The 41,369-nt window shown below is 34.4% G+C and carries 48 protein-coding genes and 1 pseudogene; 39 read left to right on the forward strand and 10 right to left on the reverse strand.

The features are described 5' to 3' along the window. Positions 1-1,348: 1,348 nt before the first annotated feature. The 15 genes from QGM71_RS20340 (at position 1,349) to QGM71_RS20405 (ending at position 11,914) form a co-directional block, all read left to right on the forward strand. Entirely contained in the window at positions 1,349-1,969 is a 621-nt protein-coding gene (locus tag QGM71_RS20340) for an NAD(P)-dependent oxidoreductase (RefSeq protein WP_327609383.1), read from the forward strand. Between the two features lie 144 nt (positions 1,970-2,113). Further along, positions 2,114-2,479 (forward strand): hypothetical protein, encoded by a 366-nt coding sequence (locus tag QGM71_RS20345; RefSeq protein ID WP_327609384.1) that lies wholly within the window; start codon positions 2,114-2,116, stop codon positions 2,477-2,479. 101 nt (positions 2,480-2,580) lie between these two features. Further along, positions 2,581-2,868 carry a TIGR04104 family putative zinc finger protein gene (locus QGM71_RS21910; protein WP_407703065.1) on the forward strand — a complete coding sequence of 96 codons (288 nt, stop codon included), beginning with the start codon at positions 2,581-2,583 and terminating at the stop codon, positions 2,866-2,868. 86 nt (positions 2,869-2,954) lie between these two features. Continuing rightward, on the forward strand, positions 2,955-3,194 hold the full coding sequence (locus QGM71_RS20350; RefSeq protein WP_327609385.1) for a hypothetical protein: 240 nt from the start codon (positions 2,955-2,957) through the stop codon (positions 3,192-3,194). Between the two features lie 533 nt (positions 3,195-3,727). Continuing rightward, entirely contained in the window at positions 3,728-4,579 is an 852-nt protein-coding gene (locus QGM71_RS20355) for an MBL fold metallo-hydrolase (RefSeq protein ID WP_327609386.1), read from the forward strand. A 207-nt stretch (positions 4,580-4,786) separates the two neighbouring features. Next, complete coding sequence (locus QGM71_RS20360) at positions 4,787-5,230, forward strand: VOC family protein (RefSeq protein WP_327609387.1); 444 nt, start codon at positions 4,787-4,789, stop codon at positions 5,228-5,230. Between the two features lie 226 nt (positions 5,231-5,456). Then, complete coding sequence (locus QGM71_RS20365; RefSeq protein WP_327609388.1) at positions 5,457-5,810, forward strand: NUDIX hydrolase; 354 nt, start codon at positions 5,457-5,459, stop codon at positions 5,808-5,810. Positions 5,811-6,001: 191 nt separating this feature from the next. Then, positions 6,002-6,463 (forward strand): NUDIX domain-containing protein, encoded by a 462-nt coding sequence (locus QGM71_RS20370; RefSeq protein ID WP_327609426.1) that lies wholly within the window; start codon positions 6,002-6,004, stop codon positions 6,461-6,463. A 177-nt stretch (positions 6,464-6,640) separates the two neighbouring features. Then, positions 6,641-7,345, forward strand: a complete 705-nt coding sequence (locus QGM71_RS20375) for a DUF5694 domain-containing protein (protein WP_327609389.1) — start codon at positions 6,641-6,643, stop codon at positions 7,343-7,345. 392 nt (positions 7,346-7,737) lie between these two features. Then, positions 7,738-8,673 carry an NADP-dependent oxidoreductase gene (locus tag QGM71_RS20380; protein ID WP_327609390.1) on the forward strand — a complete coding sequence of 312 codons (936 nt, stop codon included), beginning with the start codon at positions 7,738-7,740 and terminating at the stop codon, positions 8,671-8,673. A gap of 59 nt (positions 8,674-8,732) precedes the next feature. Next, positions 8,733-9,095 carry an alpha/beta fold hydrolase gene (locus QGM71_RS20385; protein WP_327609391.1) on the forward strand — a complete coding sequence of 121 codons (363 nt, stop codon included), beginning with the start codon at positions 8,733-8,735 and terminating at the stop codon, positions 9,093-9,095. A 146-nt stretch (positions 9,096-9,241) separates the two neighbouring features. Next, positions 9,242-9,604 carry a hypothetical protein gene (locus QGM71_RS20390; protein WP_327609392.1) on the forward strand — a complete coding sequence of 121 codons (363 nt, stop codon included), beginning with the start codon at positions 9,242-9,244 and terminating at the stop codon, positions 9,602-9,604. A gap of 176 nt (positions 9,605-9,780) precedes the next feature. Then, positions 9,781-10,122, forward strand: coding sequence for a VOC family protein (locus QGM71_RS20395; protein ID WP_327609393.1), 342 nt, complete (start codon positions 9,781-9,783; stop codon positions 10,120-10,122). A gap of 97 nt (positions 10,123-10,219) precedes the next feature. Beyond that, positions 10,220-10,600, forward strand: a complete 381-nt coding sequence (locus tag QGM71_RS20400) for a VOC family protein (protein WP_327609394.1) — start codon at positions 10,220-10,222, stop codon at positions 10,598-10,600. A 267-nt stretch (positions 10,601-10,867) separates the two neighbouring features. After that, positions 10,868-11,914, forward strand: coding sequence for a serine hydrolase domain-containing protein (locus QGM71_RS20405; protein WP_327609395.1), 1,047 nt, complete (start codon positions 10,868-10,870; stop codon positions 11,912-11,914). Positions 11,915-12,370: 456 nt separating this feature from the next. On the opposite strand, the gene QGM71_RS20410 is transcribed toward QGM71_RS20405, so the two are convergent. Then, complete coding sequence (locus QGM71_RS20410; RefSeq protein WP_327609427.1) at positions 12,371-12,697, reverse strand: type II toxin-antitoxin system PemK/MazF family toxin; 327 nt, start codon at positions 12,695-12,697, stop codon at positions 12,371-12,373. Further along, positions 12,697-12,969, reverse strand: coding sequence for an AbrB/MazE/SpoVT family DNA-binding domain-containing protein (locus tag QGM71_RS20415; RefSeq protein WP_407703067.1), 273 nt, complete (start codon positions 12,967-12,969; stop codon positions 12,697-12,699). The genes QGM71_RS20410 and QGM71_RS20415 overlap by 1 nt, the downstream gene beginning before the upstream one ends. A 203-nt stretch (positions 12,970-13,172) precedes the next feature. On the opposite strand from QGM71_RS20415, the gene QGM71_RS20420 reads away from it, so the two are divergent. Beyond that, the gene (locus QGM71_RS20420; protein ID WP_327609397.1) at positions 13,173-14,585 is read left to right on the forward strand and encodes a PQQ-dependent sugar dehydrogenase; all 1,413 of its coding nucleotides are present in this window, start codon (positions 13,173-13,175) and stop codon (positions 14,583-14,585) included. Between the two features lie 47 nt (positions 14,586-14,632). Here the strand turns inward: QGM71_RS20420 and QGM71_RS20425 are convergent, their stop codons facing one another. Further along, positions 14,633-15,193: a hypothetical protein gene (locus QGM71_RS20425; RefSeq protein ID WP_327609398.1), complete on the reverse strand. Its 561-nt coding sequence runs from the start codon at positions 15,191-15,193 to the stop codon at positions 14,633-14,635. A 105-nt stretch (positions 15,194-15,298) separates the two neighbouring features. Between QGM71_RS20425 and QGM71_RS20430 the strand changes: the two genes are divergently transcribed. The 8 genes from QGM71_RS20430 (at position 15,299) to QGM71_RS20465 (ending at position 21,444) form a co-directional block, all read left to right on the forward strand. Continuing rightward, positions 15,299-15,598, forward strand: coding sequence for an Lrp/AsnC family transcriptional regulator (locus QGM71_RS20430; RefSeq protein WP_327609399.1), 300 nt, complete (start codon positions 15,299-15,301; stop codon positions 15,596-15,598). A 561-nt stretch (positions 15,599-16,159) separates the two neighbouring features. Beyond that, entirely contained in the window at positions 16,160-16,603 is a 444-nt protein-coding gene (locus QGM71_RS20435) for a DUF6884 domain-containing protein (RefSeq protein WP_327609400.1), read from the forward strand. Between the two features lie 14 nt (positions 16,604-16,617). Next, on the forward strand, positions 16,618-16,995 hold the full coding sequence (locus QGM71_RS20440; RefSeq protein ID WP_327609401.1) for a hypothetical protein: 378 nt from the start codon (positions 16,618-16,620) through the stop codon (positions 16,993-16,995). Positions 16,996-17,228: 233 nt separating this feature from the next. Next, a complete protein-coding gene (locus tag QGM71_RS20445; protein WP_407703066.1) occupies positions 17,229-17,717 on the forward strand; it encodes a GNAT family N-acetyltransferase in 489 nt (162 codons plus the stop codon). 94 nt (positions 17,718-17,811) lie between these two features. After that, positions 17,812-18,057: a YczI family protein gene (locus tag QGM71_RS20450; protein ID WP_327609402.1), complete on the forward strand. Its 246-nt coding sequence runs from the start codon at positions 17,812-17,814 to the stop codon at positions 18,055-18,057. 225 nt (positions 18,058-18,282) lie between these two features. Further along, positions 18,283-19,725, forward strand: coding sequence for an HD-GYP domain-containing protein (locus QGM71_RS20455; protein ID WP_327609403.1), 1,443 nt, complete (start codon positions 18,283-18,285; stop codon positions 19,723-19,725). A gap of 144 nt (positions 19,726-19,869) precedes the next feature. Next, complete coding sequence (locus QGM71_RS20460) at positions 19,870-20,307, forward strand: GNAT family N-acetyltransferase (protein WP_327609429.1); 438 nt, start codon at positions 19,870-19,872, stop codon at positions 20,305-20,307. Positions 20,308-20,760: 453 nt separating this feature from the next. Beyond that, the gene (locus QGM71_RS20465; RefSeq protein WP_327609404.1) at positions 20,761-21,444 is read left to right on the forward strand and encodes a DUF2726 domain-containing protein; all 684 of its coding nucleotides are present in this window, start codon (positions 20,761-20,763) and stop codon (positions 21,442-21,444) included. 176 nt (positions 21,445-21,620) lie between these two features. Here the strand turns inward: QGM71_RS20465 and QGM71_RS20470 are convergent, their stop codons facing one another. Next, complete coding sequence (locus QGM71_RS20470; protein ID WP_327609405.1) at positions 21,621-22,115, reverse strand: NUDIX hydrolase; 495 nt, start codon at positions 22,113-22,115, stop codon at positions 21,621-21,623. 21 nt (positions 22,116-22,136) lie between these two features. Beyond that, entirely contained in the window at positions 22,137-22,703 is a 567-nt protein-coding gene (locus QGM71_RS20475; RefSeq protein WP_327609406.1) for a histidine phosphatase family protein, read from the reverse strand. Positions 22,704-23,246: 543 nt separating this feature from the next. Here QGM71_RS20475 and QGM71_RS20480 point away from each other — a divergent pair. Further along, a complete protein-coding gene (locus tag QGM71_RS20480) occupies positions 23,247-23,399 on the forward strand; it encodes a hypothetical protein (protein ID WP_327609407.1) in 153 nt (50 codons plus the stop codon). Positions 23,400-23,546: 147 nt separating this feature from the next. Beyond that, entirely contained in the window at positions 23,547-23,771 is a 225-nt protein-coding gene (locus tag QGM71_RS20485) for a hexameric tyrosine-coordinated heme protein (RefSeq protein WP_327609408.1), read from the forward strand. A gap of 433 nt (positions 23,772-24,204) precedes the next feature. Here QGM71_RS20485 and QGM71_RS20490 read toward each other — a convergent pair. Beyond that, positions 24,205-24,362 (reverse strand): annotated as a pseudogene (locus QGM71_RS20490) (IS1595 family transposase); the annotation flags it as partial. A 449-nt stretch (positions 24,363-24,811) separates the two neighbouring features. Between QGM71_RS20490 and eutH the strand changes: the two are divergent. Beyond that, positions 24,812-25,933: an ethanolamine utilization protein EutH gene (eutH, locus tag QGM71_RS20495; protein ID WP_327609409.1), complete on the forward strand. Its 1,122-nt coding sequence runs from the start codon at positions 24,812-24,814 to the stop codon at positions 25,931-25,933. A gap of 288 nt (positions 25,934-26,221) precedes the next feature. Then, positions 26,222-26,344: a hypothetical protein gene (locus tag QGM71_RS20500; RefSeq protein WP_327609410.1), complete on the forward strand. Its 123-nt coding sequence runs from the start codon at positions 26,222-26,224 to the stop codon at positions 26,342-26,344. A 651-nt stretch (positions 26,345-26,995) separates the two neighbouring features. On the opposite strand, the gene QGM71_RS20505 is transcribed toward QGM71_RS20500, so the two are convergent. The 3 genes from QGM71_RS20505 to QGM71_RS20515 form a co-directional block, all read right to left on the reverse strand. Next, on the reverse strand, positions 26,996-28,579 hold the full coding sequence (locus tag QGM71_RS20505; RefSeq protein WP_327609411.1) for a sodium:solute symporter family protein: 1,584 nt from the start codon (positions 28,577-28,579) through the stop codon (positions 26,996-26,998). A gap of 1 nt (position 28,580) precedes the next feature. Next, positions 28,581-28,715: a hypothetical protein gene (locus tag QGM71_RS20510; protein ID WP_327609412.1), complete on the reverse strand. Its 135-nt coding sequence runs from the start codon at positions 28,713-28,715 to the stop codon at positions 28,581-28,583. 153 nt (positions 28,716-28,868) lie between these two features. Beyond that, positions 28,869-30,866, reverse strand: a complete 1,998-nt coding sequence (locus QGM71_RS20515; protein WP_327609413.1) for an oxidoreductase — start codon at positions 30,864-30,866, stop codon at positions 28,869-28,871. Positions 30,867-31,098: 232 nt separating this feature from the next. On the opposite strand from QGM71_RS20515, the gene QGM71_RS20520 reads away from it, so the two are divergent. Together QGM71_RS20520 and QGM71_RS20525 are read left to right on the forward strand one after the other, a co-directional pair. Next, positions 31,099-31,869: a PucR family transcriptional regulator ligand-binding domain-containing protein gene (locus tag QGM71_RS20520; protein WP_327609414.1), complete on the forward strand. Its 771-nt coding sequence runs from the start codon at positions 31,099-31,101 to the stop codon at positions 31,867-31,869. 38 nt (positions 31,870-31,907) lie between these two features. Next, a complete protein-coding gene (locus QGM71_RS20525; protein ID WP_327609415.1) occupies positions 31,908-32,627 on the forward strand; it encodes a PucR family transcriptional regulator in 720 nt (239 codons plus the stop codon). A 248-nt stretch (positions 32,628-32,875) separates the two neighbouring features. On the opposite strand, the gene QGM71_RS20530 is transcribed toward QGM71_RS20525, so the two are convergent. Next, positions 32,876-33,475: a restriction endonuclease gene (locus tag QGM71_RS20530; RefSeq protein ID WP_327609416.1), complete on the reverse strand. Its 600-nt coding sequence runs from the start codon at positions 33,473-33,475 to the stop codon at positions 32,876-32,878. Between the two features lie 228 nt (positions 33,476-33,703). Between QGM71_RS20530 and QGM71_RS20535 the strand changes: the two genes are divergently transcribed. The 9 genes from QGM71_RS20535 to QGM71_RS20575 all read left to right on the forward strand — a co-directional run bounded on the left by QGM71_RS20535 (position 33,704) and on the right by QGM71_RS20575 (position 41,244). After that, positions 33,704-34,156: a hypothetical protein gene (locus QGM71_RS20535; protein WP_327609417.1), complete on the forward strand. Its 453-nt coding sequence runs from the start codon at positions 33,704-33,706 to the stop codon at positions 34,154-34,156. Between the two features lie 27 nt (positions 34,157-34,183). After that, positions 34,184-35,182 carry a helix-turn-helix transcriptional regulator gene (locus QGM71_RS20540; protein WP_327609418.1) on the forward strand — a complete coding sequence of 333 codons (999 nt, stop codon included), beginning with the start codon at positions 34,184-34,186 and terminating at the stop codon, positions 35,180-35,182. Positions 35,183-35,272: 90 nt separating this feature from the next. Further along, positions 35,273-36,574: a DUF4139 domain-containing protein gene (locus QGM71_RS20545; RefSeq protein WP_327609419.1), complete on the forward strand. Its 1,302-nt coding sequence runs from the start codon at positions 35,273-35,275 to the stop codon at positions 36,572-36,574. Positions 36,575-36,595: 21 nt separating this feature from the next. Continuing rightward, on the forward strand, positions 36,596-37,138 hold the full coding sequence (locus QGM71_RS20550; protein ID WP_327609420.1) for a hypothetical protein: 543 nt from the start codon (positions 36,596-36,598) through the stop codon (positions 37,136-37,138). Further along, complete coding sequence (locus QGM71_RS20555) at positions 37,125-37,634, forward strand: DUF1643 domain-containing protein (RefSeq protein WP_327609421.1); 510 nt, start codon at positions 37,125-37,127, stop codon at positions 37,632-37,634. The genes QGM71_RS20550 and QGM71_RS20555 overlap by 14 nt, the downstream gene beginning before the upstream one ends. Positions 37,635-37,672: 38 nt before the next feature. Beyond that, positions 37,673-38,665 (forward strand): tetratricopeptide repeat protein, encoded by a 993-nt coding sequence (locus QGM71_RS20560; protein WP_327609422.1) that lies wholly within the window; start codon positions 37,673-37,675, stop codon positions 38,663-38,665. A gap of 77 nt (positions 38,666-38,742) precedes the next feature. Continuing rightward, on the forward strand, positions 38,743-39,537 hold the full coding sequence (locus QGM71_RS20565; protein ID WP_327609423.1) for a hypothetical protein: 795 nt from the start codon (positions 38,743-38,745) through the stop codon (positions 39,535-39,537). 24 nt (positions 39,538-39,561) lie between these two features. Next, positions 39,562-39,729 carry a hypothetical protein gene (locus QGM71_RS20570; protein ID WP_327609424.1) on the forward strand — a complete coding sequence of 56 codons (168 nt, stop codon included), beginning with the start codon at positions 39,562-39,564 and terminating at the stop codon, positions 39,727-39,729. Positions 39,730-40,947: 1,218 nt separating this feature from the next. Next, a complete protein-coding gene (locus tag QGM71_RS20575) occupies positions 40,948-41,244 on the forward strand; it encodes a CD3324 family protein (protein WP_327609425.1) in 297 nt (98 codons plus the stop codon). Positions 41,245-41,369 lie beyond the last annotated feature (125 nt).

Below are 41,369 nucleotides of genomic sequence, written 5' to 3' on the forward strand. Positions count from 1 at the left end.
TTGCGAACGGTTTAGTATTTTAGAATCCCATTGCTTCAGCTGTGGGAGTGTCAACACTTAAACCTTCTTGTGACAAAAGATAGAAAAACATAGTTTCGCGAATCAAAAATGTTATTAGTTGTTATATACTTTTGATTGATTTTCGATAAGATCAGTCTTCTGTATTAGGACCAGATTGTGGAGGATCTAGTTTAGCATTAATAGTGGTGAACCCAAACCAAGAATACCAAGTTGTCTATAAAAACTTGGTATTTTTGGCTGCTAAATTTATTGGGAATGGAACTATATCTCTTCGTTTGTTTCAATAAGATGTATCATAGGTCAAAACTCCGCATTTTTGTGGGTAAAGAAAAACTTAAGGATACTTATCTACATGGTAGAGTGATTTAAATAGTTTTTACCAGTAATCCTTCTTCTTTGTAATTCTCCAAATTTTCAACATCACTCCATGATTGTTCATTTTCTCGTAAACTTCTTTTCTTCTGGCTTGTACTTTCATGTGTAGAATACTCGCAAAAAGCAAGGGGGTTTTTGTCCTCTCTTTTTCAAATAAATACATAGTAATTCCCTTTCTATTATCGTCGCGTCTCCTCTCCGAAAAAATCGAAATGACAAAAACTCGATGAAGGAACCAAAACTCTCAGCGCGATAGACGCACTTTTAAAAGGGGATGTGGAAAAAGGATCTCGTTGCGGTGACTGCGATTACCAAAGCGCAGAAGCCCCCGTCGGACAACTGACTATCTTTGAATTCCTGGAAACGGAGCCTGAACCGGAAGGAAACAGAACAATCGAAAATGAACTATCAAAAGAAGTCATAGATGCCCTGCAGGAATTGACGAGCGCACTCCAGACCGTGTTCGGAAGATAAACAAAAAACCCATAAAGTGGTTAAGTAGTTCCGTTTCGATGGAGAAAAATTAAAATAACATACCAAATAGGAGACCAATTCGCATAGTGATTCGGTCTCTTTTAAATGCTGTTATATCAATATTTATGTGAAATTAACATATGAAATCCCATTGGAAATAGCATAGTAAATAGTTGATTGACAATAGCTGTTGTCAATTAAAATTTTAGTATGTTAATTAGGGTTCTAATTGGATTGTTATTTGGTGTGTAAATTTAGAAAGAATAAAAAGGCAGAAAAATTGTTCAAAAGATAGCTCGCTAACCTAAGCGAGTCATTTTTTTAAAGGGAAATGGAAATTTTATGTTAATGTTAAATATAGAGATTGTGATGAATTGTACTTCAACTAACTGGGGGTTAGTTGAAGAGTGCTGTTAAAGACGAAATAATAGCATTTATAGGTATAATATTTGTATTCGTAAAAAGGAGGATTTTACTTTTGAATATTTTAATTTTAGGTGCAACTGGACGAGTTGGAAGTCAAATAGTAACTTATGCCCTTCATGATAGACATCATGTTACTGTATTAGTTCGCACTCCAGAGAAGATTCAAATAAATAGTGAAAATTTAACCATTATTCAAGGGAATGTTTTAAATAAAAATGATATAGTACGTGCAATGTATGGGATTGATGTAGTTATTAGTGCATTAAATACTGATGGCACAACCACTCTATCAGAAAGTATGCCACTAATTATCAAAGCAATGGAAAACGAAGGTATACAACGAATTATCACGATAGGAACTGCAGGAATCTTACAAAGTAGAACTACGCCAACCGTACTCCGTTATCAGTCAAGTGAATCAAAAAGTAAATCAACCCGTGCAGCAGAAGAACATCATAAAGTTTACGATATGCTGAAACAATCAACACTCGATTGGACGATTGTATGTCCTACATATTTGCCAGATGGAGAAAGAGAAGGTCAATATCGAATTGAACGTAATTTTTTGCCGGAAGGTGGTATGAAAATATCAGTTCCTGATACAGCCGAATTTACTTATCGTCAGATAGAAAGTAGCGATTATGTCCAATCACGTGTAGGAATCGCCTACTAATAATATTCTCTTACATTATTACTTGCTGTCACAAGGTAAAATTTATTGTTTGTGAAAAATTGTACTTAAACGCACTGTTTACTTGAAGAAAGGTATTGGATTTTTTGGTACATTAAGAGGGCGAGGGAGGAATTTATTATATTTTTGTTATCAGCAATTGATAGAATAAACATAGGAGATATGATTTTCCAACTAATTTTTTTCATAGTAATTATTGCGGTTATTACTCTTTTATCAAGTAAAGGACAACGAAAAAGAGAATATAAACAAGATAAAGAAATAAAAGGATTAAAAATTATAAGAATCATTTTAAGTGTAATAACTTTATTGTTGGCAGGTTATGGATTTTTAGCTGATAATTTTTTTTTACAACCACTTATGATTTTTTTCTTGGGGTTGCTTATATTAGTAATGGGATTAGATGAATTCAATAAGGGAAAAAAAGGATTTGGATATCTGTGTATAGCTATTGCTATATTTATCTCAATTCAATCATTTTTCTTGAATTAAATGGTGGCCATCCTTAAAGGAGAAGCACCCTTTTTGTCGAATTTAATATATAGGCTTAGAAGACTTGGCTAAAAAATGGAACTTAATTAAAGGGGGGTATTTTGCAAAAATGTGACAAATGCAATATGCAATTTAGATGGAGGGAAATCTATAAATCTTTTGCTTGGACATACAAACCGATTGAGTGTCAAAAATGTGGTGCGGAACATAGAATAACCATCTCTGGACGGTTCACATTTGTATTTTTGACTATTGTACCGATGTTAATTTTCACTAACTTCCTTTCACCTTTCAAAAATTTCCTTGTGACTCTTATCATAGGTTTAACCCTACTCATAATTGGTTCTTTGTTAACTCCATTTTTTGTGAAGTACAGGGAGAAATTATGAAAATATACACTTAAAGTAAATGGTGCGATTGCTTAACAAGAATAGTCACTTCTTGCGTTAAAGGATAGTATTTGGGGGAGAAGACTTTGGAAGATAAAAAACAATCAAAACTAGAAAAGTGGAGAGCAAAATATGCTTCGCTAGTTGTTGCTTTGGGATCTTTATATTCTTTGATAGTTACTTGGGGAGAAGGCTGGTTTTTTACAACAAGAATGATAATAGGTGTCCTCATATGTAGCACCTTTGCAGCTTTTAATTTGAAAGATAGCATATCAAAGCAGCGTGAATTAAAGAACACGATGGAACTAATGACTACCAAAAATTAATTGAACTAACTGGTGCGATTGTTCAATAGAGACAATTGCTTCTTGTGCTAATGAAACAGTAGAGTTCAATAACATTTATAGTAGAATTACCTATATTAAAGGGGTTTACGGTGGAGGGGATAACCTTGATAGGATTTTTTGAAAGGTTTAAAGAAATCCAGAAACTTCAATGGGAGTTATTTATAGATTATTGGTATGTTTATATTGTGGCTATTTTACTTGGATTAGGGATAGTTATAGTTTGGGTTATGAAAAAATGAATGGAATTTTATGTTAAATTTTATTAGAGACAATAGGGAAATTGTGAGCGATTACACTTAAACGAAGCAGTTTAGCAACAGAAGAGAATAAACAGTATGCTCAAATTTTTTATTTTTTATAATTTCCGTCAAGTGGAGTTACTATTTAATAAATACGAAGGAGGTTTCATCCAATGGTAAAAGTAAATTAAAGAGGAAATCTATTAATGTTTAAATACATGTAGGTTTTCTAAAAATTTAATTAAAAAATTATTATGTTGAAGGAGAAAACTCATGTTGCAAAAAATCACAGCAAATACTTATTATCTAATAAATGATGATGAAAAAGAAAGACCAACTTTAGGAGTAATTTCTGGGGGAAATGCAAGTTTAGTCGTTGATGCAGGTAATTCATCGTTACACGCTCAGGAACTGATTAGTGAAGTTAAACGACTACGGTTACCTCCAATAAAATATGTTGTTGTTACTCACGCACACTGGGACCATTTTCTGGGGGTGAATGAGTATGAAGCACATTTTATTGTTAGTAAGAAAACTAATGAAAAACTTCAATTTTGGAAAAGCTGCTCCTTTTCAGACGAAGGTTTAAAAGAAATAGACCGTGAAATGAATGTAGGCTCAACCTTTTCAGAAATTATAAAAACTGAATTGAATGACAGAGATACTTTCCAATTAAAAGATGCTGATATAATCTTTGATAATCAATTAACTCTTGATTTGGGAGATATGCTTTGTACAATTGATGAGATGGATAGCACACATACAGAAGATGCTACAGTTGTATATAATCCTAAGGAAAAAGTAGTTTTCTTTGGGGACGCAACATACGGTAAAACAACAGAATCTTTATTCCACTACAGCCATAATAAAATCGACTCAATGATTCAGAATGCTAAAAAATATCAAGTTAATTGGTCTGTTCTAGGTCATGAATCAGTTTGTGACAGGGATGAGATGGATTTATATTGGAGTGAGTTAACATCTTCTTCGAGAGCAGTTCATACAAGTTCCTTAAAGGGTTCTATAGATACTTTCCGATTAAATGAAGGAAGGGAGCCAACTGATAATGAAATGTTTTTTATTAAAGCATTCATTAACGATATAATTATTGAATTAAAGTCATGATAAGCTATTAGCTTATCATAGAAAAGAGCATTTCTGTTAAGGGATGCTTTTTCAATTTATTGAACTACAGGAGGCAATACTTCCATTATGGTATTGTCTTTTCTTATGGCTATCGGAGCAATTTAATGACATTTTGTTTTAGTAAAGGATTTTTAGATAATATTGGAGAATTAAATATAGAAGAATTTTATAAGGAGGACTAAATATATGAATAGATTAAATTTAATAACTCTTGGTACAAAGGATATTGTAAAATCACATATTTTTTTTAAGAAACTCGGTTTTGACACCTCAATACGGGGAACAGAATCAAATCCTTTTATTATTTTCTTTAAAAATGAAGGGACAAGAATTGCCTTATATCCACTTGAAGAACTTGCTAAAGATATTGATAATGAAAGCCCACCTGCAATTTCAAGTGGATTTTCAGGTATAACTTTAGCTTATAATGCAAAATCAATGGGAGAAGTAGATGAAGTTTTAAAAAGAGCAAAATTAGCTGGAGCCGAAATTATTAAAGAGCCTAAAAAGAATGATTGGGGAGGATATGGTGGTTATTTCACCGACCTTGATGGCTATTATTGGGAAGTTGCATTTGGAGAAGATTGGGAATTTAATGAATCAAATATGTTGATTATTAATGACCAATAGTTTTAATAAATGTATACGTATTGTGAAATTTTTCACTTAAAGTAACGGGTGCATCTTTAAAAAATAAAGGATAGCACCATTTCGCTATAGTAGCAGGTTAGGTGAATAAGACTAATTCACAATATATTGTTTCGAGAATTGTCATAATATTGTTAATAAGTAATCAGTCTAATCAAAATACCGTAGGGTAAAGTTAAACTCAACTTAAATTGGAAAGGTGGTTTCTATGAAAAAATGGTTTGGTTCCGCAGCGGTTTGCTTCAATGAAAATAAGGAAGTTCTTATGGTTAGAAGTAATGATTCTGAGGGCTGGGGGGTCCCTTCAGGTGAAATTGAAAAAGGCGAGACACCTGAAGAATGTTGTATAAGAGAAGTGAAAGAAGAAACAGGATATGACGTTAAAATTATTGAAAATTTGTTTGTTAAAGAGACTGTAATAAAGGGGATAAATGTAAAGACCTATTACTTTAAAGTAGAGAAGATAGGAGAAAGTGAAGGAATAAATGACCCAGATAAAGATTTAGATAATTTTATACATATCTACCCAGAAGATTTAGAAACAATTCAAAGGTGTAGTTGATTAGCTTATTCAATTATAGGGTGCTTATCTTGAAATGATAGCACGATTTCGCTATATGGCAGGATTATTCAATAAGGATTCGGCTTTTAAATTAAAGAATAGGTTATTTAAGTCATAACAAGGGGGTTTGAATTTTTGAAACTTAGACAAATGGCAGTTGCTTTCCTTTTTAATGAGGAACAAGAAGTTTTATTTCTTCAAAAAAACAAAAAGACACTTTCCTCGCAGGGCTTTTAGTTCCAATAGGTGGTCATATAGAAGGCGATGAAATAAATGAACCTAAAGAAGCGTGTTTCAGAGAGATTGAAGAAGAAACTGGTTTAAAGAAAGATTGCATAGAAAATCTTACACTTAGATATATTGTACTTAGGATAAAGGACAATCAAGAAATTCGAATACAATATGTTTTCATTGGAAGTGTGATTAAAAATTCTACTTTAATTGAGAGTGATGAAGGGTCGCTACCTTGGATTGGTTACAAAGGTATTCTGAACTATAATGTATCAGCTACTACCAAAGAAATAGTTAAACATTACGACCAAGTTGGCAAGTATAACGAAAAAGTATATGTAGGTTCAATGAAATCTTTAAAAGGAAACCCTGAAATCACTTGGGGACTTTTGGAGGATTGGGAGTTAGCGATTTTCAACTAACGAAGCAGTTTAGTTTAATAAGCCTCAAGACCTATTTGAGAATATTCCCCAGGTCCATTACTAGAAATTTCCTTGTACGGTAAGATGATAATGTCTAATACTTGGTGTCTGTTTAGGTAAATGGATTAGGAAGTGAGTATGAAAAAAAGTCAGTCACTAATTAGAGGGGGGAAATCATTGAAACCAAAAAAAGCAAAAGTTCTTGTACTGGGAACATTTCACATGTCTGAACATGAGGGTTTATATTCTGAAAAAAGACAAGCTGAAATTGAGGAATTAGTATCTAAGATAGCGGAATTTAAACCAACAAAGATTGCAGTCGAAATGGAACCAGAAGAAAGTGAATTTATTAATGTAAAATATAATCAATTCAAATTGGGTACATACGAATTAGGAATGAATGAAATATTCCAAGTAGGCTTTCGGTTAGGTTTAAAGCTGGAGCATGAACAGATTTATCCGTCTGATTGGATGGGCGATGCAGATATGGGTTATGAGGAAGTTGAGAGTTGGGCAAAGAAAAATCAACCAGAACTTTTAAATGAAATATACAAGGGGCTAGAGGTCCCTGTATTATCTGAAGACAAAAGTGTAATAGACTACTACAAAGAATTAAATACTCCCTCCATAGTTAACATGTTGCATAAAATTCATGTGAATATTGCACGCATTGGTGAATTTAATAATTATGTTGGTATGAACTGGTTAAGCTGGTGGTATAAAAGGAATCTAATAATGTTTAGTAATTTAACCCGTCTTATTGATTCTGAAGAAGAAAGAATATTATTCATTGTAGGTGTGGGGCACTCTTCTATTGTTACAAAGTTTATTGAAGAAAGTGAATTTTGTGAGGTCGTCCAACCTCTTAGTTATCTGTCCTAAAAATAGAATTTTTTAGACGGATATACCAAAATTGGGCTCGATTGTTTAAAAACGTCAATTAAACAAACGGGTGCATTAGCTTAACAAGCCAAATCAAAAAATCGGTTCCTATCGTGTTAGGAACCGATTTTCTATGTTGTAATCTGCTTATCGTTGTGTAAATCCGCATTTTCCTGACGCTACCCTATGGTGATTTGATCCATAATCTACCACCTTCTAAGCAATTTATTTTGATTTCAAGTTATTAGAAGCTAAGATATATTGTGTATCAAATAATGGAAGTGGAAATATTATGTTAGATTTTTATCAAGCTCTGGAGAGAAGGAATGACTTCTTAGGAAGAAACTAATACTAAAGCTTGCAAATATATTTCGTAAAAGGGAGTGTTATTCATGCGTGCAGTTGTCATCAATGAATATGGTAGTAAAAATGTGTTGGTGGAGCAGGAGCTACCGAAACCAGAAATAAAAGCAAACCAAGTACTTGTTGAGGTTTATGCAACTTCCATTAATCCGATTGATTGGAAGCTTCGTGCGGGATACTTAAAGCAGATGCTTGATTGGACATTCCCAATTATCCTTGGCTGGGATGTTGCTGGTAAGATCGTTGAAGTTGGAAGTGAAGTGACGTATTTTCAGGTCGGGGATGAAGTTTTTGCACGACCGGATACTACCGCTGAAGGTACTTATGCGGAATTTACGACTGTGGATGAGGAATTGCTTGCGAAAAAGCCTAGCAACCTGACATTTGAAGAAGCTGCCTCTATTCCATTAGCAGGTTTAACCGCTTGGCAGTGTTTAGTGGATAATACAAAAGTCGAGCAAGGAGATAAAGTACTCATCCATGCTGGTGCTGGTGGTGTAGGAAGTTTGGCCATTCAAATGGCAAAACATTTGGGTGCCTATGTGGCTACAACAGCGAGTGAAAAAAATGAAGCATATGTAAAAGAGCTAGGTGCAGATGAATTCATTAATTACCGCATACAACAATTTGAAGAAGAATTAAGTGATTATGATGTGGTCATTGATACAATGGGCGGCGACATTTTAAATAAAAGCTTCCAAATATTAAAGCCTGGTGGCAGACTAGTAACTATTGCCGGACAACCCGATCCAGCATTAACAGAAAAGCATCAAGTAACAGCAAGCTCCTATTGGTTAACGCCAAATGGTAAACAGCTAGGTGAAATAGGCGAATTACTTGAGAAAAGAATACTTAAGCCTCAAGTGGGTAGTGTATTTGATTTTTCAGCAGAAGCGTTACAAAAAGCACATGAATTAAGTGAGACACATCATGCCAAAGGGAAAATTGTAATAAAAGTTAAATAATCGGTGTAAAGTCCAAAAAATACCCAATAATGACTAACAATCATTATCGGGTATTTTTTATGGCGAGAAAACACCAAGCAGGTAGAGAATGGACAGAAATGTCATTGTATAAACCAGATAAATTTGATGAATACTTTTCTATGCCAAGTAGTGGAAAAATTGTTCGAAATCGTTTAGATTATTATTCATATATCGAACTTCCAACATTTGATATTAGAGAAGCCAATGCAAGAATTAGGATTCCTACAATAGTTTTTTGTGGAAGGTACGACTCACAATGCCCTATTGTATATTCAGAAGAAATTCATCAACTTGTTCCAAACTCAAAATTCTATGTTTTTGAAGAAAGCAATCATACCCCTTACTTAGAAGGAAATGAAAAATTCAATGAGATGGTTAAGGATTATATTAATTTAGTCTGATTTCTTATTCCACTATAGGGTGATTTCCTTGAATAAGGAATTACATCCTTGTTCCACTAACGTAGCAGTTTAGTGAAAGAAGAATTTGTTGAGAATGAAACTCTTATAAAATTTTATCGTCTATTTAAAATAAAAGGGGGATAATTATGAAATTTTATTTATTATGTCTAGTTGCATTTTTTGTAGTATTGACTGGTTGTTCTTCGAATTCAGAAGAAAATAACAATCGAAATAATTCTAAAGAAGAAGGTTCATATGCAGCTATATTAAATATAAATGGGGAAGAGTATTACTCCGTTGGTGATAAAAATCAAGGGGAATATACAGTAAGTGAGGAATTCGGGAGAGTTGAAACAAGAGTGCCTCCAGAGGTTCTTCCAAAGGAAAATTTGGTATCAAATTACTTAGATGAAGGAACACTTATTTTTTCTGTTGAAGAGGATAGTAAGATTTTTTTATCTGAAACGAAAGAAGATGGGGTTTACGAAATTTTCTATAAAAGTAAATAAAAATGTAATTGTTTTATTCAAGTAACGGGTGCGATCTTCTTAGAAGGAGAAGCACCTTTTTTGTTGAATTTACTAAATAGGGGCAGGTTTGTAAATAAAGTGAAAGAAAATAAAGGGTATTATTATTCAAATATAGAATGTTACTAAAGAATAATTAAAAGGGAGTGCCAGTTTATATGTTTGAAAGAATAGACACCATATGTTTAACAGTTAGTAATGTGGAACAATCAAGCATCTGGTATCAAGAATTAGGCTTTAAAGTAACTTTTAAGGGTGAAGGATATCGAGTTTTAAGTGTTGGAACCAGTGGAGTTCCATTAACTATTGAAGAGGGACGTATATCTTCCAAAGAGAATCACACTTACCCAATTTTGTTCACAAAAGATATTAAGAATACATATCTAAAGCTAAAAGAAAAAGGTATAAAAGGAACCGAATTACAAGATGATGGTGATAATTACTTTTTTGATTTTTACGACTTAGACAATAATAAATTGCAAGTATGCTTTTGGGAGTAGATGAAGGCACAAACACCTTTTATTCGTCACTTCATCTTTAGTGTAAACAATCGTTCACAATCAGAACATTGTTTAATAAAAAGGAGGAATTAATAAAGTGGAAAAAATATTACCTATTAAAAACCAAATGAATGGCGTGTTTGTTCATGTAATCAGCTTGAAAGAGTCAGCAAAATGGTACTCCGATTTATTAGGGCTTGATATTGATTTAGATCAAGTAGCTTCACCTGTCTATAACATTCCCTTAGTAGGGACAACTTCGCTTACTTTAGATGATCACACCTTTGATCCCGAATTTAACCATAATGTAAGTACCAACCCAATTTTTAATTTATATGCTCCAAAAATTGAAGAAGCATATAAGTATGTAAAAGGGAAAGGTATTGAAATTGTGAGAGAAATAGAACGGGTGGGCGATACTGCCTGGTTTAACATAAAAGACCCAGATGGTAATGTGGTTATGATTTGTAATTGCTAAATAAATGATAGTTTTCCTGTAAAATTAATTTTTATTATATTTTTTCTTTGTTCAGTCTTGGTCTCCCGCTATTTTAAATCTTAATAGTTTTTAACTATTTGGTGCGATCTTCTAAGAAGGAATAGCACCTTTTTTGTTGATTATATCAATAGGGGCAGTTTAGTGAAAGAGTCTAGATTAATTTTTGTTTAGCAATCGGGCCATTTAATGGACCAATGGTATCAGTCAAAATCGTTATTATAATGATTACATGGGGGAGGTAAGCATATGGAAATTCAAAAACAAAAAGTCCGAAAAATTTTCAGAAACCTTACAAAAAAAAAGCAAATACATGAATCTGTTCTTCTCGTAGAAAACTCCAATGGAGATGTTTCATACAGCTTTGGGTACGGGGGGAAGAATATAGATACGCCATTCTTTATTGCAAGTATCACAAAGCTGTTCACAACCACTTGTATTTATATATTGAGAGAGCAGGGAAAACTGTCACTGGATGATGAAATAACAAGATATTTAAAAACAGACACTTTAAAGAACCTTCACGTTTACAAAGGCCTAGAGTATTCTAATAGACTTACAATCTCGAACTTATTGTTTCATACAAGTGGATTGAGGGATGTGATTGAGGAGGGTAGCAATAAGTCGAAAAAACGTGCTATCCTTAATAAGGATGTGCAAATTGATTTTAATGAAACCATATTAAAGACGAAGGAAATAAAACCACACTTTGCACCAGATATGGGAAAAAGAGCTCATTACGCAAATATAAACTTTGAAATCCTCGGAAAAATAATTGAAATAGTTACTAATTCATCATTGGAAGATGTGTATAGACAATTAATTTTTGGACCTTTAGAACTCAAAAATACTTATCTTCCGAAAGATGAGGATGATTTTATCCCGTATGTTTATTATAAGGACACTGCCTTATACCGTCCAAAATTACTTAGGAGCGTTCGCGCAAGTGGTGGTTGTGTTTCTACGGCTCGTGAATTAATGGTATTTATTAAGGCTTTCTTTAAAGGAAAGCTATTTAATAATACTGTTTTTCATGAACTAAAAGTAAACAATAGGTTGCAGGCTTCTATGCTTCCAATTCATTACGGTTCTGGATATATGAGAGTTCCACTAAATGGTCTTGCAACACTTTTTATGGGAAAAGGTGAGCTAATTGGTCATTCTGGTTCAACAGGTTCCTTTGCATTTTACTATCCCGAAAAGGACATGTTTTTTATTGGAGATGTCAATCAAATGGAAAACCCCGCGACTCCTGTACGGCTGGTGATGCGACTTGCCATGTATATGAAATCATGAATATTAAAGTATCTTCCAATAACGGGCGCGTTAGTTGAAAAAGACAATGTAAAAAAACATACGAGGTTGGGACATAACTAAATGGGAAGAATGAGAATCCGAACAATCGGAACTTAGCGAAGTATTTTGCCGAAGCGGTACATTTGCTTAGGAGTTAATGTTCGGATTTTCCTGGATAATTCCTCTTTTGTCCCAGCCTCGTTTTTGGTTGCTGTTTATACTGTTATTTAGGGTGTGTTAATTATAGTGATTTCTAGTGTAATAATTACAAAGTGATTGGGTTTTTATTGTCACGGAAAAGGGTGACGCGACATGACGCGACAAACTCACACCAAAAGTTTGCCAACGCGACTGCTGTACCAAACACGAACATATTAAAAACACTACCGACTGTGAATCGATTATAAACAGCATGCGCACGTATTCAAGCACGGAGTGCGCAATGCTGTATGCGGGTCATCCTAAGAACGTTGAAATTAATTCCACGCATTCCTCGACCGTTGCGACAGGTGCTTGATCCACTATTTTTAAACCTCTGGAACGCCAATCCAAACTTCTTAATTGATCCGTCAGAATAACACCATTTACTTGTAAACCGTCCGGAATTTTAACTTCAAAAGGATAGCCTTTTTCTTTGGATGTGATGGGACAAACCACCACAAAGGCGGCTTGATTGAACAGTTTAGGAGACAGAACCAAAGCCGGTCGATACCCTGCCTGTTCATGCCCTGATTGAGGCGTGAAATTTAGAAAAACCAAATCTCCCTTATCCGGAACCCCCATTACCAAAGCTCATCTCCTTCGGGTTTTCCCCAATCGATTTCGCCATGGCGATTTTCTGGCGTTATCTTTGCCATCAATTCTTCTAATGTCGGTTTTTTCTTTGCTGGTACAATTTTAAGTTCTTGATTTTCAATCCTAAGCTCCACATCGGAACCTTGTGTTATTTTTATTTCGTCTGCTATATTGGAAGGTATTCTAACGGCAAGGCTGTTTCCCCACTTTTGAATTTTTGTAGTCACTCTAACCTCTCCTTTATTATCCTTTGTCATTATTATACCACCTTTCAGAAGGAGTGTATACACACAGTATATACACTTGTGCGCAATTAAATACCAACACCCTCATTAGTTTGAGTAACCTTTTTACGGAAAATACAACCATTGCCTGATTAGGTTCCCCACCATAAATTGGTACTTATAGAACAGTTCAAATCATATTCTTATAAAAGAAATCAATATGTAGGGGGTTAAGTTAGTTGGAAAAAGTTAAAGTGAGATTACGACCCATTGTAAGTAAATTAAATTTATCCACTGTTTTAAAAACAACTATACTTCCAGGGGACTCAATTGAAAGTTTATTTATTGCTACTCAGGTAGGCGAAATCTTTTATATAGGAAACGGATTGGTTAGAACTTTTTTAGATATTCGCCCCCAAATCCTAAAACTGGGTATTTCTGATGGGGGATATGATGAACGGGGATTGCTAGGACTAGCGTTTCACCCCCAGTTTTATTATAATGGTTTGTTTTATCTTCATTATTCAGCAGCTGGAACACAAGGTCCAGGTGCTCTTCCTGAACATTTTAAGCCTAACCCATGTGATCCCAGAACCTTAAACCTTAAGTGGATAAATAGAGAAACTCAATATGATCATATTGATACCGTTGAAGAATGGATTTTACAATCGAATGGTCAACCTCAAAAACGACGGACATTACTTAACTTAAGAAGACCATTTTTTAACCATAATGGTGTCAATAGCTTAAACTTTTCACCTGAAACAGGAAAACTTGTTTTAACAACCGGAGATGGTGGATCAGGATATGATCCATTTAACTTAAGCCAGGACGATTTAGAAATTGCTGGTAAAATAATTGAAATCGATGTAAGCAAGAAAACTTACATAAATAATCCACCCATTGTCACAAGGTTTAATGAAATTCCTATACCTATTCAGGAAACGCTTACAGTAATGGCCAAAGGGGTTCGCAATATACCAGGCATTTCCTTTCAAAGGTTTTATAATCAGTATATGATATATGCGGGAAATGTCGGACAGGATTTGGTCGAGTCGATTTTTTCATTCGTCCATTATAAGCCCATGCCGGTTACTCAGCTTATTCAAGCTTCCTTAATGAATTCTGAACCTGACAAAGAAGGTTTTATTAACTTTGGATGGAGAGGTTGGGAAGGTGCTTTTCCTACTCCGACTATGAGCAACTGCACTAATAATCCGAATTTGGATGAGAAAACTATTGCTTATTACAGTGAAGCGGTAGCACTTTCAGGGAGTCGTCTTCAGCCTTTAACTAGTTATTTTCATCAAGATACCAGACCCGATAAGTTTGCAGGAACTGCACTTACTGGAGTCCAGCCATATATGGGGAACAGAATCCCTGGTTTAACAGGAAGCGTTGTGTTTACTGATTTTGCCCGGAAAGAATCTCAATCTCAGGTTAGAGGGGCTTTAGCATTCACCAGCGTGAGACCAGATGGTAAACAAAATGATTTTAGTGTGATTCAAACCGATTATGATTTTGGGTCTCAATCAGCCTATTATGTTAGTTTGGGAACGAATATGAATCAAACCAGATTATATTTAGGGGTTTATGGCTCTATGAAAGTGACTGATTTTAATCAAGGCACTGTTTTTGAAATAGTTCCATGAACGATTAAAATGGGTAGTTCCTTAGACTGGAGTGATTTGTACCATCACTAAATGATAATCATTTTTAATTTTTTGAAAATGATTAAAGCAATTTCAACCCATAACCAGCTATAAAGGAAAGCAAATAAAAAAATACTTCCAGTTGTAAGAAACGAAAAGGAATCTGAGACGGCTGGACCTAAAACTGGAAAGCGAAAAATAAATAGAAGACTCATAACTCCTAACATTAAAAGAATTGTGCCAGTAACAATAAGACTTAATCTCTTTCTAAAAATATGAAAAGATGCCCCTATGCCAAGTCCTAATAATCCTGTTGTAAAAGGAAATACAATTAATTCAGTTGGTTGTATTATGAATAACAATATAATTGTAAGAAAATAGGACTTTACTCCAAATGGAATAGAAAACATAGAACCTAACAGAATGGGGGCAGTGGCAAGCGCACTAAAAAAATATCCGATACCTGGTAAAAAGCCTCCTGCAGCCTGGAGAATAGCAGCAATACCGGCAAAAATAGATACTAAAATGAGCTTCATCGTTTTTTTGTGTTTATTGAATAGTATTTGAGATAAACGAATCTCATCAGAAATAGATTTTAAAAAATACACCTTTCCACCTCATTCTAAATGATTGATACGTTACCATACATTATATTTACAACTTATTAGAATTGGAACTTATTATAATTAGTTCAAACATCAATATCCTATTTAATGAAAAATAAGCTAGGTGAAAAAGTCCATTTGACTGGACCAGCTGTTTCAGCTAGAGTAGCGAAATTAGAGGATCAAGGAGTAATTGAGGGTTATTCAATTAAAGTTAACGGAGTCAAATTGGGGTGTTATATACATACTTTTATTGCAATTATTAACCAAGGCACTTCTCATCAGCCTTATTTGTCGTTCATAAAAACACAAGAACAACAAATAATCTATAACTTTAAAGTTAGTGGAGAAGATTGTTACCTTCTTGAATGCAAATTTCCTTCTAATGAAATATTAACTAGTTTTTAGGTGGCCTTAAACGAACATGCAAACTATAAATTATCGATTGTTGTTGATAATAGTAGTTTAATACAATCGAGAGCATGAGATGTACTTAAGGTAATGGTTTTCCTTTAATAAGGAATTACACCCTTGTTCAACTTCAGTTGCAGAGTACCTTCCTATCTGCAAGATGGTGCTTTATTTAAAAAAGAAAACTAAAAATGATAAAATACGAGAGGACGATTAGCTTATTGCGTAGTTAATTGTCCTTTTTCTTGTGCAAAATCCGTATAAAATTGACCTGATTCCTTTTATAACAATAAAAAAAAAGCCAAGCTAATTGCTTCTCGAAAAGTAATTTTATTTATGTTTTTCTTTTCTTCAACTAAAACCCGTTAGTTTTTTAACTGGAGTCATTTTTATTAACATAAATTTCTTTTACGGTTCCTGTAAATGTCCTTTGTTATACGATAAACAAGACTTTATTCAAATAAAGAAAGGATTTTACAATATAATGTCGAAATTGTTACTAATGTGTTGACCTATTTTGTTGAAAGTTTCTTTAATATAGAGAGGTAGATGTAATGTATGAAGAAAATTGCTTTATTAAGTTGTACAAAGAGTAAGCAAACATACCCCTGTGAAGCAAGGGAAATGTATGACACATCCAATCTCTTTAAGAAAGCTAGAGCTTATGTTGAAATGACAGAATATGATGACTGGTTTATTCTCTCTGCGAAATATGGACTGCTTAATAAAGAGACATTAATTGAGCCTTATGATATTACATTGCTAACAATGAATGCTAAGGAACGAAAAGTATGGTCGGAAAATGTATATTCACAGTTAAAAGGAATGAAGGATTGTCAATTTGATTTTTATGCTGGTGCAAGGTACAGAGAATTTCTTATTCCATTACTAAAAAAAGATGGAATCGTTAGCCAGGTACCCTTACAAGGATTACAAATAGGCAAACAACTTCAATTTTATTCAAATGCTTTACACGATAGAAATCGGAAGAACGCTAATTGAAAGGATGTAATATGATGGAGGCAACACTTGTTACTTCATTGGATGAAGTAGTCGACAATGTTAAGCAGTTTAACCAAGATCTACAAGATGGCTTAGATGTTATTACTCAATTATCAATGTTTAAGCATTGGTATTACATTCCGAACATCGATATGTTTGGACCAAGTAAGTATATAGGATATAAAAATATGAATACGTTAAAATATGATCGTGGAAAGGCTAAGACTGGTGTGGATACGGAGAAAGTTCTTAAAAGATGGTTTAAGGATCTTTCAAATGGATCTGATGTGGAAAAGGAATTTAAGATTCAATTGATTGAGCTGTTAGAGACATATGATATGAGATTAAGAAGCAATGCTTGTATTCATTTGCCTAAGCAATTTACTGTATAAGGGTTGAGAAAACAGATAATAAATTGGATATAACTGATTACACCCATAAGAATGATAAAAAGTGCACTAATAAATGACAGACTGTTTACCACCTCATACCTTGTGGCTTGTTATACATATTTGATTGATCTTCAGTAAGATCACTCTCTGCAAACGGGCCATTTTTGTGGGAATTTTTATTTCCAGATCCCGTAAACATTGAAGGGATATTATAAAAGGGGGGGGGAATTTATTTGACACTTACTCTTAAGGAATCTAATAAAATGGACATCCATATTTTAAGAAATCTATATTCACTATACCTCCATGACCTTTCAAAGTTCACTAAAAAGCTAGATTTAGGGATAGACGGTTCTTTTCATTTCGATGATTTAGATTTGTTCTGGAATGTAGAAGGATTTTCCCCTTATTTCATAAAGCATGAGGATGACATAATTGGCTTTTTACTACTGTTAGAACGTCCGTTTTTAAATAAAGAAAGTGATTTTGGAGTGAATGATATTTTTATAATCAATAAATTCAGAGGAAAAGGATTTGGCAAGCAAGTCTTAGTAAAGTTATTTAATGAAAAACCTGGGAAGTATTTTGTGATTGAGCTTTTGGAGAATAAACCCGCGGTTTTATTTTGGGAGAAGGCATATAAACAATTAAATATTGAATTCGATGAAAGAAAAGAACTAATAGATGATGAACCATGCCTTGTCCAAACATTTACGATATAAAACGTTCATTATGAATCTTTTGCCGCAATAGGGCGCTTATCTGTAATACAGAAACGTCTGTTTAACCTTTTAGCAGATTACGAGGGGGGATATATTGTTAGAATCACTTAGAATCGTCTTAGCAATCATTGTATTAGTTTTAGCAGGTTATGGATTGTTAACTGGAAATTCTGAAGCAGTATCACCATATATGATGTTTTTCATGGGAGCAATGCTGTTGGTTATGGGTATATCCGAAATCAGAAAGGAACGAAAGCGGATAGGTTTTATTAGTATTATTGTTTCCTTATTTGTTTTTTATGTTTCCATTCAAGGTTTCTTATTAAATTTTACCAGCTAATATTAGAGAAAAGATATTCCATAATCGGGCGCACTTATGGAGTAAGGGTGCGCTTATCAACCGCTTTAGGGGGTGTCTGGGTAAAGCCATTCTTTAAGATACTTATTTACCTATTAACTTACACAAACTTATTAACAACTACTGATCATCCAAATCAAACGAACGCCTATTTCTACTGGATGTGCTATTATTACCTTATGTTTAAAGATCGGGCGGGGGGACATGATGAAAAATCACAACATTTACTGGCCAATATTATTGGCGTTTATACCCTATATTATTTTTGAGTTATTACATACAGGATTAATACAAGATATATATTTAAAAATACCGAAGGGGCACTTTTATATTGTCAGCCTGGTATCCCTTCTAGCTAGTTTTATTTCAATTGGTGTAGGGATATCGGGGCTAAGAATCAGGAATATAAAAATTGTATTTCTATCATTGTCATTCATGTCATTGGGATTAATGTTTGCGGTACATGGCTTATCTACACCAAATTTTATAATAGGTATCAGTAATTTGCCAGGAATTTCTGCTCAGATAAGCTTGTTATTGGCCACAATCTGGATGTGGCTCTCATCATTTCCAACGGATAACAAAATTATTGATTTGTTCGCAAAGAAGCAGCATTTACTCCTTCCAGTTTGGACTGCAACTCTATTAATTATTGGTACAATCGGTTTAATAAAACCGAGTTTAGTAGATATCATTCCATTCAATGATAAACCATTGAACATTATTGTAACTATCGTCATTATAGTATTAAACTGCATAACCGTTTATCGTTATTATCAATCCTACAGATATACTCGGTTTCCGTTACAAATAGCGATTGTTTATAGTTCTTGTTGGATAATGGTATCTCAGTTGATCATCTTGAGAGGAGTACTTTGGAACTTAAGCTGGTGGATGTATCACTTTTTGTTATTGGCTTCGATGGTTGTAGTGATTGTCGGCTTAGTCAGACAATATATGGTGAAAGGAACTTTAAATGAATCTATCAGGTCTTTGTTTACCAACGATCCCTTTGAAAGAATTACAAACAGCATTTCTCCTAGTGTTAAAGATTTTGTGGCTGCTACAGAAAAGAAAGATAATTACACAGCTGGACACACGTTCAGGGTGACAATGTATGCTCTATATCTTGCAAGAGAGCTTCGATTGAAACCTGAAGAACTCAAGGCGATTGTCCAAGGTGGACTTGTTCATGATGTAGGAAAAATTAGTATTCCTGATGCAGTACTTAATAAGCCGGGAAAACTATCACCTGAAGAATGGTCTTTAATCGAACAGCATCCTATAGAGGGATATGATATGTGTAAAAATCTTGGATTTTTGAAGGATGAGTTGGATATTATACGGCATCATCATGAAAAGTGGGATGGAAGTGGGTATCCGGATAAGTTAAAAGGGGAAGCCATCCCTTACTTTGCAAGGATTGTAGCTGTTGCGGATGTGTATGATGCACTTACCTCTGACCGAGCCTATCGAAAAGCATGGACGCATGAAGAAGCAATGAATGTATTAAAAGAAAACAAAGGTATCCATTTTGACCCTAAATGCGTAGAGGGATGGGAGAAACTATGCTTGCGAAACACAACTGTTTATCAATCCCCTGCCCAAACTATGTTAGATAGAGATTCTATCCATAAACTAATAACTTAATAAGTTGTGAGTTAAAAAGACGCGTTTGTGAAAGATCATAAGCCTAATTCTTCGCTAAAATACGGAGTAATTAGGCTTTTACATAAAAGTATATTAAATATATGTGTAATATTCTAAAGGTTTTTGGAAGGGGTGAGTTGAAAAATAGACATAAGAAAACCAAATGAGGTAGAAATTGAAAAGATATTAGCACTTTCTCCACAAGCGATATTTGAGGGAACTTTAGGTGAAGCAGAACCAACGATTGAAAAAGCAAAACAACTGGTAGAACCTCTTTTAAAGAAGGGGAGTTATTATTTAATATCAACTGAAAAAAATGTAATGACGGGTTGGATTCTTATAGGAGGAAGTAAAGACCAGTTTTCAGATAAGGCACTCGGATTTATTTATGAATTATTTGTTTTAGAGGAATACAGAGGTAAAGGTATTTCAAAACAATTGATTAAAACAGGCGTTGAACAGTTGAAACATGAAGGATACTCCGAAATTCGTTTAAGCGTATTTGAGGGAAATCCAGCAATTAAGATATATGAAAGTCTGGGCTTTAAAAACAGGACAATTACTATGAGTATTTCATTATAAATAATCTTCTTTTTTAACGGACCATTTTAGTTGAACAAGACTATACTACATAATAGAACTTCCAGATAATTGGAAGTTCTTATTTTATCGTTAATATCAACATTAAACTTTAACAAAGCCTTTATTTTTTAAGATCCTTAACGTTGTAAATTAACAATCCTTGACGTTGGCCATTGGTAAATATAGTGGCAACAAGTGGTAAATCTTGTGGCTATTGCTTAAAAACATGACAGAAGTGGTACATTCTTATGGCCGTAATGAGCACATTTATGCGGCTTTTTCAGGTGGAATTTTAAAATAAAGGAAGGATTTTACACTACTTTGTCGAAATGGTTAGTAAAAGTGCTAAACATGTGTGTAAATAGCCCCTCTTGGAAGTGATTTTGGAGTCGAAAGTTGATTCACCTGTACATTAATGCATACCAATATAAATAAAGATTAGAGGTTAAAAATATGTCTACTAATAACCCAGGATGTCTGGGAATATTTTTAAAACTATTTGGAATATCACCTAAACAAAACGCTAAGAAAGAAGTTAAATTGCCGTATGCTATGCGGGATGATTTTTTATCAAATGCGGAGTTATCTTTTTATAAAGTACTACAACAATACATAGGGAACAAAGCAATAATATGTCCTAAGGTTTCATTGCAGGATATCTTCTTTGTTAAGACGAGTAGTCAAAGTGAAAGAAGCACCTATAACAATAAAATTAGCAGAAAGCATGTTGATTTCTTGTTGTGTTCGACAGACACATTACGACCTATTTGTGGCATTGAATTAGATGATCGTTCTCATCAAAGGGCGGATCGTATAAAACGCGACAAATTTGTTGAACAGGTTTTTGAATCAGCCGGTTTAACTATGGTTAGATTTGAAAATAAAAGGTCATACACTTTAGCAGAACTAGAGAGCAAACTACATAATGCACTTAATGGGTTTGAAAGAAAGGTGTTAGCAGAAAGCGAGATTAGAAGTTCAGAAGTTAACAAGGACTCTGTACCTGAATGTAAAAAGTGCGGGGTACCTATGGTGAAGCGCCAAGCTAAAAAAGGAGCTAATAAAGGAAAAGTATTCTATGGTTGTCCCAACTATCCGAAATGCAGAGAAGTTGTTTATACTACTATTCCTACGTAGGGTGTAGTCGATAAAGTAATTTCAAGAAACACATATTGGAAGTCAGTAATCTCCAATAACTGGAAACCCTTTGAAAAGCGTTTGTAAGCCGGTCAATTATAAAGAAATAAAATCTTTAGTGGATAAATGTGGAAATTGGTTGATCAACAAACGCGTCTTTTGTTGAAGAAAATCATTTATTTTGTTTTAATCAATTTCAATTCCTTCATTTCATAATTAGTTAATTTTGCATCCCTAATGACACAGAAATGATTACACTGCTCGTCTCTATTTAGAATATTCGGTAAAAAATGAGGTATCATTTCTCCCACACCGAAATTTTTATCTTCCAACAGCCAAGTAACTTTCTTCCAGTCAAGAATTCCTTCGTCCATTTTTTTAGGTGTTTTATAATCGTAACTGTCCTCAATATCAACCAAATAAACATAAAGTCCATCAATATAAGAGTTATCCACTTCCCAAGAAATAACCCCTTTATCAATTACTTGATAGGTGCTAATGTCTATGTTTGTTTCTTCCATTACTTCCCGAATCACGCAATCCAAAGGTGTTTCATTATCATCTATCTTGCCCCCAACACCGTTCCATAGTCCTTGTGTTGGTTTATTTTCTCTATTTAGCATAAGTAATTCATCATTCCTTCGAATAAAGCACAATGTTTGTTTATACATTTATAGTCCCCCTCAATTAAGTTATTCCCATACCCTTTGTGCTGCTTCGAGGTTTTCCCCTGAAAATACCAATTTATAAATATCAGGTTTAGAAGTGTTTTTCCAAAAGTCATATCCATATTCTTTACTAAAATAATTCATAATAATGGTCATAACATTTCCATGAGTGCCTATGATAATAGTTTTACCTGAATATTTGATCAAAAGGTCTTTGATTATAGGTAAAGTTCGATTTTGGACGTCTTTTATTGATTCTCCTCCCAATAGGTTAAAATCAATATTTTCATACGACTTTTTTATTGCACGTTGTATTTCTTTTTCTGGTAATTTATAAGCGCCTTTTAACTGCCTTTCCCTTAATTCTTCAAACACCTTTACTTCTATATTTTTGGTGATGGCAATTTCTTTAATTGTTTGGATTGCCCTTACATAAGGGCTAGAAAAAATCAAATCAATTTCCTTATTATTCATTAAAGCCGTTACTTTTTTTGCATCTATTTCACCTTGTGGGGAAAGTTTTCTTGTTCGTTCCTGCCCTAAAACAAATGGAGAATTTGCATGTCTTATCATATAAATGATGGTATTCAATATCGGCTTCCTCCTCCCCTTATTCAACTTCTGCCCGTTTGCGGAAGTCTGCATCATATTGAAAATAAATCAAAATTATACAACAATTATAACATTTTTGATTCCAAAAAATATGATTTTTTAAGTTTGATCACCGGAAGGTATGAAGTGGTAAACATGCTGTCGTTTACTGGTACACTTTTTGTCATTCAGTGGTAAAAACTAGGTCAAGGGTGGTACATTTTTATGGCTGTAATCGAAAAGCCTGTTGACTGCAACAAGGCCTTTCTGTAATGTCTTTTGCTGTAAAAAACATCAAGAGCAAATGCTCTCGCATAAATATATCCGATATTCAATATTCCAGGTGATTTTAAGTTAACATATATAAGCGAAACCAACTGGCTCCTGAATTAATCGGGAACTAACTCACTATTACGTTTTAACAGGCTATGAGTTTAGATAACATATAATTGCTGAAAACAACTGATTTGGGGCGAGGAGTTATTGGTAAAGTGTTGGTTGTGGCATTATACTTTTTATAACTAACAAAAGGAGGCATTTCAAGTGAAGAAATTAAATACACCTGATGAAATAGTTGTAGAGGTAAACAAAATGAACAAAGAAAATTCCGTTCTACAATTCCTATTACCAGAGAGAGGAAAGTTCACGCTCGTATTTCAGGAAGAAGATAAAACGGCACATGATAAGACAAAATAGCATTGTTGTCAGTGTATCCTAATCTAAAAGTATTAGATTTATCACATTATTGGTAGATTATTTCGTTTATTCCGTCAAATTGATTGATATCTCTATTTCTAAAGGGTAAATTAGAGGGAGAATTAAACATATAGGAGGATGATATTCATGAGTGATTGGCTTACTAGTTTACAAACAGAAACTCCACAAGAAGGATTTGAATTAGCTATTTTATTGGCACGAAAAGGGGTGGGATATACCCAGCCATCTGCCGAGATAAGACAGAAGCTGCGAGCGGAATACGAAGATAATGCGGATAGTCTTACAGCTGCCTCACAGGTCATTGCAATCCACTACCAAACAGTAGCAGCTGCTAATAACTATTGGAGATAATGGCTTAATTTTATAAATGGCAAAGTAAATAATTACCTCTGTCCATAGTGAACAGTACTGGTTTGTTCACTATGGTAGAGCAATATATTCCATGTCTATGATTATCTTACATAAAGGCTGTTTTCTAAAAGATTGTTGCTTTTTATTGACCCGATAATTGATACTATTGAGATTCTGCTATCATAGAATATATATATCGATAGTTAAAATCGTAAAGGAGGGAAGTTAGGAATGAATGAAATCTTAATCGTATCTATTTTGGTATTTCTATTTTGGACATACAAATTCATCAAAGTGTTTAAAACTAAGGAAGTTCCTAAAAATAATAAAATTATCGCTTGGTCTATATATGGATTTTGCATCGTTGGATTGATTTCAGTTAATATACTATTTTAGTCAGGCCTTTATTGTGAGGTCTTTTTTTATGCACTTCTTAACATTTCAACGTTGTATAATTGGGTTTTTGATAGCTGAAATTAGCATTTGTTCTACACGTTTATCAAATGCTAAATCCTTGCCTATTTCGAGCCAATGGAACCAATAGAGATAATTGTCCAAATAATGGGTTCCTACCCCTTGAAAACGCTCCAACACTCATTTAAGCGATAGTGAAAATAGATACATAGTATTCAACCTATTTTTCAGGGTATCGTGAACCTGCGAGTGGGATTTGAAAGAGCATGAATCCATCAAGAAGACGAGGGTTTCCTATAACTTTCAGATTTAGATAGCTACCGAGTGCACGTTAATTAAACAACAATCTTCATCAATCAGGCGCATTTCCATGATCGGGAATGCGCCTTTTGTTTTGATATCCATGTTAAACTAAAGATGATAATGTGAAGATGTCTATATAATTTAAGTTAGGAAAATATGCTGCTTCTGATCAATTTTATGAAAGATCCAGAAAATAAGTCAGCTTTACATTAAAATACATATAAGATGTTTGTATAGTTAAATTTAGAAAGTTATCCATGAAATATAGTTTATAAAAAGATAGAATAGTAGCAATTAAAACATACAGCATTGGAGCAGAATAAATGGGTGTTAATGACATTATCGTTATTGTAGTTATAAGTTTTTTTTGTTTAGGAGCAATTGATAAATGTTTGGGAAATAGATGGGGGTTAGGGAAGCATTTCACAGATGGATTCATGACCATGGGATCCATCGCGCTTGCAATGGTTGGAATTATATCTTTAGCGCCAGTTCTTGCTAAAATTCTAACTCCTCTCATAGCGCCTGTTTATGGATTAATAGGAGCGGACCCTGCATCTTTCGCAAATACGATATTAGCTCTCGATACGGGAGGTTATGCATTAGCAAAAGAAATGTCTCAAAATGCAGATGCTGAGTTATTTGCATGGGTTTTTTTAGGGACAATGATGGGGCCGACCCTGGTTTTTACGATTCCTGTTGGTTTAGGAATTATAAAGAAAGAGGATCACTCCTTTTTTGCCAGAGGTATTCTGTTAGGTTTAATAACGGTTCCATTGGGCTGTTTGGTTGGTGGAATTGTTGCAGATATACCTATAGTAGTTATTATTAAGAACCTTATTCCAACGATCCTATTGTCTATAGTTATTTCGATTGGACTGTGGAGATATACAGAGAAGATGATCACTGGATTTTCTATATTTGCTAAGGGCATAGAAATTGTTGCTATTATTGGTCTAACAGCAATATCTGTTGAAACATTTACAGGATTTACCGTTATTCCTAACATGACACCACTAATGGTGGGAATGGAAATAGTTGCAATGGTTGTTATTTTTCTTGCAGGAGCATTCCCACTGGTTGCCTTTATATCATTCATCTTTAAGAGATTTTTAAGAAGAATAGGAGTTTTATTAAATATAAATGAAACGTCTACAGCAGGATTAATGGCATCTTTAGCTCATGTCATTCCAATGTTCTCCATTTTTAAAGACATGGATGATAGAGGAAAAGTCATTAACGTAGCCTTTGCTGTCAGTGGCGCTTTTGTGTTCGGGGCACACTTGGGATTTGTAGCAGGAGTTAACAAAGAAATTGTTTTTGCAATGATAGTAGGAAAGCTTGTTGGAGGCCTAAGTGCTGTTTTCTTAGCTATTATTTCAACACGAAAAATAGAGAAAGATACAAATCATGTTGCATGGGACCAGTCTGTTAAAGATGCTTGATTTTTAAAATGAAAGATTAGAGATTATAAGTAGTATTAATAGAGGATTTAGTTCTCAATGATTATTTGTTGAACTATACACTTGAATTACAGGCATTTAGTTTGATTACGATCTTCCAGTGTCCTTGTTTAAGAAGAACGCATATATGCTCGTACACTATGGAGCGAAATTTGCCTGAGAAAGCGTACCTTTTTTATTGAATAGAATTATAACCCTGTTATTGAATGTGTGATAAAATTAGAATATACGTTCTAAAAGGATGGACGTTAAATGTAGGAGGTGACTTGTATGCAGAAGCATTCTGGTGGAAAACTAGGGAAAGCAGGAAAAACCTTATCTACTTCAACATCTAAAAAGAAAAAAAGTAAGGCAGCAAAGACATTAAACAGTCATAAGAATAAAATGCATTAAAGTGGTTCAAACATTTTAATATCTTTAATCCGACAAAGCTATTCCTCTATACAGGGAGTAGCTATTTTCTTTACTGAATAAATAGATTAAGTAATTATTAAATAGTTTTTGTGTTATTGAAAATTATATTGTTATATTGTTAGTAAGACAATACACAAAAAGCAGGTGACTGTAATGGCAATATATTATCAAATAGAAGAAAGTGAAAAGGAAGAAATCTTCGGAACCGCAGAGATGAAATAGAAAATGCATATTAGATGATCCCGGAGGATTTCGAGCGTACTTCCAACTGGGACCATAAAGAAAGGATAATAAAAGCTTATTCTGATCTCATCGATAACAGTGGAACGGAAGATATTAATGATACCTGAGATTAATGAAAAGGGCGGAAACCAGCAACTACTAATGGCACAGCAGGGGTAAAGCAAGCAAATAGAAGATACTATTTTAATTAAAACACGAAAAAGTTATGAAGGTGCCATGTCTTCAGGTGAATGGTACCATGTAACAAGTGACAGTGGCGTATTAGTGAATCCAGGCTGAAAGCAAGTAATTTCAACTTTATTGTACTATCAATAATAAGATTTGTAATCAAAAATAAAAGCCATACTGTTCAGCTTTTATTAGCTGAACAGTATGGCTAATCCTTGTTTATAATAAATGTAGAGGAATATAGTAAAAAATAAATGTAATTACGATTACAACACAACCACTTGCTATTAAGATATTAGGGTATCTTTTGGTAATTATCATTTCTTTCGGGTTATCTAAACCATCTGGTGTTTTAAGAATCATTTGTCGAAACTTAATTTCTTCCTCCGTTACTTCTCCAAATCTGGAAACAATGGTAAGAACCAATATGGACATTACGACACCAATAATTACTGGATGTAAATATATGGGAAAGGTAACTCCAAATTGTCCTAGTAGTTCACATACTAATACACCTAGAAAACCTACAATAATACTCCAAAATGCGCCATTCTTGTTTACCTTTTTTGAGAAGACACTTGCAAATGCTACAGGACCCCAGGAAGCCGCAAATAATGTTGCTGCAAAGTAACCAATCCACATGACAGCAGGTGGTTGCCAAAACGTAATCATAAGAATACAAATACTTGAAACGATCATCGTAATTCTACTGAATCGTAATACCGTTTTATTGTCTTTCCCTTTATTAGTAAAAACATCATTTGAAACACTGTTTCCTATAAGTTGTAAGAATGTTGAACAAGAAGAGAGAATTGCAGACATTATCCCTAGCAAAATGATTATTCCTAACCACGTAGGCATAACATTTATTGCAGTCCAAATAAATACATTTTCTGATGGTGATATATTCGGGTTAATGAGATTAATGGTAGCCATAGAAATGTGAAGAAATAAATAGATTACAAAAATGGCTATCGTTGCAATAATACCAGATCGAATAACTACATGTTCACTTTTAGCCATTAAATATCTACTGGTTTGCCACGGACTGACGGAAACAATCGTTCCCCAAACAAGTCCTAAAACAATAGCCCATACTAATGCTTCAGCAGGGGTTCCGAGTGAACCAGTGATGCCGTGCCAGCTGAGAATGTTTTCTTTTCCACTGATGACATTGGTATCAATAATAGCATCTGGCAAGCCCCCCGTTGCTGAAATAATTAACGGGAATGCGACTACTGTTGAGAATAAGAAGATGAAGAACATAAGTGTGTCATTGACAAGTACTCCCTTCGCACCAGAGAGGAAGGTGAAGAATGTATAGGCAAACCAGATGATTAATAATGAAATGGAATAGGATAAACCAGAAACAGATGAAAATAACAGTGCTCCACCTTGTGTTACTGCAATGATATATGCAGACATTCCTAAGATAGTAGTAATACCAGCTGCTTTTTGTATTCTAACGGAATTAAAGCGCTTTCCAAAATATTCAGGAACTGTGATGGCATTACTTCTACGTAAATACCTACCAAATAAAAATACACCCACAACATAACCACTAGCATTAAATATTACTAGAATCAATTGAATGATGGGATATCCATCGTATGCAAAACCGGCTTCTCCCATAAACGTAACGGAACTTAAAAAGGAAGCAACCAATGATCCTGTTATTAACATGGTAGGAGCGTTACGACCAGATACGTAATAGTCTTCTACATTTGCTATTTTTTTAGATAAAATTAAACCGATTAGTGCGAAGATGACAAATCCAATTAAAATTCCAACTAAATATATCAAGTTACATCACCTCTTTATGTTTATTTGTATTTTCGTCCTTTTTTTTCAAAGTCATCCTTGCAATCATGTATTTTGAAAACAGTCCCAGAATAATAAGAAATCCACCGTAAGCAATACTAAAAATTAACTCTCCCATTGTATCCACCCCCCCACTATTCATAAAATAGTGAACATATTTGCTATCAAACAATGCGCAATTTTTGATGTTAGCACATAGGGGGGATTCATTTATCCCCCGCTAGATGCTTGATGAATGGCTGCTCCATTTGGGTAAACCAAATGACCTGAATTAAGATTTTTGGATGGACAACGTTTCATTGCTATCTTGTAAATGAAGAATCGTCTCTAAACCTTCTGTTGTGGCTTCTTCAATCGTTCTTGGTGATAAGCAGTCTCCTATTTGGTGTATAGTTGGTGCCAAGTGCTTTATATCCTCGTATAATTCTGTATTTGGAACCCTTCCATATGCTAGAATAATGTTGTCCCATTCTGGTAAATCTATCGTTTCATGTGTAAATAGGTTTCTGGAAAATGCTTTATCTCCCTCAATTCCACCAAAATCATGATGGGTTATCATTTGTACATTTAATTCATATAGTCGTTTCATGTATGAATTACGCAAATACTGATGAACTTCCTGTCCCACATGCAATTTTGCAGTAATTAATGTAACCTCTTTCCCTTTTTCCGCTAAGTAAAGTGATGCTTCAATACCTGACCAATCCCCTGCAAAATCAAATACAATGGTTTTCTTACCAATTGCATCATTCTGTCTACTAAATAAGTCATCAACATAAATAACTCTCGTATCATTCGTTTCAATTCTATGGGGTTTGTACGTTCTCGAACCTACTGCACTAATAATAATGTCAGGGGAAATCGATATGACTTCCTTTGACGTGACTTTTTTATTTAATTGTATATCTATATTTGTCGTTGAAAGTTGACGTTGATAATTATCTAACATGGTTTCTGCCATTTCATGTCGCATGGGTGCTTTTTTCATCGTATTTAACAAGCCGCCTATTTTATTGCTTTGTTCAACTAAAGTCACTTTATATCCTTGTCTGTCTGCTGTAATTGCCGCTTGTATTCCTGCAGGGCCAGAGCCTATAACCAGAACATGTTGTCCCAATCCTTTCTTTTGAAGTTGTGAACTTAGTTGAGCTTCTTTACCAGCAAGCGGGTTTTGAACGCATCCAATTTGCAGACCCTTATGATAGTGACCAATACATGCCTGTAAACAGCCAATACATGCATTAATTAGGTGTAGATTGTTATTTAAGGCCTTATTAGGCATTTCGGGATCCGTGATTGTTGCTCTAGTCATTCCAACGGCATCCGCCTTACCTGTAGAAACGATGTCTTCGGCTTCTTTCGGATCTAAAATTCGTGTTCCAACAAATACGGGAACGGCACCTGCCATACGGAGTTTAAAGGCACTCGGTGCATTATAGGCATGCTTCATCGGAGAAGCAGGTGCAATATGGGTCGAACCTGAGTAGGTACTAGAGTCTCCAGATGTTACATTAATGAAATCAAGCCTGACTTTTTCCACTAAATATTCTACAATTTGAGTAGAGTCTTTTACATTCAATCCATCCATTGTCTTCTCATCCGCACTCATACGAATTCCAACAGTAAAATCTTCTCCAACTTTTTCCCAAATACGTTTTATAACCTCTACAGAAAAGCGCATTCTATTTTCAAAAGAGCCACCAAATTCATCTGTACGATGATTGGTATGACTAGACCAAAATTGTGATGGTAAGTAACCATGAGAACATGCAAATTCTACTCCATCTAATCCAGCATCTTTAGCAATTTTTGCAGAATCAGCAAATCCTTCAATCACTTCTTCTATATCTTCTTTACTCAATGGTCTTGGCATTGAACCAAAACGTAAACTTGGTTCAGCCGAAGGGGCCCATGAAGGATATCGATAGGTGCTAGAAATAACTTCTCTCCCTCCATGAAGCAATTGGGAAAATACTTTTGTTCCATAGTGATGTAATTGGTCTGCGATATCGGAATAGGCTGGTATAATTCGTTTATCATATCCGGCGATCGTTTTTCCTGTTAATATACCCGATTTATGAACCGCAGCTGCTTCAAGAATGATTAAACCTATACCGCCTTTTGCCCGTTCCACATGGTAGGCAGCCATATCAGTAGTTGGAATTCCGTCTTTCACATGATTTGTTTGATGAGCAGTACTTAAAATTCTGTTTTTCAATGTGGTATTTCCAATCTCCAGGCTAGTGAATAAATGTTTGAAATGGGTCAATTCAAATTCCTCCTTTAATTTAGTAATCTCGTAAAATAGTAGATAAGTTATGCCTCCTCAGGTTGAATGCGCTTTCAATTAATGTCAATTCGTGGAAATTATTGTCTGAAAATTATATTTACAACAATAATTTGTAATAGTATGTAAATTATTATATGCTTCTAGTTAGACCAATTCAACTGCATAATCGTATAGAATTATTGCGTGTGTTCATACGAAAGGATGAGTACAGATGACAATTACAGTTAGAGATATCGTAACTAACCCGCATTTAAAATCAGTGGTTATTGCTGGCGTACAAGGATTAGATCGTCAAATAACCTGGGCTCATTCCTGTGATCTAAAAGATCCTTCCCGTTGGCTAACAAAAGATGTATTAATCTTGACTAATGGCCTTACCATACCTAAAAAAGAAAAAGAACAAATCACCTATCTATTAGGTATCATACAAACAGGAGCAAGTGGTTTAGCCGTTAGTAAGGGGTTATATGCACCTGAGTTATCGAAAGGATTAGTAGAAGTGGCCAACGAAAATCTTTTTCCTGTTTTGCTAACAGATTATGAGGTGCCATGGATTGCATTGTCTAGAACGGTGGCTGTAGCTAACTCTATCGAGGAACATAATAAGATCACCCAAACATTACGTTTATACGATATAGTTCGGAAATCTATTTATGATATAACACCAGAAGATATGATTGATAGGATATGCAAGATTATTCAATGTGAAATTTATGTAATGGATACCCGTACGAATAAATCAATTTTTAAAAAAGGTGATCAGTTAGTTGCTAAACATTTTAAACTTATTTCAGAAAGTAATCTAGCTTCTGTGAATTACAATAAAGAGGAGGGAGGGTTCGTTATTCTTCTTCCAATACCAACTACGCGTCCATTATCTATGCTTGCCGTTTCGAATACGATGGATTCTCCGGATGATTTGCTTCTAAAGCATGTTGCAACGATAGTAGGTTTAGTAATTGAGAGAGATGCAACGCTATAGAACGTCAGAGAAGAGTAGGATCTGATATTCTATTACGAATGATAGAAGGTAAAATGAAAGATGATGTTGCTGCAATTATGCTAAACGAACATGGATTTGGTGAGGTTACTACTATTAATCTGGTTTCTATAGATATAGACAGTCAGGATATAGTATATGATTGGTTACATCTTAGGCTGTATGATGAAGGAATACCAAACATGATAACAGTACATGATAATGTTCTATTAATTTTACTACCAACTAATTCAGATGGGATTACTATTTTAGATAAAGAGATACCATCCAACTTGCATATTGGGGTAAGTAATGCGTCTATTAGTCGTCTAAATAGAATGCAGGAGGTTTTTGAAGAATCCATGTGGGCATTGCAATCAGCAGCGTCACAAAAGAAGAGGATTGATTATTATAGTGAGAATTCACCAATATCCCCCTTTATACCGAGAAATAGAGAGAATGCTCAAGCATTGGTTGAACAAGTTCTCGGTAAGTTACTAGCCTATGATACGATCAATAATAGTCAATTAGTAAAAACACTTTACATCTATTTAAGTGAAACTCGTTCTTGGAAGAGTACCGCAGAAAAAATCCATATTCATAAACAAACTTTAGTTTATAGAATTAATAGAATACAAAAGATTACAGAAAAACGTTTAGATGATATCAATGATATTTCCGAACTTTGGATAGCATTACAGACAGCAATGATGCTAACTATTATACCTAATTACACAAATGAACTTATAAAGAATAAATAGTTCCTATTCGACTAGTGGAATTAAAGAATGCCAGGGGGGTATCACCTGGTAATCTTTTTAATTCTCCACTTATAGATCTTCATCCTGTAAACGTCTGATAACCTCTTTCTGAAGGTAGTCTGCTGCGCTGTTATACGTTGCGTAGGCTCCTCTCTAAGTATGGATTTTCTACATGGCAACGAAATTTTTACAGTGCAACCCCTTTGTTTAATTCTATCGGTACACATTAATTATATGCTTTTTCCAATTTAGACAGATTCACTATTAGGCTCGTAAACTTTTGATTCTATCGATTCTAGCCAATAGTTAACTAGTTGTATTCCATCTATTAATTCTATATTAAGTTCTCTAGCATACTCTTTGGCTGATGATGTGAAATCACTTGTTGTTACAACATATCCACCTTTGGCACCTCTTTTAATCATGTTTGAATGAATGAGCGCTATTGGACTGAAATCCAAATCATTCTTGTAGGCCTTTACTTGGCCAAGATACAATCCATCTTCACGGTTGTGCTCAAAATCAACTCCGAAATCCCCGGTTTTTACTGTTATATAAGTTTTTCCACCAAATCTTTTTTGCATGATCTCTGATACAAAGTGTTCAAATTCAAAAGGAGTTTCCTTTAGGAAGATATTTGTTGCTTTTTCAAATACAGTCTCGTTATCCTCATTTCTTTTTCTAGGATAATTGAATCTATATGCTAAGCCCATTGCCATAGTCCTTTTAAGTTTTAAACTAGACTCAATCTTTTGTGCAATTAAAGAAGCCTCATTATCATTTCGTTTCTTTATGTACCAGAGTAAGAAACCAATAACAAGGAACTGTAATGTTAATAGTACTTCCATTAATATCACCTCATCAACAATATAAACATAATTATTACTATTTATTCAGAAATCAAATTATAAAATTGCATAGATTGGTACTTTTAATCATTCTGATTACTAAAGAATTCGAGTCTTTGTTATTTCAAGGTTAGCCTACTTATGTAATAAATCTGCAAAAAATAAAGGAGATTCTCGCTTTTTATCGAAATAGGTAGAGAAGATTACTAATAGAAAGAAGGTATACATATGAAAGAAGTTATCTCAATACCAGCAAGTAGAACGCAAGATATTATAAAAGAATACTTAATACATGCTCATCCACATCCTAGATCTTATAAAGATGCACAATTTATGACTTTCCGAAAAGTAGGAGGGTACATGGATGCCTTGTATAGTGTGCAACATGAATTGATTATAAAGCCTAGGTCCAATGGTTTTGAGGATCAGCTGGAATACTTAAGAGATGATTTTAAAAAACGTTTACTTGGATACATACGCGAACGTAAACACGGTTTTGGCTTTGGAGAAAAAGATGAATACAAGTTTTATTTTTTGAAAGTCGAACAATCTTTAGATCACCTGCCTAAACCTATAGAAGGAAATGGTCAATCACATACCTACTATACATATGAAGAAATAATCAGTGGGAAAAGTGAAATTATTAGAGAATCCGTTTTAAACAAGAGGCATAAAAAATAATAGATTTTCAGTTAGAAGGTATTAAAAATGACCCAGCCAACAAAAATTGAAAGAATCCTTGCACTCATGCAGGTACTAAATAAGTATACGGATGAGAACCATGAACTAAGCTTGATTGAGCTAACTGATCGACTAATTGAAGAGTTTGATGAGAATACAGAAATTACTAGCTCAGCAGTACGTAGGGATTTGAAAGAGCTGCAATCCTCGAAGTACTATGATTTAATTGCATATCAAGAAGACAAGGGTCTTCCTATGACTTTCAGTTATCAAAACAAAGTATTCGAAATTCATGAGCTTCGGTTATTAATGGATGCTATCCCCTCTGCTAGATTTATTACCAAAACGGAAAAAGGGAAGATTCTAGAAAAGATTAAAGAGTTAACCAGCAATGCTTTAGCAAGTAACTTGGAAAACCAAATCTACGTTAATGAACTATCTGGTAATGAAGAAAGTAATGTTAAATATATTATTTTCGATCTCCATAATGCCATACAGGATAATAAAGTTATCCAATTTAAGTATGGTCGATTTAATGTTAATAAACAGTTTATATTAAGTAATGAGGGGAAATACAGGGAGCTGCATCCCTATGCATTGTTCTGGAATAATGATTATTATTACTTAATAGGGAAGTATCCAAATAAAAAAGATATACGACATTTTCGTATTGATCGAATGAGGGACGTTTTTGTTACAGACAGCTCATTCCTGAAGGATCAAGATTTTAATTTATCATCGTATACACAGCAATTATTTCATATGTATTCAGGGGTGCAGAAGGATCTTAAGGTTAGATTTGATAATCATCTTATTAACGTCATTATTGATCGTTTTGGTAAAGGTGTTTACATCGAACCAGACGGTAAAGACACATTTATCTTAAGAACAAAAGCAATCATCAGTGAGGGATTAGTTCGCTGGTTACTGACATGGGGAAGTGATGCGAAAGTGCTCGATCCCCCGGAATTGGTTAAGAAAATGAAAGAAGAGTGTGCCAAAATGAATGAGATGTATGAAAGCTGACAGCACCGTTACAAAAATTGTAATAGTCGCTGTTTTTTTTGTTTTATACTACTTGTAGAGACAAAATAATTTAAAAAGGAGTAGGTGACTATGGTATTTACATCCTCAAGTGAGGTCACAACAGACTTAGCTATTACTGTTTACAATAAGAATTTTGCAGTGGTAAAGGAAAAACGGGATTTTAAGGGGTATAAGCAGCAGCAATACGTGCGGTTTATGGATGTATCGGAAAAGATTGAAACCAATTCCATAATAGTAAAAGGATTGAACATTCAAGAACTGAATTACGATTATGATTTGTTGGATAAAAGTAAATTACTAAAGAAATATATTGATCAGAAGGTATTTCTATATGACCAGGAAAAGAATACTAAAAAGGAATACCGCTTGTTGAGTGCAAGCGACGGGTTGGTATTCGAGAAATTAGAAACTAATGAAATTGTCATAGATCCAAAAGAAGAATTAATTTTACCGAAATTGCCGGAGGGTTTAATTACCAAGCCATCTCTCATTTGGAAAGTAAAGCCTGAGCAAGTCGATGAAGTTGGCGTAACGTACACTACAGGTGGATTAAAATGGGATGCAAATTATGTTATCAACTTGAATGAAAAAACATTTGATTTAGCGGGATGGGTATTGCTTACAAATAACTCAGGTACTTCTTTTGAAAATGCCCGTCTGAAGTTGATTGCTGGTGAAGTTAACAAAATTACCAATATCCAACCGATATTCAGCAGACAGATATTAGAAGACAGAAATATCTATTCAGAGAACAATTTTATGGAAAAAAGCTTCAATGATTTTCATCTTTATAGCCTCCAAGGAAAAACCACACTAAAAAACCAACAAGAAAAGCAAATCAGTCTATTAGATGCAACAACGATTAACTATCAAAGATATTATGAATACACATTTGAAGAAGATCAGGCTCGTATTATTATTGAGTTCAACAATACAAAAGAAAATCAATTGGGTATGCCTTTACCCAAAGGAAAGGTGAAAGTATACAGTGAAGACGAAGATGAAGGAAGCATGGAGTTCATTGGAGAAGACACCATCAACCATACACCAAAAGAAGAAATTATAAAGCTTTACTTGGGAAAAGCCTTCGATATTGTGTGTAACAGCAAAAGAATGGATACATATAAAGAAGATAAATATGAATGCTATGCATATGAGTACGAATTTAAAAATCACAGCAGTGAAGCTGCTACTATCAAAGTAACACATCCAATAAATCATACACATTGGGAGATGGCTGAAACAACACATGAGTATCAAAAAATGAATGCTAACTGGATTAGTTTTGAAGTAGAAATACCAGCAAATAAAGTGGAGTTAATTACATTTGCATATGTAATTGATCATAGTATTAATGTAAGCATTGATTAATTGCTATTAGGGGTGGAGTAAATGGGCTGGTTTATAGCAGGGGTTATCTTTGCAATGTTCTATTATTATAATATGAACAAAAGTGATAAACAAAAAAATTATATTCCACCACCATATAATGGAAGGTGGGAAAACAAAGGCACTGACATGCATGAAAACTGGCATTATATCGAGCCGCAATTTGATTGTAGGTATGTCAATTTAATAGAAACAGAGAATGATCCAATAATAAATCTCAGTAGACAGAGTAAAAAGGAAGCATCTGAAGTATTTGAATGTGAAGATCAACTAGATGCTGATGTTTCGGTTGATTTCTTAAAGCGTCTATTTCCTGATTCTACTGTAAAGCATGATGCTGAAGAGGTTTATATTAATGTTTTTCTTGAAGAGGGCCTGATAAACATAACAACTAGTAATCTGCCGGATGAGAGTGCTTTGGAAGTTATTAAGTGTATGGACGAAAAAGAGTGCCTGAAAGTAATTAAAGATGTAGAAAGACATTATCAAGGTTACACAACCGTATTTGTTAGTACAAGGAGGAATTTAAATTATGACAGTATATAAGTGGAAAGAGAACGAGTTGGTGGATGCTGTATTTGATGAAGAAAAGAATAATAGATATTTATTAACATGCACTTGGGATTCCAGCAAGCCAAGTGTAACATTCATTATGATTAACCCCTCAGTAGGTCGTGTAGAAGTGGCGGATGCAACTTTAAGAAAATGTGCTGATTTTTCTAAGCACTGGGGAAAAGGTTCTATGAAGGTAGTCAATTTATATTCCCAGGTAACTGCATACCCAAGTGAATTACGTACTCCTACAAATGAAGAAAATAATGAGAATAATATCTATGTTAAAAAGGCTATCGCAGAAGCAGACTGTGCAATTTTTGCCTGGGGAGAATTGAAACGAGAGCATAGAGAAAGAGCAAATGAAGTTATATGTTTGGTTCCGGAAGAGAAACAGTTTTGTATAAAGAAGAATGTAAACGGACAATTCCCAAGACATCCTTTGTTTTTACGTGGAGACTTAGAACCAATTCGTTGGGTAGAAATGTAACAGGATTTTGCCATTAAATTTAAAGGAGCTACCTAACCATGCCAACAAACAATGATAAACGTATATCTTTAATAGATTTAGAAGAGAAACAGGATCAATGGATAATGAAGGATGAGGCTGAAGAAGATGAGGACTTCAGACAAGAATGGGTAAAAGAGGGTATTGATATTCACCAAGCGCTAGTTCAAGAGAAATTGAGTGATCCAGATAAGGAAAGGTATTACCGCATTCTGGCAAGTTTATATTTGGAATTTGGTCGGTCAGAAAAAATGATAAATGCTAACAATCGTAATGCTTTTAGCTATTTGATGAAAGCAGCTCGAGTTTCTCCTGAGAAGGGAGATGCATTCTACCATCTTGCTTTTTTGGCAGAGAAAATGTCAACAGGAAATGAAAAATGGGAATCTGCAGCCTTTTATTCTAAAGAGGCAATTGAAAGAGGAGTAGATACGGAAAAGCAAATCAAAGTATGGTGTCTGCTGGGAAAAGCCTATTCTGAATTAGGTTTAACCAAAGATGCTGCTAATTGTTTTAATAATTCAAAGAAACTGGATGAAGAAGATGATTTCATTCCTTTTCGAACTAAATATACGAAAGAGAAAGATGAAAAATCCACTTTTATCCGATTAAATTTATCTGGTGGTAAAATGAATAAGGGGACAATTCGAAATAGGATGATTGAAGAAAGTAATCTTGGTAAATACGTTTTGCTTGATAATGGGCGAAGGGGTTATACGCTTCATTGGAAAGAAAGTTCTATTGATTTAAATGTACGTTCTGCAGAGTTACTCAAGCTGTTCTTTGAGTACAAAACGGGGTTGAGCAGGGATGAGATTTTCCATAATACCACGGGTTTAGGAAGTAGAAGCCGTCAGCCAGGAGCAGTTAAAACGGAAATAGCACGACTTAGGTCTATTATAAAGGGTGGATTGGGAGTAAATGGTAAATGTCTGATTCAAACAGTAGGAGAAAGAGGGAACCAAAAATACATGTGGAATCCCCATATTGAACACCGTATGCTTGATTTATAGTATCTATCGGTTACAGGGTTTTGTAACCGTACCTTGGTATATTTAATTCAACAAAGAAAACCAAGGAGGAAATTAAAATGAAAACATCTGTTTATGTATCATTGGAAATGCAGGGCGGAACAAATAGGCTGGTGGAGGCTCTTGTATTACGAGGGTTTCCCGTTCAAGTAAAAAATGATTTTATCTCTTTAAGAAATGGTAGTAACCGAGATTATGAGGAGCTAAAAGGATTTCTTGATAAGCTGAATATTCCTGTTTTTTGGAATGAAAATCAATTTCAGTTACTTGTTAATCGTCTTCCGTTACAGAAAGTGAGGGAGATTGTACGATACAAGGGTCGTAATTACCAATTTCATGCACAGGGCTATCATTTTAAATGGAGAACTTTTGCAAATCGCCGTTATGGTATTCGTACCAATACGACAGAACTATGCCCATACACAGCAATTATGGTAAGAGCACTTAACGAAGCTGGAATTGTTACGTTATCAGGATGTAACGGCCATGGTCATCACAGCCCAAACTTTCAGTTGTCAGGAGTCTACTATGGTATATGGTTTTCACTTATTCAGAAAAGGTATTTGAACGATCTATCCTTAAATTATACTTGGAAAGTAAGGTTGGGTCAGGGATTTTCACCATCTAAAGTATATGCCTGTAAATCATCAAACCAACAGTGGGATATGATCAAGGTTTTAGCAGACTGCGAGAAAATGGCTCTTACCTTGACTTCCCATGCATCAGATATACGCGAATTAAAACAAAACTGTTTTAAAAGAGGTATGAAAGAGACAGCTGAATCATTAAAATCAGATGGTCAATTCAATAAGCTATCTGGTTGGATGAAAAATAAAATAGATGCTGTGCAATAAATCAAAGGAAGGAGGTTGGTATATATGGAGGAACAATTAGTCATAAAAGTAGAAGACAACGAATTGAGTTTGAAAAGAGTTAAGAAAGAAGCAACTGAAGCAGAAAGAAGAGGTGTAAAAGTGGGGTACAATCTAACAGGTATTAAAGATAATGCAATGAAGCGAGATATTATTATGTATTTGAATGAGTGACGACGGAGATTATAAGGCAAGTAGTAATAGAGGATTTAGTTCTCAAGTCCCTATTATTTATAGATGCATATGTGAAACCTGAAGTGAAAGATACCTTTAGCGCGGAGTTAAGTGAAAAAATTTTGATGCAGTTGAAGAAAAAAGTAGATAGGTGAGAGAAGTCTATATAGCTACTTACAGGAAAATCAAGCCGAAACTATGGGAGTACCAGAATAGACCTATCAATAGCGAACAGTGCCTGGCACTGTTCGCATGCACATCTTCACAAAAAAACTAGAATTAATATACAGCTTCATTCACGCTCATCTGGATGAATTCTAACAGGTAATAAAGATAATTCAATGAAGCGAGATATTATTATATATTTGATTGAGTGAGAAGTGTGCTTTAGGTAACATCAAAAAAACTAACGGCTTATGAAAATAATAAACCATCATAGTGCTATATAAATTACTTTTCAACGGGTGTAAGAGTAATAAGCAGTTGAAAATAAATATAAGAAAATCTCAGTTCACCAACTTTTGTTTTACCACATAACCACATAAACACCACTGACAGAGTAAACAGTTGAAGATATTACCTATCACAGCGATAGAGATAGACGAGGCAAGACCTCACCAAAATAATAGCATTTCAATCACTGGCATAAAATAATTATAATAATTCTTTCACTTGCGCGCCTGATGGATTCTATGAGTTAATAAGGGTGTCGGGCCGACAGACTCTTGTGAAAGGAGGCTGATTATTATTATTAAAGTATTTGAGGTGATTTTCGCATAAGCGGAAATCTCAACGTATGGGGTCGCATCTGCGGCTCCATTTATTTTTTAAATCGATAGGAAGTATAAAATTTATAGCTTTATAAAGGTAGCTACAGAGAGTTAGCTACGTCCAGCTCCAGCACCCAGCGACTAGTGTGGCTTCCCTCACCTCCGTACGATAAGTCAACATCGGATCGCACGCTTCCCGTGTTTCCTTTATCTCCTACGGCTCAGTCCAGCCCATACGTCGCTAAACGGGTGCTTGCGCTTTTGTTTATCGTATTCAGAAGATTACCATCTTTCTATAATTGGAAAAATCAATTATAATTTGCTGTAAGGAAGGCTTTAGATTCAAAAAATAAAGAGAAAGGAGAGGTTGAGAAAATGAAAAGAATGAATATAAATATAGCGCATAACCATATACACCTTAATACCCTTGATAAGGAGGACACAAATCGTGCAATACAAAAATGGAAAAGAGGTTCTTCCCCCTAGTTTGCTGAAAGAGATGCAGAAATATATCCAGGGAGAACTAGTTTATATTCCTAAGCAAAATAATCAGCGGGCTGGATGGGGAGAAGTGAACGGTTCCCGTAAGTTAATTGCCCAGCGAAATGAAGATATTTTAAAATTATATAGGGAAGGCCACACTATGGAAGAATTAGAGAAGAAGTACAATTTGTCTATAGATAGCATTCGTAAAATCATATATAAAACTCGAGGCATGTGTGTTGAATCAAAACAGAGTCTTTAGTGGATTGGTCCAAAAAGACTCATTGAAAATGAATAAGCGTGGTGAGAATCAGAGGATTGTAACTGCTTACGTTTCTATCACAAAATCTGGATTTGGTTTATAAAATGCAGTTAATTAAAGAGAAA

This window comes from Virgibacillus tibetensis (assembly GCF_036026595.1).
Classification (GTDB): domain Bacteria; phylum Bacillota; class Bacilli; order Bacillales; family Amphibacillaceae; genus Virgibacillus_P; species Virgibacillus_P tibetensis.

Coding starts and splice junctions, on each gene's coding strand:
- QGM71_RS20565 (WP_327609423.1), top strand. CDS start 38,743: ATGAAAACATCTGTTTATGTATCATTGGAAATGCAGGGCGGAACAAAT.
- QGM71_RS20540 (WP_327609418.1), top strand. CDS start 34,184: ATGACCCAGCCAACAAAAATTGAAAGAATCCTTGCACTCATGCAGGTA.
- QGM71_RS20395 (WP_327609393.1), top strand. CDS start 9,781: ATGTTTGAAAGAATAGACACCATATGTTTAACAGTTAGTAATGTGGAA.
- QGM71_RS20570 (WP_327609424.1), top strand. CDS start 39,562: ATGGAGGAACAATTAGTCATAAAAGTAGAAGACAACGAATTGAGTTTG.
- QGM71_RS20465 (WP_327609404.1), top strand. CDS start 20,761: ATGTCTACTAATAACCCAGGATGTCTGGGAATATTTTTAAAACTATTT.
- QGM71_RS20410 (WP_327609427.1), bottom strand. CDS start 12,697: ATGGGGGTTCCGGATAAGGGAGATTTGGTTTTTCTAAATTTCACGCCT.
- QGM71_RS20525 (WP_327609415.1), top strand. CDS start 31,908: ATGATAGAAGGTAAAATGAAAGATGATGTTGCTGCAATTATGCTAAAC.
- QGM71_RS20365 (WP_327609388.1), top strand. CDS start 5,457: ATGAAAAAATGGTTTGGTTCCGCAGCGGTTTGCTTCAATGAAAATAAG.
- QGM71_RS20435 (WP_327609400.1), top strand. CDS start 16,160: ATGAAGAAAATTGCTTTATTAAGTTGTACAAAGAGTAAGCAAACATAC.
- QGM71_RS20360 (WP_327609387.1), top strand. CDS start 4,787: ATGAATAGATTAAATTTAATAACTCTTGGTACAAAGGATATTGTAAAA.
- QGM71_RS20520 (WP_327609414.1), top strand. CDS start 31,099: ATGACAATTACAGTTAGAGATATCGTAACTAACCCGCATTTAAAATCA.
- QGM71_RS20390 (WP_327609392.1), top strand. CDS start 9,242: ATGAAATTTTATTTATTATGTCTAGTTGCATTTTTTGTAGTATTGACT.
- QGM71_RS20485 (WP_327609408.1), top strand. CDS start 23,547: ATGAGTGATTGGCTTACTAGTTTACAAACAGAAACTCCACAAGAAGGA.
- QGM71_RS20430 (WP_327609399.1), top strand. CDS start 15,299: ATGAAAAATAAGCTAGGTGAAAAAGTCCATTTGACTGGACCAGCTGTT.
- QGM71_RS20560 (WP_327609422.1), top strand. CDS start 37,673: ATGCCAACAAACAATGATAAACGTATATCTTTAATAGATTTAGAAGAG.
- QGM71_RS20530 (WP_327609416.1), bottom strand. CDS start 33,475: ATGGAAGTACTATTAACATTACAGTTCCTTGTTATTGGTTTCTTACTC.
- QGM71_RS20440 (WP_327609401.1), top strand. CDS start 16,618: ATGGAGGCAACACTTGTTACTTCATTGGATGAAGTAGTCGACAATGTT.
- QGM71_RS20470 (WP_327609405.1), bottom strand. CDS start 22,115: ATGTATAAACAAACATTGTGCTTTATTCGAAGGAATGATGAATTACTT.
- QGM71_RS20455 (WP_327609403.1), top strand. CDS start 18,283: ATGAAAAATCACAACATTTACTGGCCAATATTATTGGCGTTTATACCC.
- QGM71_RS20355 (WP_327609386.1), top strand. CDS start 3,728: ATGTTGCAAAAAATCACAGCAAATACTTATTATCTAATAAATGATGAT.
- QGM71_RS20535 (WP_327609417.1), top strand. CDS start 33,704: ATGAAAGAAGTTATCTCAATACCAGCAAGTAGAACGCAAGATATTATA.
- QGM71_RS20500 (WP_327609410.1), top strand. CDS start 26,222: ATGCAGAAGCATTCTGGTGGAAAACTAGGGAAAGCAGGAAAAACCTTA.
- QGM71_RS20405 (WP_327609395.1), top strand. CDS start 10,868: ATGGAAATTCAAAAACAAAAAGTCCGAAAAATTTTCAGAAACCTTACA.
- QGM71_RS20550 (WP_327609420.1), top strand. CDS start 36,596: ATGGGCTGGTTTATAGCAGGGGTTATCTTTGCAATGTTCTATTATTAT.
- QGM71_RS20510 (WP_327609412.1), bottom strand. CDS start 28,715: ATGGGAGAGTTAATTTTTAGTATTGCTTACGGTGGATTTCTTATTATT.
- QGM71_RS20385 (WP_327609391.1), top strand. CDS start 8,733: ATGGCGAGAAAACACCAAGCAGGTAGAGAATGGACAGAAATGTCATTG.
- QGM71_RS20545 (WP_327609419.1), top strand. CDS start 35,273: ATGGTATTTACATCCTCAAGTGAGGTCACAACAGACTTAGCTATTACT.
- eutH (WP_327609409.1), top strand. CDS start 24,812: ATGGGTGTTAATGACATTATCGTTATTGTAGTTATAAGTTTTTTTTGT.
- QGM71_RS20380 (WP_327609390.1), top strand. CDS start 7,738: ATGCGTGCAGTTGTCATCAATGAATATGGTAGTAAAAATGTGTTGGTG.
- QGM71_RS20555 (WP_327609421.1), top strand. CDS start 37,125: ATGACAGTATATAAGTGGAAAGAGAACGAGTTGGTGGATGCTGTATTT.